The 57,292-nt window shown below is 30.7% G+C and carries 63 protein-coding genes, 1 tRNA gene and 1 other RNA gene (1 of these 65 running past the window's edge); 44 read left to right on the forward strand and 21 right to left on the reverse strand.

Going from position 1 to position 57,292, the window contains the following annotated elements:
• The 3 genes from dnaK to ACIQ2J_RS03880 all read left to right on the forward strand — a co-directional run.
• On the forward strand, positions 1–940 hold the 3' end of the coding sequence (dnaK, locus tag ACIQ2J_RS03870) for a molecular chaperone DnaK (protein WP_396166930.1). Its footprint begins 947 nt before the window's first position; the window shows 940 of its 1,887 coding nt (coding positions 948–1,887); its start codon lies beyond the left edge, outside the window; it ends in the stop codon at positions 938–940.
• 127 nt (positions 941–1,067) lie between these two features.
• Positions 1,068–1,304, forward strand: a complete 237-nt coding sequence (locus ACIQ2J_RS03875; RefSeq protein ID WP_396166933.1) for a DUF4258 domain-containing protein — start codon at positions 1,068–1,070, stop codon at positions 1,302–1,304.
• A 3-nt stretch (positions 1,305–1,307) separates the two neighbouring features.
• Positions 1,308–1,505, forward strand: coding sequence for a DUF2283 domain-containing protein (locus tag ACIQ2J_RS03880; protein WP_396166936.1), 198 nt, complete (start codon positions 1,308–1,310; stop codon positions 1,503–1,505).
• A 74-nt stretch (positions 1,506–1,579) separates the two neighbouring features.
• Here ACIQ2J_RS03880 and ACIQ2J_RS03885 read toward each other — a convergent pair whose 3' ends face one another.
• A complete protein-coding gene (locus ACIQ2J_RS03885; RefSeq protein WP_396166938.1) occupies positions 1,580–2,464 on the reverse strand; it encodes a Brp/Blh family beta-carotene 15,15'-dioxygenase in 885 nt (294 codons plus the stop codon).
• A gap of 112 nt (positions 2,465–2,576) precedes the next feature.
• Between ACIQ2J_RS03885 and ACIQ2J_RS03890 the strand changes: the two genes are divergently transcribed.
• Complete coding sequence (locus ACIQ2J_RS03890) at positions 2,577–3,302, forward strand: bacteriorhodopsin-like (RefSeq protein ID WP_396166940.1); 726 nt, start codon at positions 2,577–2,579, stop codon at positions 3,300–3,302.
• A 113-nt stretch (positions 3,303–3,415) separates the two neighbouring features.
• On the forward strand, positions 3,416–4,003 hold the full coding sequence (locus tag ACIQ2J_RS03895) for a hypothetical protein (protein ID WP_396166942.1): 588 nt from the start codon (positions 3,416–3,418) through the stop codon (positions 4,001–4,003).
• A gap of 17 nt (positions 4,004–4,020) precedes the next feature.
• On the opposite strand, the gene ACIQ2J_RS03900 is transcribed toward ACIQ2J_RS03895, so the two are convergent.
• Positions 4,021–4,269 (reverse strand): hypothetical protein, encoded by a 249-nt coding sequence (locus ACIQ2J_RS03900; RefSeq protein ID WP_396166944.1) that lies wholly within the window; start codon positions 4,267–4,269, stop codon positions 4,021–4,023.
• A gap of 5 nt (positions 4,270–4,274) precedes the next feature.
• Entirely contained in the window at positions 4,275–5,351 is a 1,077-nt protein-coding gene (locus ACIQ2J_RS03905; protein WP_396166946.1) for a glutaminyl-peptide cyclotransferase, read from the reverse strand.
• 87 nt (positions 5,352–5,438) lie between these two features.
• Between ACIQ2J_RS03905 and ffs the strand changes: the two genes are divergently transcribed.
• An RNA gene (gene ffs / locus ACIQ2J_RS03910) (signal recognition particle sRNA small type) lies at positions 5,439–5,536 on the forward strand.
• A 54-nt stretch (positions 5,537–5,590) separates the two neighbouring features.
• Here ffs and ACIQ2J_RS03915 read toward each other — a convergent pair.
• On the reverse strand, positions 5,591–6,427 hold the full coding sequence (locus ACIQ2J_RS03915; protein ID WP_396166950.1) for a GIN domain-containing protein: 837 nt from the start codon (positions 6,425–6,427) through the stop codon (positions 5,591–5,593).
• A gap of 55 nt (positions 6,428–6,482) precedes the next feature.
• Positions 6,483–6,938, reverse strand: a complete 456-nt coding sequence (locus ACIQ2J_RS03920; RefSeq protein ID WP_396166952.1) for a DUF4442 domain-containing protein — start codon at positions 6,936–6,938, stop codon at positions 6,483–6,485.
• Positions 6,939–7,190: 252 nt separating this feature from the next.
• Between ACIQ2J_RS03920 and ACIQ2J_RS03925 the strand changes: the two genes are divergently transcribed.
• From ACIQ2J_RS03925 to ACIQ2J_RS03935, 3 genes are read left to right on the forward strand one after another with little or no spacing between them, the layout of a single operon-like run.
• The gene (locus ACIQ2J_RS03925; RefSeq protein WP_396166956.1) at positions 7,191–7,520 is read left to right on the forward strand and encodes a PadR family transcriptional regulator; all 330 of its coding nucleotides are present in this window, start codon (positions 7,191–7,193) and stop codon (positions 7,518–7,520) included.
• 5 nt (positions 7,521–7,525) lie between these two features.
• Positions 7,526–9,256: a PspC domain-containing protein gene (locus ACIQ2J_RS03930; RefSeq protein ID WP_396166958.1), complete on the forward strand. Its 1,731-nt coding sequence runs from the start codon at positions 7,526–7,528 to the stop codon at positions 9,254–9,256.
• A 2-nt stretch (positions 9,257–9,258) separates the two neighbouring features.
• Complete coding sequence (locus ACIQ2J_RS03935) at positions 9,259–10,005, forward strand: head GIN domain-containing protein (RefSeq protein ID WP_396166960.1); 747 nt, start codon at positions 9,259–9,261, stop codon at positions 10,003–10,005.
• 114 nt (positions 10,006–10,119) lie between these two features.
• Here the strand turns inward: ACIQ2J_RS03935 and coaD are convergent, their stop codons facing one another.
• On the reverse strand, positions 10,120–10,575 hold the full coding sequence (coaD, locus tag ACIQ2J_RS03940) for a pantetheine-phosphate adenylyltransferase (RefSeq protein ID WP_396166963.1): 456 nt from the start codon (positions 10,573–10,575) through the stop codon (positions 10,120–10,122).
• 78 nt (positions 10,576–10,653) lie between these two features.
• Positions 10,654–11,640, reverse strand: coding sequence for a D-alanine--D-alanine ligase (locus ACIQ2J_RS03945; protein WP_396166965.1), 987 nt, complete (start codon positions 11,638–11,640; stop codon positions 10,654–10,656).
• 341 nt (positions 11,641–11,981) lie between these two features.
• Between ACIQ2J_RS03945 and ACIQ2J_RS03950 the strand changes: the two genes are divergently transcribed.
• Positions 11,982–12,605 carry a PASTA domain-containing protein gene (locus ACIQ2J_RS03950; protein ID WP_396166967.1) on the forward strand — a complete coding sequence of 208 codons (624 nt, stop codon included), beginning with the start codon at positions 11,982–11,984 and terminating at the stop codon, positions 12,603–12,605.
• Positions 12,595–13,635 carry an RluA family pseudouridine synthase gene (locus ACIQ2J_RS03955; RefSeq protein ID WP_396166969.1) on the forward strand — a complete coding sequence of 347 codons (1,041 nt, stop codon included), beginning with the start codon at positions 12,595–12,597 and terminating at the stop codon, positions 13,633–13,635. The genes ACIQ2J_RS03950 and ACIQ2J_RS03955 overlap by 11 nt, the downstream gene beginning before the upstream one ends.
• Positions 13,636–13,876: 241 nt before the next feature.
• Here the strand turns inward: ACIQ2J_RS03955 and ACIQ2J_RS03960 are convergent, their stop codons facing one another.
• Together ACIQ2J_RS03960 and ACIQ2J_RS03965 are read right to left on the reverse strand one after the other, a co-directional pair.
• Positions 13,877–15,148, reverse strand: coding sequence for a T9SS type A sorting domain-containing protein (locus ACIQ2J_RS03960; protein WP_396166972.1), 1,272 nt, complete (start codon positions 15,146–15,148; stop codon positions 13,877–13,879).
• A gap of 21 nt (positions 15,149–15,169) precedes the next feature.
• Complete coding sequence (locus tag ACIQ2J_RS03965; protein WP_396166974.1) at positions 15,170–16,003, reverse strand: hypothetical protein; 834 nt, start codon at positions 16,001–16,003, stop codon at positions 15,170–15,172.
• Positions 16,004–16,127: 124 nt separating this feature from the next.
• On the opposite strand from ACIQ2J_RS03965, the gene ACIQ2J_RS03970 reads away from it, so the two are divergent.
• On the forward strand, positions 16,128–17,342 hold the full coding sequence (locus tag ACIQ2J_RS03970) for a hypothetical protein (protein WP_396166976.1): 1,215 nt from the start codon (positions 16,128–16,130) through the stop codon (positions 17,340–17,342).
• 34 nt (positions 17,343–17,376) lie between these two features.
• On the opposite strand, the gene ACIQ2J_RS03975 is transcribed toward ACIQ2J_RS03970, so the two are convergent.
• Together ACIQ2J_RS03975 and cphA are read right to left on the reverse strand one after the other, a co-directional pair.
• On the reverse strand, positions 17,377–17,811 hold the full coding sequence (locus ACIQ2J_RS03975; protein ID WP_396166977.1) for a hypothetical protein: 435 nt from the start codon (positions 17,809–17,811) through the stop codon (positions 17,377–17,379).
• A 161-nt stretch (positions 17,812–17,972) separates the two neighbouring features.
• On the reverse strand, positions 17,973–20,597 hold the full coding sequence (cphA, locus tag ACIQ2J_RS03980; RefSeq protein ID WP_396166979.1) for a cyanophycin synthetase: 2,625 nt from the start codon (positions 20,595–20,597) through the stop codon (positions 17,973–17,975).
• A gap of 389 nt (positions 20,598–20,986) precedes the next feature.
• Between cphA and ACIQ2J_RS03985 the strand changes: the two genes are divergently transcribed.
• Complete coding sequence (locus ACIQ2J_RS03985) at positions 20,987–21,859, forward strand: cyanophycinase (RefSeq protein ID WP_396166981.1); 873 nt, start codon at positions 20,987–20,989, stop codon at positions 21,857–21,859.
• Between the two features lie 201 nt (positions 21,860–22,060).
• Positions 22,061–22,903, forward strand: coding sequence for an isoaspartyl peptidase/L-asparaginase (locus ACIQ2J_RS03990; protein WP_396166983.1), 843 nt, complete (start codon positions 22,061–22,063; stop codon positions 22,901–22,903).
• Positions 22,904–23,002: 99 nt separating this feature from the next.
• Here the strand turns inward: ACIQ2J_RS03990 and rplT are convergent, their stop codons facing one another.
• The 4 genes from rplT to thrS form a co-directional block, all read right to left on the reverse strand.
• Entirely contained in the window at positions 23,003–23,347 is a 345-nt protein-coding gene (rplT, locus tag ACIQ2J_RS03995; RefSeq protein WP_395065228.1) for a 50S ribosomal protein L20, read from the reverse strand.
• A gap of 168 nt (positions 23,348–23,515) precedes the next feature.
• Positions 23,516–23,713: a 50S ribosomal protein L35 gene (gene rpmI / locus ACIQ2J_RS04000; RefSeq protein WP_022827375.1), complete on the reverse strand. Its 198-nt coding sequence runs from the start codon at positions 23,711–23,713 to the stop codon at positions 23,516–23,518.
• A gap of 78 nt (positions 23,714–23,791) precedes the next feature.
• Positions 23,792–24,340: a translation initiation factor IF-3 gene (gene infC / locus ACIQ2J_RS04005; RefSeq protein ID WP_396167151.1), complete on the reverse strand. Its 549-nt coding sequence runs from the start codon at positions 24,338–24,340 to the stop codon at positions 23,792–23,794.
• A 22-nt stretch (positions 24,341–24,362) separates the two neighbouring features.
• The gene (gene thrS / locus ACIQ2J_RS04010) at positions 24,363–26,309 is read right to left on the reverse strand and encodes a threonine--tRNA ligase (RefSeq protein WP_396166988.1); all 1,947 of its coding nucleotides are present in this window, start codon (positions 26,307–26,309) and stop codon (positions 24,363–24,365) included.
• A 484-nt stretch (positions 26,310–26,793) separates the two neighbouring features.
• Between thrS and lpdA the strand changes: the two genes are divergently transcribed.
• The 4 genes from lpdA to ACIQ2J_RS04030 all read left to right on the forward strand — a co-directional run bounded on the left by lpdA (position 26,794) and on the right by ACIQ2J_RS04030 (position 31,053).
• A complete protein-coding gene (lpdA, locus tag ACIQ2J_RS04015) occupies positions 26,794–28,197 on the forward strand; it encodes a dihydrolipoyl dehydrogenase (RefSeq protein ID WP_396166990.1) in 1,404 nt (467 codons plus the stop codon).
• 356 nt (positions 28,198–28,553) lie between these two features.
• Positions 28,554–28,638 (forward strand) — tRNA-Ser (locus ACIQ2J_RS04020).
• Positions 28,639–28,923: 285 nt separating this feature from the next.
• Complete coding sequence (locus tag ACIQ2J_RS04025; RefSeq protein ID WP_396166993.1) at positions 28,924–30,162, forward strand: site-specific integrase; 1,239 nt, start codon at positions 28,924–28,926, stop codon at positions 30,160–30,162.
• Between the two features lie 300 nt (positions 30,163–30,462).
• Positions 30,463–31,053, forward strand: a complete 591-nt coding sequence (locus tag ACIQ2J_RS04030) for a tyrosine-type recombinase/integrase (RefSeq protein WP_396166996.1) — start codon at positions 30,463–30,465, stop codon at positions 31,051–31,053.
• A gap of 103 nt (positions 31,054–31,156) precedes the next feature.
• On the opposite strand, the gene ACIQ2J_RS04035 is transcribed toward ACIQ2J_RS04030, so the two are convergent.
• Positions 31,157–31,837 (reverse strand): hypothetical protein, encoded by a 681-nt coding sequence (locus tag ACIQ2J_RS04035; protein WP_396166999.1) that lies wholly within the window; start codon positions 31,835–31,837, stop codon positions 31,157–31,159.
• A 43-nt stretch (positions 31,838–31,880) separates the two neighbouring features.
• The gene (locus ACIQ2J_RS04040) at positions 31,881–32,393 is read right to left on the reverse strand and encodes a hypothetical protein (protein WP_396167003.1); all 513 of its coding nucleotides are present in this window, start codon (positions 32,391–32,393) and stop codon (positions 31,881–31,883) included.
• A gap of 843 nt (positions 32,394–33,236) precedes the next feature.
• On the opposite strand from ACIQ2J_RS04040, the gene ACIQ2J_RS04045 reads away from it, so the two are divergent.
• The 16 genes from ACIQ2J_RS04045 to ACIQ2J_RS04120 all read left to right on the forward strand — a co-directional run bounded on the left by ACIQ2J_RS04045 (position 33,237) and on the right by ACIQ2J_RS04120 (position 46,457).
• On the forward strand, positions 33,237–33,428 hold the full coding sequence (locus ACIQ2J_RS04045) for a hypothetical protein (RefSeq protein ID WP_396167005.1): 192 nt from the start codon (positions 33,237–33,239) through the stop codon (positions 33,426–33,428).
• A 182-nt stretch (positions 33,429–33,610) separates the two neighbouring features.
• Positions 33,611–35,470, forward strand: coding sequence for an ATP-binding protein (locus tag ACIQ2J_RS04050; protein ID WP_396167007.1), 1,860 nt, complete (start codon positions 33,611–33,613; stop codon positions 35,468–35,470).
• Positions 35,471–35,511: 41 nt separating this feature from the next.
• A complete protein-coding gene (locus tag ACIQ2J_RS04055) occupies positions 35,512–36,174 on the forward strand; it encodes a response regulator (protein WP_396167009.1) in 663 nt (220 codons plus the stop codon).
• Positions 36,175–36,353: 179 nt separating this feature from the next.
• Positions 36,354–37,052, forward strand: coding sequence for a hypothetical protein (locus tag ACIQ2J_RS04060; RefSeq protein WP_396167011.1), 699 nt, complete (start codon positions 36,354–36,356; stop codon positions 37,050–37,052).
• Between the two features lie 13 nt (positions 37,053–37,065).
• Entirely contained in the window at positions 37,066–37,701 is a 636-nt protein-coding gene (locus tag ACIQ2J_RS04065; RefSeq protein ID WP_396167013.1) for a YiiX/YebB-like N1pC/P60 family cysteine hydrolase, read from the forward strand.
• A gap of 5 nt (positions 37,702–37,706) precedes the next feature.
• Positions 37,707–38,186 carry a hypothetical protein gene (locus ACIQ2J_RS04070; protein WP_396167015.1) on the forward strand — a complete coding sequence of 160 codons (480 nt, stop codon included), beginning with the start codon at positions 37,707–37,709 and terminating at the stop codon, positions 38,184–38,186.
• Positions 38,187–38,478: 292 nt separating this feature from the next.
• On the forward strand, positions 38,479–39,327 hold the full coding sequence (locus tag ACIQ2J_RS04075) for a hypothetical protein (RefSeq protein ID WP_396167017.1): 849 nt from the start codon (positions 38,479–38,481) through the stop codon (positions 39,325–39,327).
• Positions 39,328–40,061: 734 nt separating this feature from the next.
• On the forward strand, positions 40,062–40,805 hold the full coding sequence (locus ACIQ2J_RS04080; RefSeq protein WP_396167019.1) for a hypothetical protein: 744 nt from the start codon (positions 40,062–40,064) through the stop codon (positions 40,803–40,805).
• Between the two features lie 625 nt (positions 40,806–41,430).
• Positions 41,431–41,832 (forward strand): hypothetical protein, encoded by a 402-nt coding sequence (locus tag ACIQ2J_RS04085; RefSeq protein ID WP_396167020.1) that lies wholly within the window; start codon positions 41,431–41,433, stop codon positions 41,830–41,832.
• A 22-nt stretch (positions 41,833–41,854) separates the two neighbouring features.
• Positions 41,855–42,148 carry a hypothetical protein gene (locus ACIQ2J_RS04090; protein WP_396167023.1) on the forward strand — a complete coding sequence of 98 codons (294 nt, stop codon included), beginning with the start codon at positions 41,855–41,857 and terminating at the stop codon, positions 42,146–42,148.
• A 28-nt stretch (positions 42,149–42,176) separates the two neighbouring features.
• Positions 42,177–42,875 (forward strand): hypothetical protein, encoded by a 699-nt coding sequence (locus ACIQ2J_RS04095; RefSeq protein WP_396167025.1) that lies wholly within the window; start codon positions 42,177–42,179, stop codon positions 42,873–42,875.
• Positions 42,876–43,209: 334 nt separating this feature from the next.
• The gene (locus ACIQ2J_RS04100) at positions 43,210–44,094 is read left to right on the forward strand and encodes a hypothetical protein (RefSeq protein ID WP_396167028.1); all 885 of its coding nucleotides are present in this window, start codon (positions 43,210–43,212) and stop codon (positions 44,092–44,094) included.
• 100 nt (positions 44,095–44,194) lie between these two features.
• A complete protein-coding gene (locus ACIQ2J_RS04105; protein ID WP_396167031.1) occupies positions 44,195–44,332 on the forward strand; it encodes a hypothetical protein in 138 nt (45 codons plus the stop codon).
• A gap of 82 nt (positions 44,333–44,414) precedes the next feature.
• The gene (locus ACIQ2J_RS04110; RefSeq protein WP_396167034.1) at positions 44,415–44,876 is read left to right on the forward strand and encodes a hypothetical protein; all 462 of its coding nucleotides are present in this window, start codon (positions 44,415–44,417) and stop codon (positions 44,874–44,876) included.
• A 201-nt stretch (positions 44,877–45,077) separates the two neighbouring features.
• Positions 45,078–45,782, forward strand: a complete 705-nt coding sequence (locus tag ACIQ2J_RS04115; protein ID WP_396167036.1) for a hypothetical protein — start codon at positions 45,078–45,080, stop codon at positions 45,780–45,782.
• Between the two features lie 6 nt (positions 45,783–45,788).
• On the forward strand, positions 45,789–46,457 hold the full coding sequence (locus tag ACIQ2J_RS04120) for a hypothetical protein (protein WP_396167038.1): 669 nt from the start codon (positions 45,789–45,791) through the stop codon (positions 46,455–46,457).
• 85 nt (positions 46,458–46,542) lie between these two features.
• Here the strand turns inward: ACIQ2J_RS04120 and ACIQ2J_RS04125 are convergent, their stop codons facing one another.
• Positions 46,543–46,737, reverse strand: a complete 195-nt coding sequence (locus tag ACIQ2J_RS04125) for a hypothetical protein (RefSeq protein WP_396167040.1) — start codon at positions 46,735–46,737, stop codon at positions 46,543–46,545.
• Between the two features lie 112 nt (positions 46,738–46,849).
• Between ACIQ2J_RS04125 and ACIQ2J_RS04130 the strand changes: the two genes are divergently transcribed.
• Together ACIQ2J_RS04130 and ACIQ2J_RS04135 are read left to right on the forward strand one after the other, a co-directional pair.
• Positions 46,850–47,728 carry a hypothetical protein gene (locus ACIQ2J_RS04130; RefSeq protein ID WP_396167042.1) on the forward strand — a complete coding sequence of 293 codons (879 nt, stop codon included), beginning with the start codon at positions 46,850–46,852 and terminating at the stop codon, positions 47,726–47,728.
• A 14-nt stretch (positions 47,729–47,742) separates the two neighbouring features.
• Entirely contained in the window at positions 47,743–48,060 is a 318-nt protein-coding gene (locus ACIQ2J_RS04135; RefSeq protein ID WP_396167046.1) for a hypothetical protein, read from the forward strand.
• 151 nt (positions 48,061–48,211) lie between these two features.
• Here ACIQ2J_RS04135 and ACIQ2J_RS04140 read toward each other — a convergent pair whose 3' ends face one another.
• From ACIQ2J_RS04140 to ACIQ2J_RS04150, 3 genes are all read right to left on the reverse strand, one after another.
• A complete protein-coding gene (locus ACIQ2J_RS04140) occupies positions 48,212–48,871 on the reverse strand; it encodes a response regulator (protein ID WP_396167048.1) in 660 nt (219 codons plus the stop codon).
• Positions 48,872–48,873: 2 nt separating this feature from the next.
• Positions 48,874–49,635, reverse strand: a complete 762-nt coding sequence (locus tag ACIQ2J_RS04145) for a sensor histidine kinase (protein WP_396167050.1) — start codon at positions 49,633–49,635, stop codon at positions 48,874–48,876.
• 678 nt (positions 49,636–50,313) lie between these two features.
• Positions 50,314–50,625 (reverse strand): hypothetical protein, encoded by a 312-nt coding sequence (locus ACIQ2J_RS04150; protein ID WP_396167052.1) that lies wholly within the window; start codon positions 50,623–50,625, stop codon positions 50,314–50,316.
• A gap of 212 nt (positions 50,626–50,837) precedes the next feature.
• On the opposite strand from ACIQ2J_RS04150, the gene ACIQ2J_RS04155 reads away from it, so the two are divergent.
• From ACIQ2J_RS04155 to ACIQ2J_RS04190, 8 genes are all read left to right on the forward strand, one after another.
• Positions 50,838–51,548, forward strand: a complete 711-nt coding sequence (locus tag ACIQ2J_RS04155; RefSeq protein WP_396167054.1) for a DUF4339 domain-containing protein — start codon at positions 50,838–50,840, stop codon at positions 51,546–51,548.
• Between the two features lie 26 nt (positions 51,549–51,574).
• Positions 51,575–51,844, forward strand: coding sequence for a hypothetical protein (locus tag ACIQ2J_RS04160; RefSeq protein WP_396167057.1), 270 nt, complete (start codon positions 51,575–51,577; stop codon positions 51,842–51,844).
• A 220-nt stretch (positions 51,845–52,064) separates the two neighbouring features.
• Positions 52,065–52,871 (forward strand): adenylate/guanylate cyclase domain-containing protein, encoded by an 807-nt coding sequence (locus tag ACIQ2J_RS04165; RefSeq protein WP_396167059.1) that lies wholly within the window; start codon positions 52,065–52,067, stop codon positions 52,869–52,871.
• On the forward strand, positions 52,872–53,618 hold the full coding sequence (locus ACIQ2J_RS04170) for an adenylate/guanylate cyclase domain-containing protein (protein ID WP_396167063.1): 747 nt from the start codon (positions 52,872–52,874) through the stop codon (positions 53,616–53,618).
• Positions 53,619–54,302: 684 nt separating this feature from the next.
• A complete protein-coding gene (locus ACIQ2J_RS04175) occupies positions 54,303–55,151 on the forward strand; it encodes an RteC domain-containing protein (RefSeq protein ID WP_396167065.1) in 849 nt (282 codons plus the stop codon).
• Positions 55,152–55,240: 89 nt separating this feature from the next.
• Positions 55,241–55,495, forward strand: coding sequence for a helix-turn-helix domain-containing protein (locus ACIQ2J_RS04180; RefSeq protein ID WP_396167068.1), 255 nt, complete (start codon positions 55,241–55,243; stop codon positions 55,493–55,495).
• 283 nt (positions 55,496–55,778) lie between these two features.
• A complete protein-coding gene (locus ACIQ2J_RS04185; protein WP_396167071.1) occupies positions 55,779–56,609 on the forward strand; it encodes a transcriptional regulator in 831 nt (276 codons plus the stop codon).
• Positions 56,593–57,246: an ATPase gene (locus tag ACIQ2J_RS04190; RefSeq protein WP_396167074.1), complete on the forward strand. Its 654-nt coding sequence runs from the start codon at positions 56,593–56,595 to the stop codon at positions 57,244–57,246. Before ACIQ2J_RS04185 ends, ACIQ2J_RS04190 begins: the two co-directional genes overlap by 17 nt.
• Positions 57,247–57,292: the final 46 nt, after the last annotated feature.

Raw genomic sequence — 57,292 nt, forward strand, 5'->3', positions numbered from 1 at the left:
AGCGTTGAAAAATGCAGGTTTATCTGTTTCTGATATTGACGAAGTTATTTTGGTAGGTGGTTCTACTCGTATCCCAAGAATTGTTGACGAAGTGGAGAAATTCTTTGGTAAAAAAGCATCTAAAGGAGTTAACCCTGATGAAGTTGTTGCAATTGGAGCAGCTATTCAAGGTGGAGTTCTTTCTGGAGATGTAAAAGATGTATTGTTGTTAGACGTTACTCCTTTATCTTTAGGTATCGAAACTATGGGTGGTGTTATGACAACTCTTATTGAGTCTAATACAACTATTCCAACTAAAAAATCACAAATTTTCTCTACAGCTGCAGATTCACAACCAACAGTTGAACTTCACGTTCTTCAAGGTGCAAGAGCAATGGCTGCTGATAACAAAACTATTGGTCGTTTCAACTTAGATGGTATTCCACCAGCACCAAGAGGAGTTCCACAAATTGAAGTAACTTTTGATATTGATGCTAATGGTATCATCAAAGTTTCTGCTACAGATAAAGGAACTGGAAAATCGCACGATATTCGTATCGAAGCTTCTTCTGGTTTAACTGCTGAAGAAATCGAAAGAATGAAAAAAGATGCTGAAGCAAATGCTGGAGCTGACAAAATCGCTAGAGAAAGAGCTGAAAAATTGAACGAAGCAGATGGAATGATCTTCCAAACAGAATCTCAATTGAAAGAACTTGGTGATAAATTAACTGACGAGCACAAAACAGCAATTGAATATGCTTTAACTGAATTGAGAATGGCGCACCAATCGCAAGATTTAGAGGCTATCCAAAAAGGTTTAGATAATATCAATGCTGCTTGGAAAACTGCAACTGAAGCAATGTATGCTCAAGGTGGTGACCAAGGTCAAGCACAACAAGCTGCTCCATCAGAACCACAAGGAGATAACACTCAAGATGTGGAATTTGAAGAAGTTAAATAAGTATTAAGTTATTAGTACAAAGTATTAAGACTAAACCGAGCAAGAAAATTGCTCGGTTTTTTTAATGTTTGTATTTATTGTTTTTTTAAACCTAATTTAATATATTTGTGTATAAAAAAAACGATTTATGCTATTTGAATTTTCGTCACATAGATTGGAACAAATTAAATTACGTTCCATCACTAAAGATGTTGTAGAGTTAGTTATAAATGAGCCTGATGAAATAATTATTGAAGAGGATAATCAACATGTTTTTCAAAAAATTATAGAAAATTATTTATATAGGGTTTTTATAAATACCAATAAAAATCCTTATGTTATTAAAACAGTTTATAGAACTTCCAAAATAACTAAATATTTGTAAAAAATGAAAGTCAAGTACGACAAAGAAACAGATATATTGTATATCACTTTGAGTGATGATGCAATTGAAGAATCAGACGAAGACAAGAAAGGATTTATATTAGATTATTCTAAAAGTGGAAACTTGGTAGGAATAGAAATATTAAATGCTTCAAAATCATCTATTAATCCGGATAAAGTAGAATATGAAGTAGTTGTATAGATTATAACATTCAATAAATACAATTACCGAGCAAGAAATTGCTCGGTTTTTTTGTTTTATAATAACAATAAAAGTTACTTTTTATTAAACATTTTTGTTATCACAAAAGCATGTGGAAAAGTTATTGCTGCTAAAAAAGAAAAAAAGATGGCATTAAATATTTGTATGTCCTTAAACATATAATATAGTAGGGTAATTCCGATAATGGAAACTAGCCAATATACCAAAGCAGACTTACAATAGGATTTAAAGTTCTGGAATGAAAATTCACCATATAAAAATTTCATTTGTTCCAAAATAGAAGGAATACTGTGCCATAAAATAAAATAAATAGAAAATCCCCAGATTAAACTAGATGTTTTAAAAATAATGGTAAACACTATTAAATAGAATAATTCGGTACGAATTTTTTCTCTTAATATTTTATATTTATAATAGGTGTAGGCAATTGTTATAAAAAAGATACTTCCAAAAATTTTGAATAGTAGCGGTAGGTAAAAAGTTGGAATTTGAATCTTAGTGATTTCGAAAATTATATTTTCAACTTCTGAAGTATGAAAAATAAATAGTAACAAAAGAATAAAAAGCCCATAAGTGAAACCAATTAAATTACAAATCCAATTCGGATATAATCCAATTAATTCTTTCCATTGCTGTTCCCCAAAATGAAAAGCACTAACTATTATAAATAAGAAAAGTGCCAACCATGGTATAAAGTAAAATAGTATCGCACTTAAAATTACAATTAAGATGTAGATTATAAGCGTTTTAATAAAAAAATAAGTGATTTTTTTAGTGTTTTTATTTTCAATTAATAGCAAATCATTAGCTCCATGTAAGATTCCGAACGAAAAAATCAACGAAAATCCTAAAATTATTTGAATTTGATTAGAAAAAAAGGAATCCAGCCATAACCCAAAAAAGCTTGCTACTATTGCTATATTCGAATATTTACTCATGATATTTTATATATTGTTTAAAGATAAGAAAAAAAAATTAAACAAAAATATTTTTTTATTATTAAAATATTTTTATATTTGTAAGAACAAACCCCTAAAAAAAAATATTATTATGACAAATCTTATGATTATCCCAGGATTGATTGCAAAATTGTTACCTACTGATTATGTTGGTTTTACATTTTTTGTTGGCTGTATGGCTATGATGGCTGCATCAGCTTTTTTCTTTTTATCATTGAATCAATTTGATAAAAAGTGGCGTACCTCTGTATTGGTTTCAGGTTTAATAACCTTCATTGCAGCAGTACATTATTTTTACATGAAGGAATATTGGGCTGAAATTGGTGAATCACCAACTTTTTTCCGTTATGTAGATTGGATTTTAACAGTTCCATTAATGTGTGTTGAATTTTATTTAATACTAAAAGTAGCTGGAGCAAAAACAGATTTATTATGGAAAATGATAGCTTTATCATTAGTAATGCTTGTTACAGGATATGTAGGAGAAACTATTGATCGTCCAAATGCATGGATTTGGGGATTAGTTTCTGGAATAGCTTATTTTGTAATTGTTTATGAAATATGGTTAGGTAAAGCATCCAAATTGGCTCAAGCAGCTGGAGGAAATGTATTAGCTTCACACAAAATTTTATGTTGGTTCGTACTAGTTGGTTGGGCAATTTATCCATTAGGATATATGTTAGGAACTGATGGATGGTATACCGGATTAATCGGAAAAGGTAGTGTAGATGTAGCTTACAACATTGCAGATGCAATTAACAAAATTGGTTTTGGATTGGTTATTTACAATTTAGCTTCAAAATCTCAAACAAATTAATATTTTTGTTTTCCAAATTAAACCGAGCAAGAAATTGCTCGGTTTTTTTATTTAACATTTTTCAATAAGTTTATTTTGTATATTAGATACCACAAACATCTAATTTTAAATAAATGAAAAAATTATTCTTTCTGGTAGTCCTTTTTTTAATAGGTTTCAATTCCTTTGCTCAAAAAAAGAAATCTTCAGTAAAGGTTAAACCTTTAACGGTTTTTGCAAAAGTGGATAATCTGATAGTCGAAATTAAAAACGGTACATTTCAAATTACAATAAACGAAAATGACATTGCAAAAGACGCGATTGAAGTTAAAAAGGCAGATCCTAAATTTGCACCAACTGATTGTAAATTAACTCCATTTAAAGCCAATGGAACGCAGCTTTATTTACTAACTTGGACCGAAAGCACACAGACAAAAACCGATTTAAAAACAGAAGATGCTGCGATTATTTATTCTAATATTTATGAATTAACTTCCAAAAAATTAGTTTTATCTAATAAGCATGTTTCTAATCATATTGTAGAAAAAGTATTTTTAGATAAATTAAAAAATGCTAGTGAAACCCAAGAAAGAAAGAGAAGTGAAGGATTGGAATTCAAATTAAATCCCGATGGATCTATAATTCAGAAAACCAAAACCCAAGAAAATAAGTTGGTTTATGATGTTGCCAAAATGCAATATGTAATTTCTAAGAAAAAATAAACACAAAAAAAACCGAGCTATTTAGCTCGGTTTTTTAATATGAATTCAGTTGCTTTACTAATGATTTTTCTAGTCTTAGAAACTGTAACTTCTTTTAAATTAGATTGGTATCGTTCGCAGAAATGGGAAGCCACATTTGTATTTACTTCCACAGATTCAAAAACATTCTTCTGGCATAAAATACAAAACCGCACCTTTTCTGCTGAGTTTAGTTCCAACCAATTCTCCTGACAGTGTTTAGGTATTACATTACTTCTAGTTGCCATTAGGTTTATTGGTTAATTTTAATCTCAAACATTTTATCCCAATTTTTTCCAGTAACAAAGAATGTTTTAGTTTTTGGGTTGTAGGCAATCCCGTTTAAAACATCTACATCGGGTAATTTTGTTCTTTTCTTTTCTAAATCCGATAAATCCAACATTGCCTCAACAGCTCCATTTTTTGGATTAATAACAATTACAAAGTTTTTTTGATAAATATTACTGTAAATTTTACCATCAACCCATTCTAATTCGTTTATTGAAGGGATTTTGAATCCACCTGAATAAACATTTAAATAGTCAATTTGTTGAAATGTTTCTGGGTTAACAATATGAATTTTCTCGGAACCATCGTTATAATACAAATTCTTACCATCATTAGTCATTCCCCAACCTTCCATTTCTTTGTAATAGGGCAGCGTCTTTAATTTCTTGAAAGTAGTAACATCATAAACATAACATTCGTTTTGTTTGTAGGTCAATTGATAAATTTTTCCATTCAAAATAGAAATCCCTTCTCCAAAGACAACTTCTGGATATTCTACTTTTTTTATAACTTTTCCAGTTTTATAATCTACTTTTCTCATGCTTGAAATACCTTTTATTCCAGTCTCATTTCCAGAACCATTTCCAGTTCCTTCATACAAAGTATCTCTATAAAACTCTAAACCTTCAGTATACGCCTTGATATCATGAGGGTAAGTATTAACAATAGTATAAGTAAGCACTTTTGGAGTAATATCCGAAATCAATTCTACTCGAGTAGAATCTACTTCGGTTGTTCCTTCAAAATAAATTTTGGCCTTTAAATTTTGGTACCCTAATTTTTGGTCTTTAAGCGCAAAACTGAATTTACTATTTCCTTTAACCGAACCAACTTTTAGGTCGTTTATAGAATATACAATACTATCAATTTTTTTATTACTGCTGTCTACAACTTCTAATTTTATCGATTCTTTTGGCGTGTATTGCGCCTTTAAAATATCTTCGTTTATGCTGAAAAAACTCTCGGTATTTGTTTTTTTATCACAACTAACCACTAATAAAGTTGCTAATAAAATGAATGCTAATGTGTTATAATTTCTCATTATAATAAGGTTGAATTTTATTGTTACAAATGTATTATTTAAGATGTTAATTTCTTGCAAAAATATAAAAAGATTGTATATTTGCAGCGGCAAGTCCTACACGACCAGCTCCTGCAGACTCCTCCAGGATGGGAACATAGCAAAGGTATGTGGTTGAGCGGTGCGATGTAGGTCGCTTGCCATTTTTAAACAAAAAAAATCTTCCAATTTTGGAAGATTTTTTTTGTTTAAAAGAGTAATTACTTAGTAGGCTTTTTAGTAAGCACTGCGCTATCTACAAATCGTTTCAAATCAATTTTTTGATCACCATACAATTGTATTTCCGTTTTTCCAGAAGCATCAATAGAAATAGTGTTTTTAACAAATAAATTAACTGTAGAATAGGCCTCGCAAGTAAGTTCTGCATCTTTTACAATTAGTGCTTTAGCTTCTAGAGAGGAGTTGTTATCCAATCGAACTTTCATTTTTTCTGCATCCCCAGTAATTACCGTTTCACTTTTTTGATATAAATCTAAAGTCAAATTAGTAGTACTAACTTTTGCTTTTAGCGATGAGTTTTTACTCAAATTAATAATTAAATTTTCTCCTTTGGTATTCAATTCTGCAGTTGATTTATCCTCCATAAACAAAGAGAAATTCTTTGATTTAGAACTTAATATTAATTTAGAATAATCATAACTTTTAAAAGTCACGGAGTCTAATTCGATGTCGGCTATAGCACTAACAGTAGATTCACTTCTAGAAACTACTTGTTTAAAATCACTTGTATAGGTTACTCGGATACTAAGTTTTTTATACCCAGAAATGCTTTTAAGGGTTGATAAACGCAAGGTTGACCCACTAATAGTAGCATTAATAGCTTCGTGCAAGTTGTCGTCGGCTTCAATTTCTAATCCACATTCGTTTCCTTTAACTAGAAAGATTTCCAAATTATCAGCAACTTCCAAAGATGAGAAATTTTCTATTTTTTTAATCTCAGTAGTTACAATTTTAGAACCTTTTACTTTTTCTTTCTTTTGAGAATAAGTAATTGAAGTAAAAAGTACAAGAGTTATTATAAGTGTTATTTTTTTCATTTTACGATTAGGTTTATAAGGCAAATTTATAAAAATTATTGGTTTAGTATTTATATTATTGTTTTAATCGAACGCTCCATTCAAAATCCATTTCCGAAACAACATCATCCTGTGCATCTATTCCAATCGATTTTAACCAAAGGTTTTGTCCTTCGCCAGTTGCAATAGTTTTCTGTATTGCATCTTCTATGATTGCACCATCCGAACAGGTAAAAGTAATTCTGCCTTTTGCCTTTTTGGTGAAACTTCCTTTGTTGTTGGCAACCAACATCGAAATATTTTTTTTACTTTTTTTTATTTGATACATAACTAAAGCACCTGTAGTTAGTTCAGCAGCCATAGCTTGAACTGCAAAATAAATGGAGTTAAATGGATTCTGATTGAACCAACGATGTTTAATCGTTGCAACACAAATAGTAGGGGAAATCGATTTTACTCTTACGCCACCCCAAAATGCAGAGGGGAGTTTGAAAAATAAAAAAGTATTCAATTTAGCAGGTGAAAATTCCATTAAGTATCGATTTTTTGTAAATATACAAAAAATAGTAGGCGTAACTATAAAGTCAAATTTGTTAATTTAATGTTAAATTATAGTACTTTGTTTTACATAATACCTTTTTTAGGTTGTATCTTTGCATAAGAAATTAATGGTCTATCTATAGTATCAATAATTTTGGAGATTTAATCATCAAATAGCACTTGTGCAAACAAGTTAATCAATCAAAAAAGGAATAGTTTAATCCAAAAAAAATCAAATGGAATTATGAACATTGAAAACACGAAGGCTCAAATGCGAAAAGGTGTTTTAGAATTTTGTATCTTATCGGTGTTAAAAGAGAAAGAAGCCTACACCTCAGAAATATTAGATACACTAAAAAACGCCAAGCTACTTGTGGTAGAAGGAACCATTTACCCGCTACTTACAAGATTAAAAAACGACGGATTACTTAATTATCGTTGGGAAGAATCTACCTCCGGACCACCAAGAAAGTACTACGAATTAACCGAATTAGGAAAAACATTTTTAAACGAATTAAACGGCACTTGGACTGAATTGTCTGACGCCGTAAACATAATAACCAATCAAAAATAACAATCATGAACAAAACAGTAAATATTAATATAGGAGGTTTATTTTTTCACATTGATGAAGATGCCTACCAAAAGTTATCCAAATATTTTGATGCGATAAAACGTTCCCTTTCTAATTCTTCAGGAAAAGAGGAAATCATGAAAGATATTGAAATGCGTGTTGCCGAACTTTTTACCGACAGACAAAAAAGTGACAAACATGTAATTAACAATAAAGATGTTGATGAAGTGGTAACCGTAATGGGACAACCAGAAGATTATAGAATTGACGACGATGCCGAAGAAGCAAAACCGTATAATTATGTTTCAACAGGTAGAAAAAAATTGTATCGTGACAAAGAACGTGGCTCTATTGCAGGTGTTTGTACAGGTTTAGGACATTATTTTGGAATTGATTCCTCTTGGATTAAAATTGCATTTTTAGCGACTGCTTTTGCAGGATTTGGATTTGGAATTGTGGTTTATTTTATATTATGGATTGCTCTTCCAGAGGCTTTGACCACTTCTGAAAAATTAGAAATGAGGGGCGAACCAGTTACTATCTCTAGTATCGAAAAAAAAGTAAGAGCCGAATTTGATAGCGTTTCCGATAAAATAAAAAATGCAAATTACGATGAGTTAGGAAATCGTGTAAAATATGGAGCAGAAACAGTTGGGAATAAATTAGGAGGGGTTATAACTTCCGTTTTTGAAGCATTTGCAAAAGCAATTGGAGTATTAATTATAATTTTTTCTTCGCTAACACTTTTTGGGGTTTTCATTATGTCTATTGTTGCAATATTTTCTAGTTCCTTGCCTCAAAACACTTTAATAAATCATTTTAGAACTCCATTAGGATTAGAAACTCCACTTTGGGCACAAGGAGTATTATTTCTGCTGACTTTAGGGATTCCATTTTTCTTCTTACTTATTTTAGGATTAAAATTAGTGGTAACCAATTATAAGTCTATTGGAACTATTGCCAAATACACCTTGCTTGCCGTTTGGATTATTGCTGTTGGGATATTGATTTCTTTAGGAATTAATGAGTTTACACAAATATCTTCAGAAGCTAAAGATGTAAAAAAGGAAGTAATAAATATAACACCTACAGATACACTTCAAATTAGTTTTAAAAATAACGACTTTTATGATAAAGGTATAAATAACCATACCGATTTTAGATTAACCCAAAACGAAACCAATCAAGATGTGATTTATTCTAATAACGTTTCAATTAAGATTATGAAAACGGATGAAGCGCTGCCGTATCTTCAAATTGAAAAATTGGCTTATGGAAAAACAGCAGAGGAAGCAAAAAAACGTGCAGAGAAAATTAAATACAGTTATAAAATTGTAGGAAATCAATTATTCTTAGATAATTATTTATTGAGCGAAGTTGCTTCTAAATTCCGAAATCAAAATGTAGAATTGTTTTTATTCCTTCCAAAAGGGACTTTATTTAAAGTAGACGAAAGCGTGCAAGATTTTGATGAATCGAATAACAACTTTTTTAACCTGCATTTTAGCTCCAAAGATTATGTTTATAAAGTTTCAGATTCTCAAATAAAATGCTTAAATTGTCCTATTAATGAAAATGATTTCAACGATTTAGACCCAAATGATGAAAACTCTATTAAAACAGTTAAAATAAATGGTAAAGAGATTTATAGAGTCGAGACAACTTCCAAAACCTACACAAGTGAACCAGGAAGTTTGGAATTAAATAAAGACGGAGTACTAATCAAAACTAAATAGTCATGATAAAATTAATTATTTTTTGTACCAAATTGTTAATTGCAACCACAGTCGCAATACTATTTACCTCTTGCAACGGGAATGTCTTTGACGGAATTAAAGGCACGGGAAATGTTCAAACCGAAAAAAGAACCCTCACGGAGAGATTCACTAAAATCTCGGTAAGCAGAGGCATAGAAGTTATTGTTGAACAAGCCAATTCCGTGGAAGTGGAAGTGGAATCCGATCAAAACTTACTAAGCCACATCACTACCAAAGTAGAAAATGGAACTTTAGTAATAACTTCCGATGTAAATATTTACAGTGCCGACGTTGAAATCGTTCGTGTAAAAATGCCAGTAATTGATGGACTTGAAGCAACTAGCGGATCCAATATAAAATCCAGTGGAACTTTAAAAAGCACTAGTGCTGCAGCTACAATTAGAGTAAAAACGACTAGCGGTAGCGAAATTGACGCTACCCTTGAAATGGATGCCATAGATGCCGAATCTACTAGCGGGAGCACCATTACGCTGTCGGGTAAAACTTTAAAGTTTAGTGCGTCTTCTACAAGCGGCTCCGAACTAAATGCCGAAAATCTTTTAGCCAACCAAGTAATTGCCGAAGCAACTAGTGGAAGTTCATTGGACGTGCATCCTTTGGTAAGTTTAAATGCTAAAGCTTCCAGTGGTGCATCCATAGATTACGACGGAGCGCCCAAAAATATTACTAAAGAAGAAACCTCTGGAGGGAATGTTTCTAGTAATTAGAATTTTTATTTTTTTAGTCGTGAAATCCTAAAGTTGCAACTAATTATGGATAATAATCACCAACTGTTTTAATTATTTATAGAGTTTTATAAAGTTGTCCCATGGGACAACTTTTTATTTTAACTTAACCGAATCTGGTACCAAAACGGTATAATCTCCTCCATTTCTTATAACATCCCGAACGATACTCGAACTGATGAAGGAAGTTTTGGAAGCCGTTAATAAGAAAACGGTTTCTATTTTGGATAATAAACGATTGGTGTGGGCAATGGCTTTTTCAAACTCAAAATCGGCAGGATTTCGCAAGCCACGAAGAATGAATTGTGCATTTGCTTTGTGACACAAATCAATCGTTAAACCTTCATAGGTAATAACTTTTACTTTGGGTTCGTCTTTAAAGGCGTCTTCAATAAAGCGTTTTCTATCTTCAAGAGAAAACATGTATTTTTTTTCGGCATTGATTCCGATGGCAACAATCACTTCATCAAATAGAGAAATTCCTCTATTTATGATGTCAAAATGCCCATTGGTAATTGGATCAAACGATCCTGGAAATATAGCTTTTTTCATTTTTTATAGGTTTATGGTTTGTGGTTTTTAGTTTATAGATATCGCAACATCTATAAACCAAAAACAATAAACTTGGAACTATTTTTTCCAAATAGGTTTCCTCTGTAATGCTAAACCAATTTCGTTATCCAACAAATTTCCCATTTCCAATTTAGCATAAGCGGCTTGTTGTGGAAAAATACTTTGAGGCGATAATCCTGGATTGGTGTTAATTTCAATAAAATGCGGAATGTCATTCATAATAATAAAATCGGTTCTTGAAAAACCACTCATTCCTAGAGATTCATATACTTTTTTGGCAGTTTCTACCACTCGATTTTCTATTTCTTGGGATATTCTGGCAGGAGTAATTTCCTCTGATTTCCCTAAGTATTTGGCTTCATAATCAAAGAAAGAATTTTGCGAAAGAATTTCGGTTATTCCTAAAACTTTCGTTTCTCCTTGGTATTTTAATACGCCAACCGAAACTTCGCGACCATTTAAATACGATTCAATTAAAATATCATTGTCTTCTGCGAAAGCAAAATCTAATGCTTTTTGGAAATCTTCTAATGTTGTAACCATTGAAACCCCTAAAGAGCTTCCGGATTGGTTTGGCTTCACAAAAAACGGAAGACCTAATTCGGCTGCAACTATAGCTCCATCAACAGCATCGCCTTTGGTTACATAAATCGAATTGGCTTTTGGTATATTAAATTTGGATAAAACCGAAAGGGTATCTCGTTTATTAAAAGTTAATGCCGATTGGTAAAAAGTACAGCCAGTGTAAGGTAAATCTACTAATTCCCAATAGGCTTGCATGTGGCCATCTTCGCCAGGAGTTCCGTGAATGGTATTGACAGCAACCTCAAATTTTATGGTTTGTTTGTCTTTTACAAAAGTAAAATCGGCTTTATTAATAGGATATTTTACACCCTCAACTAAGCAATACCATTCGTTAAAAAGAATATGTACTTCAAAAGGTTGGTATTTAGCTTTATCTAAATTATTTAAGATTAATTGACCACTTCTTAAGGATATTACCGATTCTTCAGAATATCCGCCCATAACAACTGCTACGTTCATTGAGGATTTATTTTAATTACTATACAAAAATAGCACAATTGTTGCAACTTGTACTATATAGATTGTCATTTAATTGATTTTGTAATGCACAATTGATATAAAAAAACATTTTTGTCGGATTAAAATATTTAGGGATATAAAATGATTAGTATTTTGTCTCGCAAAGGTTCGAAGGCGCAGCTTAAAACTAAATCCTTTGCGACTCTCTGTATTGCGAGAATAATTCAATAAATAAGTTGCATCTCCATTTTCTCAAGATCTATATGGCTTAACAAAGTAAATTGATAGTTTTATCGGACAACAATTATAAAAATTATATCTTTGCGATAAATACTAATTTTATGAGTTTTAGAAAATATCTTACCAGTAAAGTTTTTGTTGCCCAAGTATTGGCAGCTATGGCTATAATGGCAGTAATTGCATTTTTGTTTTTTCATTGGATAACCTTTGTAACCAATCATGGCAATGAAATTACGGTTCCCAATTTAGCAAAATTAAACGAAGACCAGGTAGAAGAAAAATTAAACGAACTCGATTTAGATTACGAGATCATTGATACAATCGATTACAATCCAAATTTCCCAAAGCTAACTGTAGCGCAACAAGAGCCAACTGCAGGTTCAAAAGTTAAAGGTGGAAGAACTATTTATATAAAATTAAATGCGGCTACTTTTAAGATGGTTGCAGTGCCCGATTTAATTGAAAAAACCTATCGTCAAGCCGTTCCAACATTAAAAGCCATTGGTTTACAAGAAGGGACTATAAAATATATTCCATACATTGGAAAAGATATGGTTTTGGAAATGTGGATGAACGGAAAGAAAATAAAAGCTGGAACTAGAGTGTTGAAAGCATCCAAAATAGATTTAGTGCTTGGAGACGGGAAAGTTGTCTTTGACGATACCGAATTAGATACTATTCCGAATAATGAAATGCCTTTAGATACCATCCCAAATGAACAATAATAGTGATTTGCAAGAACCAGAAGAAGAACTTTTTGAACATTATAGATTTGATGTGCCAAAAGGGCAAGCATTTTTAAGAATTGATAAATATTTGATGTTGATGGTTCCTAATGCCACACGAAATAAAATTCAAAATGCAGCTACCAATGGCGATATTTATGTAAATGATATTCCTGTAAAATCGAATTACAAGGTAAAACCTTTGGATGTAATTCGTATTTTATTATCCCATCCACCTTTTGAAAATAGAGTAGATCCTGAGGATATTCCTTTAGATATAGTGTATGAAGACGATGCCTTATTGTTAATCAATAAACCTGCAAATTTTGTGGTTCATCCCGGACACGGAAATTATACTGGAACCTTGGTGAATGCTTTGGCTTTCCATTTTGAAAATTTGCCTTTAAACAGTTCCGAACGACCTGGTTTGGTGCATCGAATTGATAAAGATACTACAGGACTTTTGGTTGTTGCCAAAACAGAAGCGGCCATGACACATTTGGCAAAGCAATTTGAAGATAAAACTTCCGAAAGAGAATATGTTGCCCTTGTTTGGGGTAACGTGAAAGAGGAGGAAGGCACCATAATAGGAAACATTGCACGTCACGTAAAAGACAGAATGCAAATGTCAGTTTTTGCCGATCCCGAAATAGGAAAACACGCCGTAACCCATTATAAAGTTTTGGAGCGTTTTGGCTATGTAACTTTAATTTCTTGCAAATTAGAAACGGGCAGAACTCATCAAATTCGTGTGCATCTAAAACACATTGGGCATACTTTATTTAACGACGAACGGTATGGCGGAAATTTAATTTTAAAAGGAACCACTTTTACCAAATACAAACAATTTATTGATAATTGCTTCAAAACCTTACCAAGACAAGCACTGCACGCCAAAACTTTAGGTTTTGTGCATCCCGTATCAGGTGAAATGATGCGATTTGATACCGAAATACCCAAAGACATGGCCGATTGCATTGAGAAATGGAGAAACTATTCCAAATCGAATGCTTCTGAGGAAGAGGAATAAAAAAAAGAGCTTTAGAAATTTCTAAAGCTCTTTTTACTATTTTTAATTAATTAATCTTAATCTGCTTCGCAAGCACATTTTCTACTACAATATTTACTAGATCCGCTCCAATTCACTTTATTAGATAGATCAGATTAACTCCAATTAGGATCACAATGATTTCCTCCGCCAGACCAAGTTTCATAACCAGTTCACATTACGATTTGATTACTAAATTATTTTTTTTATACCTTCCCTGACTCTATTGTAAAATTATTTTTTTAATAAATATAACATTACCTTGAGCATCAATAATGTTTGCGAAATACATCCCTTGACCTGTCAATCCATTTAAAGCAACCGTATATTGTTGTGCATTCATTAGTTGATTGAAGACTACTTGGCCAAGTGTATTTGTTATTTTAACGCTATTACCGTCTACGTTAGTAAGATTGCTACAATCAATTGTGATAAAGTTTTTTGTTGGATTCGGATAAATTTTAACATTATTAGAACTGTTATTTTCTTCAATATTCAAAATTGCACCTGTTATTTTTTTAATATTACTAGCATATTCATAAGAAACAAAAAGATTACCATTATTATCATTAACTATTCCAGTACAGTAGAGCCCTCCAACATTTAAATTACTGACATTTAAACCTGAAGTTATCTTTCTTATGTAGCCACTAAATTGATCTGTAACAAATAAATTGCCCAACTCATCTAAAGTTATGCCTGTAGGCCTATTAAAAGTAGCTGGTCCAGGAAAAGAAGTTGCATTTCCAGCAGAACCATTTCCGACGATAGTGTATACGTTTCCGTTTGGTTCTATTCTACGAATTCGATTATTTCCTGAATCTGCAACAATGAAATTACCATTTGTATCAATAATCATTCCATGAGGTGCGTTAAATTTTGCGTTTGAAGTAGAACCGTCAGAAAAACCACATGTAGAGCCTGCAAAAGTATAGACATATCCAACCCCTACAGATAAATTTATTGCCCGAATTGAACAAGATTCAGAAACATATATAATTCCATCTTTGATAATAATCCCCACAGGACTATCAAATTGAGATAATAGAGGAATACTGTTTGCAGAGCCAGCAACACCAGAACCAGCTATAGTAGTTACCATACCAGCAGGTGTTATTTTTCGAATACGCATATTATTTGTATCTGCAACAAATATGTTTCCTAGATTGTCTATTGTTAAACCTTGAGGCCTATTAAATTTTGCCACACTTACATCCCCATCTTGATAGCCTTGAGCATTGACATTACCCGCAATGGTTGTTACTAAACCAGACGGTGTTATTTTACGTATACTATTGTTATCCTTATCTGCTACATATAAGTTTCCATTAACATCAATTGTCATTCCCATAGGATGATTAAATCCAGCAGATGTGCCAATTCCATCAATTTGACCTTGTAGACCACCAGGGTGTCCTGCGAATACAGTTTGAACTTGAGATTGAGCAAAAGCTGTTACAAAAAAGAGTCCTAATAAAGATATTATTTTTTTCATCATAGAATTATTTAGTGAATATTATATTGGTAAATTAAATGCAACTCTAACGAGTTCAGCGTTTGGATTTCCAGAAGTGTCAGAAGCTACTTTTTTGTGGTCACATCCTCTTTTTTGGGTAGGAAGTAAAACTTTGAAAGTAGTATTATTGTGAACGCCATTAGTACATGGAGTAATATAAATAGCATTGTAAGCACCAACAATATGGCAACTTAAGGTCGGCGGTGCTATTAAACACAAATCCCATTCAGAATCTAAATGTGGACACAATGCCGAAATTTGAGTTTTAATAGAGTAAACACTACCATCCCAAAAGTCTTTTGTAATTCCACTTTCCATTAATTTTTTTCTTAAACTAGTACTAAATGGTATTGCAAAAGGAAATAAATCTAATAGAATAATTCCTTGATTTGCTAGTTCTAACAAAGTGTTAGATTTTAATGTATTGGTTAATGGATTAGTGAGAATAATATTAAATGCCCTGCAAAATGAATTAAAATAGGGTGTGTTTCCAAGATGATTACTATTGTAAAAATAGGTTTCAATGAGTTTACCTTTTTTATTCAGTTTAGATGCCGGAGGTGCTTCTGCAACTAAAATATATTTGATTTTTCTTTTTCCAAAATTTATAATTTCTTTTTCAAAAGGATGTTGCCCAATATTAATTTCGCAACCATTAAGTAGAATTATTCCATCAGTTGTTCTGTTATACGTTATTTTCCCTAAGAATAAATCTAGATAGTCTTGAAATTGTATTTTCCTTGTTATATATTCACAATAGGAAGGCATTTCTATCTTTATAGATTTTGGAAAAGTAGCTTCCCAAAGTTTTATATAATCTGTTTTTGTAAGCATAGCCTATTTTTTATTTCTACAAATCTAAATCTTAAAACCCTCCAAAATTTGTCTTAATAAGTTCAAATGCGTTCAAACGAGTTCAAATGAAATGTGTTTTATATATTTGAAAAAAAAAAACACGATGCCAGCCCCAATCTCCATCAGCCCTAACGAACACGAATGGATTAAACAATACTTGCAAGAAACCTACAATATCACTGTTGTAGATACTTTTGATTGTCAGGCATTGAGTAACGCTATCCTTAAATACAATGGCACCAAAATTAGTTGTTCTACCTTCAGACGACTTTTTGATTTAGTGCCTAATCCCAAATCGCAATCCCGTTTTATTTTAAATGCTTTTGCTTTTGCGGTGGGGTTTAAAAATTGGGAACTATTTAGGCAACACGTTACTAATTTTGATACTAATGTAATCAATCAAAACATTCAAATTTATTCGCAACAATTGCCCAATTGCAGTTTCTTAATTTTAGATACCATTAAAAAACTACCTGTTACTACTTGGTTAGGTGGCTATCAACTACAAAGTGTCATTGCAATAGCTATTGAAAATAAAGATTTTGATTTGCTAAAAGAGGTTGTTCAAATTCCTTTTGAGATAGAGAATCAAAAGGTGTACGAACATTTGGTTATAGCATTTCAAACGTTCTATTTTCAAGCTGTTAAAAATAATGAAGCGGTTATTGATTTTATAACCAATTCCTTAAACCGTTCGGTTTTACTTCAAAAATGTTTGCTACAAGCCTATGTAGATGAAAAACAATTGGAGGATTTTTTAGGAAAATGGTTGGACGCAATTCAAGAAAACACTTTGTATGATTTACTCTTATTTAAAAACCTTCTCTTGTGTCAGAAGGCATTTTATAATCAAGACAGTGCTAAGGCCAAAGACTATTTAGCAATTGCATTACAAAAACTAGAAGAAAGTGCTTTTGAGATTCATCCGATATTGAAAGCTAGAATAGGAGTGTGGGAACAGATATTAAATATAGATTTGGAAAAACTAAATACTTTTTTCAATTCTTTAAACAATCCGTTTGATAAAGCTGATTTTGCCGTTATTGCCTGTCGATTGCTTTGGACTTTTCAGGAGGATATAGTGCCAATTTCATTTTTGGAGCAAATTGTTATAAAAGAGTTTCCTCCCGTAAAAGATTTTTTCCAAAAGGGAAGATATAACATGCTGGTTTTAACCCTTGCCATTCATTTTTATTTAAAAAACGAATTCCCACAAGCAAAAGAATATTTTGCTCTTTACAGTTCCACCACTTTAGGATATGATATTGTGAATGTCAATTTTTATTATCCTTGGATAGAGAAATTAGAACGATTGTAATTTTTCTATAATTGAAGTTTTCAGGTAAATAACCTCAAAATTCACCTTCAGAGCCTGAAATTTCACCTTTAGAACCTGAAAATTCACCTTCGGAAGGTGAAAATTCACCATCTTTAATAGTAGCAATTACATCGCTAGTATAGGTCGAAGTTTTATTGTATATTTTTCCGTCCTTAATTGTCATCACGATATCACTAGTATAAGACGAATTTCCTTTATAAACTTTTCCGTCCGATATAGTATAAAGTTGGTCACTTGAATAGGTGCTTGAACCTTTAAATATCTTATTTCTTTCTATATTGCAAATAACTTCAGAAGTATAAATAGATGTTTTCTTGAAAACTTTATTATTATTAAGATTGCAAATAGCATCACTGATGTAAGAGGAGGAGCCTTGATAAACTTTTGTTTGAGCTTTTCCTGTTCCAATTGTAAGCATGATTATTGCAGATAGTATTATTTTTTTCATTTTTAATAGAATGTTTAATTGTATTGTAAATTAGTTGTCAATTGACATGATATTTTAGTTAGTTTACTATTGTACCATAATTTAATAAAAAACAACAACACCTAACTTGGATATAAATTAGGTGTTGGTTATTTTTTAAAGTGAAATTACTTATGGAATAATTACAAATTACCTCCTTCATTTTCTTTGTCCAAATATTCTTGAACAATGTTAATGGCATTGGTAACTACATCGCTTAAAGCAGTTATAAAACTGCCATCTTCGGCATTGTCTATAGCATGTTTTATGGCTTCCACTTCTTTAGAAATAATCTCATGAGTTACGGTTCTTCCAGAAGCAGCAATACCCTCTAATATTAATCCGATGATTTCTTCTTCACTTCTACCACGTAAGTATTTTTCTTGACGGATGATAATATGGTCAAACATTCTTGCCGCAATGGTAGCACATTCTTTAATGTCTTCGTCACGACGATCGCCAACTCCAGCAATAATTCCTATTTTTTTGATGGCATCAACACTGCTTAAATATTCTTCTACCCCCTTGTATCCAGATGGGTTGTGTGCAAAATCAATTAAAACTTTGAATTTTTTAAATTCAAATAAGTTCATTCTTCCCGGTGTTTGTGCAGCACTTGGTATAAATGTTTGTAAAGAAAGGCTAATATCTTCAGTTTTAAATCCTTGTAAATAGGCCGCAAGAGTTGCTGCTAAAACATTTGCAATCATGAATTTTGCTTTTCCACCCATGGTTAATGGAACGTGTGTAGCGCGTTCTACCCTAATTTTCCATTCGCCTTTTTTGATGGTGATGTATCCATTTTCATGTACTGCTACAATTTTCCCTTCTTTGGCAAATTGCACCATTCTAGGATGGTTTTCATCCATGGCAAAATAAGCAATGTTGCAGTTTAATTCGTTGGCAATTTTTATACATTGGTCGTCTTCGGCATTTAAAATTGCCCAGCCGTCTTTTTTAACACTACGAACAACGGTTGCTTTTACTCGTGCTAAATCGTCAAGAGTATGAATATCGGACAAACCTAAATGGTCTTCTTGAATGTTGGTGATAATACCAATATCGCAACGGCTGAAACCTAAACCTGCGCGAAGTATTCCACCACGGGCAGTTTCTAAAACCGCAAATTCTACTGTTGGATCTTTCAAAATATACTCGGCAGAAACAGGTCCAGTGGTATCTCCTTTTTCCATCATGTGGTTTTGCACATAAATTCCATCGGAGGTGGTGAAACCAACTTTTAGTCCGTTATTTTTTACAATATGAGCAATCAATCTAGTGGTGGTAGTTTTTCCGTTAGTACCTGTAACGGCAATAATCGGAATACGACTTGGTTTACCCGGAGGATATAACATGTCAATAACTGGTGCCGCAACGTTTCTTGGTAACCCTTCAGAGGGTGCTAAGTGCATACGGAAACCCGGAGCAGCATTAACTTCTAGAATACAACCGCCATTTTCTTTTAATGGTTGGGTTAAGTTTTCAGCCATGATATCGACTCCACAAATGTCTAGACCAATTACACGAGAAATACGTTCGCAAAGGAAAATATTTTCTGGGTGCATCCTATCGGTAACATCTACCGAAGTTCCGCCAGTGCTTAAATTAGCAGTAGATTTTAAATAAACTACCTCGTCTTTTCTAGGAACGGTTTCTAGTGTATAGCCTAATTTTTCTAATAAATCGGTGGTATCTCGATCTACATCAATTTGTGTTAAAACATTTTCATGTCCGTATCCACGTTTTGGATCCTTATTAGTTTCATCTATTAATTGTTGGATGGTGTGGTTTCCATCTCCTTTTACATGTGCTGGTTCTCTTTTGGCAGCAGCCACTAATTTATTATCGATAATTAAAACTCTAAAGTCATAACCCGTAATGAATTTTTCTACAATTACACGGTTGCTGTATTTTTTGGCATACGCCAAACCTTCTATAGCATCTTCCCATTTTTTTACATTGATGGAAGCACCTTTTCCGTGGTTACCATCCAAAGGTTTTAGAACTATTGGATAGCCAATTTTAGTTACAACTGCCTCTAAATCGGTTTCATCTACACAAATGCCACCGTTTGCCACCGGAATGGAAGCAGCGTCTAGCATTTTTTTAGTTTGTTCTTTATTACAAGCAATATCTACAGCAATGCTGCTGGTTTTGCAAGTTATGGTTGCTTGAAAACGCATTTGGTTGATGCCGTATCCTAATTGTACTAGGGAATTGGTTCCAAGACGAATCCATGGAATATCTCTTGCAACAGCTTCTTCTACAATGCTTCCTGTGGATGGCCCAAGACGAACTCGTTCGCGAATTTCACGCATTTGTTGGATATCGCCTTCTACATCATAATCGGTTCCGGCTATTAATGCTTCGGCAATTCTTACGGCCGATTCGGCAGCAAACATACCTACGTTTTCTTCGGTATAACTGAAAACTACATTATATACACCAGGGGTTTTGGTTTCGCGTGTTCTACCAAAACCAGTTTCCATTCCGGCAAGGGATTGGATTTCTAGTGCTATATGTTCAATAACATGTCCCATCCAAGTGCCTTTATCTACTCTAGAAAAGAATCCACCGCGGCAACCTTCGGAGCAACGGTGTTCTATCATAGTAGGAAACGTGGCTTCTATTCGTTCCCGAAAACCTTCGATTTTGTTGGTTGGACGTTGTTCCATATCTTCTAAATCCAAACGCATTTGGATTAGTTTTTTTCTTTGAACACTCCAAATATTTGGTCCGCGTAGGGCTTGAATTTTATCGATTTTCATAGGAATTTCTTAAGGTTTTTGAATGGATTGCAATGTATTTGTTAAAAATAAAAAAATAATTTTTATTCTGTGCTATCTTTTAGTATAAATATTTTGATTATTTCCGAATTAGGGTAAAATTAATTTTTGCTATGTAGGAAAAATAAGATGTATTCAAGAGATAGTTTCTGTAGAACTTCTAAATGAGTAGCAATACCATTACCACCTAGCCCCGATTGCAGTGAAAATCCTGTCATTGCGTTATGCTATGGTTGAAAGAAGATTGCTTCGTTCCTCGCAATGACAGATTGTAACGAAAAGCGGGAAAATGGTTAACAAGTAGTCGATAAGTTTCGCTTCTTAAAAGAAAAAACATTTGGTCAATATTTTGAATTGGTTATTTTTGTGTTATGAAAATACATGGAAAATTAATTATAATAGGTGGGGCTGTGGATAAAGGTAGTTTTACCGAAACCAATTTGGATAAAGATGCTCCGAAGAATTTGAATTTCTTTGAGGAAGGTATTTTGAAGCGAGTGATTAATGAGTCGAAGCATAAAGAATTATCGCGAATTGAAATCATTACTACGGCATCTAAAATTCCTTTGGAAATTGGGCCTGAATATGTAAAAGCGTTGGGTTATTTAAATGCCCACAATACGGATGTGATAAATATTGAGCGACGGGAGCAAGCTTCGGATCCTGAGATTTTGGAACGTTTGCGTGCTGCCGATGTAGTGATGTTTACGGGTGGCGATCAATTGCGGTTGACTTCTATTCTTGGCGGAACGCAATTTCACGATATTTTATTGGAGAAGTATAAAAATGAGAATTTTATTTATGCCGGAACTTCGGCAGGTGCTGCTGCTGCATCGAATAATATGATTTACCAAGGGAGTAGTAGTGAGGCTTTGCTGAAGGGTGAAGTGAAGATTACTTCGGGTCTTGGATTGATTGACGATGTTATTATTGATACGCATTTTGTACAACGTGGTCGAATTGGTCGTTTATTTCAAGCCGTTGTAGGGAATCCGAAAGTTTTAGGAATTGGTCTTGGAGAAGATACCGGTTTGTTGATTACCAATGGAAGACAAATGGAAGCCATTGGATCGGGACTTGTGATTTTGGTGGATGGCCGTGAGATTAAAGATACTAATTTAACTCAAATTGAAATGGGGCAACCTATTTCTATCAGCCATTTAGTGACGCATGTGTTGAGTAAATACGACACCTTTGATTTGGATACTTTTAAAATGACGATTAAATCTTCGCAATACGTTTAGTTGGGTCTTGGGTTTTAGGTCTTGGGTGTTGGGTACTGGGTATTGGGTCTTAGGTTCTAGTCAATAAAATTTATAATCTAGGACCCAGTATCCAAAAGCCCACACCCAGTACCCCAAACCCCACACCTAATACCCAGAACCTTATACCTAGAACCTTATACCTAGAACCTTATACCTAGAACCTCATACCCATTAAAAAAGATGAAAATAATAATCCACGGTGGTTTTTTCTCGGAATCTTCCACTAATCACGAAACGAAAGTTGCTAAACAAGAAGCCTTGTTGCGGATTGTTAAGGATTCGTATTTGTATTTAAAAACGCATTCGGCAGTAGAAACGGTGGTTTATGCAGTTTCTTTATTGGAAGATGATGCGTTGTTTAATGCAGGCATTGGTTCGCAAATTCAAAGTGACGGAAAAATAAGAATGAGTGCTTCCTTAATGGACGGCACTACCGAGAAGTTTAGTGGTGTGATTAATATTGAAGAAGTAAAAAACCCAATACAAGTTGCTTTAGAATTAATGAAAGTCGATGATAGAGTTTTGGGAGGAAGCGGCGCAACTAACTTTGCTAGGCAACACGGCTTTGAAAAATTCTCTACGGAGATTCCGCAACGACGAGCAGAATACGAAGCAAAATTAGCAGCAACTAGAATGGGGACTGTGGGTTGTGTGGCTTTGGATGCCGATGGCAAACTTGCAGCAGCTACTTCAACAGGAGGTAAAGGCTTTGAAATTCCGGGTAGAATATCCGATAGTGCTACCGTTGCTGGAAATTATGTAAATGCTTTCTGCGGGGTTAGTTTGACAGGAGTAGGAGAGGACATTGTAAGCAATGCCACAGCAGCCAAAATTGTAACACGTGTTACAGATGGATTTACCTTGGAAAGAGCATTTGAAAAAACCTTTGCCGAATTGAAACCGTATGACGGTTTTGCAGGTGCTATTTCTATAGATAAAGACGGAAACCTATTTCACCAAGATTCGCACCCAAGTATGGTTTTTGCGAGTTTTGATGGGGAGAACGCAGCAGTTTTTAATTAGAGTAATTTCAGAGTAAAAATTTATAGACACAAAAAAATCCCAATCGAAGATTGGGATTTTTTATAAGTAAGTAAGTCAAACTGGTTGTACAAACGTTTTTTATTTCACTTTATTCACAACAGCTTTAAAAGCTTCTGGGTGATTCATTGCTAAATCTGCAAGAACTTTACGGTTCAATTCGATACCGTTAGCTTTTACTTTACCCATGAATTGAGAGTAACTTAATCCTTCTAATCTAGCACCAGCGTTGATACGCATGATCCACAGAGCACGGAAGTTTCTCTTGTTTTGTTTTCTATCGCGATAAGCGTAAACCATCGCTTTTTCAACTGCGTTTTTCGCAACAGTCCAAACGTTTTTACGACGACCAAAGAAACCTTTGGCTTGCTTCATTATCTTTTTTCTTCTTGCTCTTTTAGCAACTGAATTTACTGATCTTGGCATAATTTTCTTGTTTTTTTGTAGCAGGCGTCCCGAATTTAATCAAGGGAACTTGAGGCCATACTCCAAGGTTATTTAAAATGTTTTAACCTAAAGAATAAATAGTTTAGAGTTTAAAAGTTTAGAGTTTAGGGTTGAAAACCATAAACAACAAACCATAAACAACAAACATTATATAATTCTTAATTGTTGTTTGATGCTTTTCATATCTGTTTTGTGAACCAAAGCAGAATGGGTTAAAGCTAATTTACGCTTTTTAGATTTCTTGGTCAAAATGTGACTTTTGAAAGCGTGTTTTCTTTTAATCTTTCCAGAACCAGTAACTTTAAATCGTTTCTTAGCACTAGATTTTGTTTTCATTTTAGGCATAATTTCCCTAATTTATTTAAATTTAACTTACTTACTTATTTTAATAGCGTCTTGCTGCATACTGCAACTGAACACTGCTTACTTCTTTTTCTTCGGAGCAATATACATAATCATTCTCTTTCCTTCTAGAACAGGTAATGCTTCTACTTTTCCGTAGTCTTCTAAATCTTGCGCCAAACGCAATAATAAAATTTGTCCTTGCTCTTTATAGATGATAGATCGTCCTTTAAAGAATACAAATGCTTTTAATTTAGAACCTTCTTTAAGAAACTTCTCTGCATTTTTTCTTTTAAAATCATAATCATGTTCATCGGTTTGTGGACCAAAACGAATTTCTTTTACAACGATTTGTGTTGACTTAGCTTTCAATTCCTTATCCCGTTTCTTCTGCATGTAAACGAACTTTTTATAGTCCATAATTTTACATACTGGCGGTTCAGCATTAGGAGAAATTTCTACCAAATCCAATTCAAATTGATCCGCAAGACGCATAGCATCCGCAGTTTTAAAAATACCTGGTTCTACATTGTCTCCAACAAGACGTACTTCAGGCACACGAATAAAGTTGTTTATTCGGTGTTCATCTTTTTTTTCTACTCGAGGTTGATAACCTCTGTTGTTTCTAATTGCTATGGCTTTATTATTTTAGTTAAACTTCAAATGTTTTTAAGGTTTTGGCAACTTCTTCATTAACAATTGCTACAAAATCTTCTATTGTGACTGTGATATTTCCTTTTCCTTCTTGTCCGTGACGTCTTACTGAAACAGTTCCGTTTTTCTCCTCATCCTCACCTACAATTAGCATGAACGGCATTTTTTGCACTTCGGCATCTCTAATTTTCTTCCCAATCGTCTCGTTGCGGTTGTCAATTAGGGCGCGAATTTCGTGATTTTCTAGCAGATTTAAAACTTTTTCGGCATATTTTTCATATTTCTCGCTCAAAGACAAGATTATAGCTTGTTCTGGCATTAGCCAAAGAGGGAAATTTCCTGCTGTGTGTTCTAATAAAATTGCTATAAAACGTTCCATTGATCCAAACGGTGCTCGGTGAATCATAACTGGTCGGTGTAATTTGTCATCGGCTCCTTTATAAGTCAATTCAAAACGCTCTGGTAAATTATAATCTACCTGGATAGTTCCTAGTTGCCATTGTCTACCAAGAGCATCTTTCACCATAAAGTCAAGTTTAGGTCCGTAAAATGCAGCTTCGCCATATTCTACAACCGTATTCAATCCTTTATCGCGAGCTGCATGGATGATTGCATTTTCTGCTTTCTCCCAATTTTCATCGCTACCAATATATTTATCTCTATTTTCTTTATCTCTCAACGAAATCTGAGCAGTAAAATTTTCAAATCCTAACGAACTAAATACATAAAGTACTAAGTCAATTACTTTTTTAAACTCACTATCCAATTGATCTGGCGTACAAAAAATATGCGCATCATCTTGCGTAAATCCTCGCACACGAGTTAAACCATGTAGTTCCCCACTTTGTTCGTATCTATAAACTGTTCCAAATTCAGCGTAACGCTTTGGTAAGTCTTTATACGACCATGGTTTGGTATTGTAAATCTCACAGTGGTGAGGGCAATTCATCGGTTTCAATAAAAACTCTTCCCCATCGGCTGGAGTAGTTATTGGCTGAAAACTATCTGCACCATATTTAGCATAGTGACCAGAAGTTACATACAATTCTTTTTGTCCAATATGCGGCGTAATAACTTGTTCGTAACCTGCTTTTTTCTGTGCCTTTTTCAAAAATTGCTCTAATCTATCGCGTAAAGCAGCACCTTTAGGTAGCCACAAAGGTAAACCTTGACCAACTTTGGCCGAAAAAGCGAATAAATCCAACTCTTTGCCAAGTTTACGGTGGTCTCTACGTTTTGCTTCTTCTAGCAATTCTAAATATTCGGTCAAATCTTTTTGCTTCGGAAAAGAAATTCCGTATACTCGAGTCAACTGTTTGTTTTTCTCATCACCACGCCAATAAGCACCGGCAACACTCATTACTTTCATCGCTTTGATAATTCCAGTATTCGGAATATGACCACCACGACACAAATCAAAAAAGTTAGCATGATCACAAAAAGTAATCGTACCATCTTCCAAATTCGATATTAATTCTGTTTTGTAAACATTATCTTTATACGCCTCCAATGCCTCTGCTTTAGTAACAGGACGCATAGTAAACTCATGTTTCTCTCTAGAAATTTCTAAAACGCGGTCTTCAATAGCCTTAAAATCGGCATCTGTAATTTTGTTATCTCCAAAATCCACGTCATAATAAAACCCGTTTTCAATTGCAGGTCCAAGCGTCAATTTAATTCCATTAAATTTTTCTTCCAGCACTTGCGCCATAACGTGAGAAGTAGAATGCCAGAAAGCCTTTTTGCCCTCTTTATCATTCCACGTGAACAAAACCAAAGAACCATCCACAAATAATTCCGTCGAAGTTTCTACAGTAGTACCATTAAAAGCAGCCGAAATTACATTCCGAGCCAATCCTTCACTTATGCTTTTCGCAATATCCATCGGAGTTGCACCATTCTCAAACTCCTTAACCGAACCATCCGGTAGCGTAATCTTTATCATTCCTAAAATTTTATGGACTGCAAATATAGTCGATTCACAAAACACATACAATATATATAGCTAAATATCACAAAGTATTTTCAGGAGCGAATCTTTCGGGCATTTTAGTAAAGGCAATTCCTGCTTTCGCCTTTAGTCTCGTTCCGTTCCTCCACGAGAGCTACCGGCTCAATCAGGGCTATGTTCCCAGCATATGGTATGAAATTCAGTTTCCAAAATCATTTATAATATTGCATTCCTATCCCAATTTTAAACTTTCGATAAGCTCTAATTAAGAAAGTAATTCGATAAAAACTTTATACTTTCCTACTCAATTAGCTAAAATACAATACAAATTAGATTAAAACTTCCTAAACAAATACTAATTGTGGGATATATAAAACTTTATTTTCCCTAAAAAAGGGCCCAAATTTTTACGATTATCATTGCAATTTAATTCGTATTTTTGCACCACTATTTAATAAAACACAAAAAAAGTTAAGTTATGAGTTCATTTGACGTAGTCATCATAGGTTCAGGTCCTGGCGGATATGTTTCGGCAATTCGTTGTGCCCAATTAGGTTTCAAAACCGCAATTATCGAAAAATATTCTACCCTTGGCGGAACTTGCCTTAACGTTGGGTGCATTCCATCCAAAGCATTGTTGGCCTCTTCCCACCATTATGAAGAATTGCAACATTTTGCCGATCACGGAATTGAAGTTTCGGGAGAAGTAAAAGTGAACTTAGAGAAAATGATTGCCCGCAAGCAAGCAGTGGTGGATCAAACTTCAGGAGGCGTTAAATTTTTAATGGACAAAAATAAAGTTACCGTTATAGAAGGAATGGGATCGTTTGTAGATGCTACTCATGTAGCAATCGCTAAAGCAGATGGCACTTCCGAAACTATTGAAGGTAAAAACATCATTATAGCAACAGGTTCTAAACCTTCTACCTTGCCATTCATCACTTTAGATAAAGAAAGAATCATCACTTCAACCGAAGCATTAAAATTACCAGAAGTTCCTAAACATCTAGTAATTATTGGTGGTGGCGTAATCGGAATCGAACTTGGGCAAGTGTATTTACGTTTAGGAGCACAAGTTTCGGTAGTAGAATATTTAGATAGAATTATCCCAGGAATGGATGCTGGTTTGTCTAAAGAATTGACCAAAGTCTTGAAAAAACAAGGCATGAAATTCTATACTTCTCATAAAGTAAAATCGGTTGCTAGAACAGGAGATGCTGTTACCATACAAGCCGACAATGCCAAAGGCGAAACCATTTCTTTAGAAGGCGATTATTGCTTAGTAGCAGTAGGGCGTCGTCCATATACCGACGGATTGAATGCGGATAAAGCAGGAGTGAAGTTGACTGAAAGAGGCATGGTGGAAGTAAACGATCATTTGCAAACCAACGTTTCCAATATATACGCTATTGGTGATGTCGTTCGTGGCGCCATGTTGGCTCACAAAGCCGAAGAAGAAGGAACCATGGTTGCCGAAATCATAGCCGGACAAAAACCACATATCGATTACAATTTAATTCCGGGTGTAGTTTATACTTGGCCCGAAGTTGCTGCCGTAGGTAAAACCGAAGAGCAACTAAAAGCCGATGGAATTGCCTACAAAGCAGGAAGTTTTCCTTTTAAAGCATTGGGTAGAGCTCGTGCAGGAGGAGATTTGGACGGATTTGTAAAAATCCTTGCCGATGCTACAACAGACGAGGTTCTTGGTGTACACATGATTGGTGCCCGTTGCGCCGATTTAATTGCCGAAGCCGTAACCGCAATGGAATTTAGAGCCTCTGCCGAAGATATTTCTAGAATGTCTCACGCACATCCAACCTTTGCTGAAGCAATTAAAGAAGCAGCCTTGGCTGCGACAGACAACAGAGCGCTTCACGTTTAAGCCCTTTATTATATCAAACCTAACCCCAAAAGATTTCAAATCCTTTGGGGTTTTTTAGGTCTAATTTTTTTTGGGAGCGGCACCGTTGGTATATTAGTAATACAATTTTTGGTCTACGTTTTTTCCATTGGGAAATCAGGATAAATTAGATTTTCAAAAATTTATACCAAGCGAATAAACAAGAGGGTTGCTTTTTATTAAATTATTCAAATTTAAATTTCATAGGTAATGAATAGAATATGAAACGATTAGTTTAGTGCAAACAAAATAATTATTATTTTGTTTAAAATCTATTTGGAAAACAGAAAAAGGTTACTATATTTGCATCCGCATTACGGAAGTAGTTGCGTCTTATTGGAGAAATGGCAGAGCGGTCGAATGCGGCAGTCTTGAAAACTGTTGACTGTAACAGGTCCGGGGGTTCGAATCCCTCTTTCTCCGCGAAATAACTTTCAAAAGTTATCAAAAACCTCGAAATCCTATGATTTTCGGGGTTTTTTCTTTTTACTACCTTTCAAATTATTCATTCTTTTTCAAAATTCAAGGTGCAAAATCGAGACCCTAAAAATTTACAAATAGTTGGGTCTCGCTAAATCGATTAAACAGTTTGATTTATGGAGCTAATCTCAATGCTAGCAACCTATTCAACGACTTAATCAATAAACAAACATCTTGTATTGTGGCAAACCTTATCCTAAATTAATGTATAATTTAAAGGTTACCAAAATGAAAGCAAAAACCACCTTGCATTTCTATGCAAAATCAACTAAAGCCAATGCAAAAGGGCTATTTCCTATTTATGTGCGATTAACAGTCGAAGGGAAACGATTCGAATACAGTTCTAAAAAGTTCATAGAACCAACAAAATGGTCGAATGAATTAAGCCGAATGAAAGGAAATTCAGAAGAAGCTCGTTCAATAAACAGCTTACTTGATTTCACTAAAAATCAAATAAATGAAATCCAATTTGAACTTCTAAAAGACAATATTACATTGAATATTGAGGAGTTCAAGAACAGACTACTAGGAACAAAAATTAGAGAACGAATGTTAATCCCAATATTCAAAGAACACAACAGCAAAATAAAAGATTTGCTTGGTATAGAATATGCACCAGGTACATTAGAGCGATATGAAACATCACTCAAACACACATCAAACTTTTTATTTTGGAAATACAATATAACTGACATCAATATTGATAAAATAGATCATGCTTTTATTACTGATTATGAATTCTACTTGCGAACAGTGAGGAAATGTGCCAATAATACAGCTGTTAAATACATCAAGAACTTCAATAAAATAATCAAGCTTTGCTTGGCCAATGACTGGTTAGATAAAAATCCATTCGCCAACTACAAATCAAAAGTCAAAGAAGTAGAACGCGTTTATTTATCTGAAGAGGAAATTCAAAGTATCATAAATAAAGATTTTAAAACCGAAAGACTCTCTCTAGTAAGCGATATTTTCCTTTTCAGCTGCTTTACAGGCTTGGCTTATATTGATGTCAAAAACCTAACAAAGTCACATATAAGCATCGGGATTGATGGCGATAAATGGATATTTACCCACCGCCAGAAAACCGAAACCGCTTCTAAGATTCCAATTCTTCCAGTAGCGCAAATGATTATTGACAAATACGCAGACCATCCACAAAGTGTAAATGAAGATAAACTATTGCCGATACTTAGCAATCAGAAAATGAATGCCTATTTAAAAGAAATAGCTGCCGTTTGCGAGATTGAAAAAGAACTAACTTTTCACATTGCCCGACATACTTTTGCTACTACGGTAACACTTACAAACGGCGTACCTATTGAAAGCGTTAGCAAAATGCTTGGTCATAAAAATTTGCGTACAACCCAACATTATGCTAAAGTATTGGATAAAAAAGTGAGTGAAGACATGAAAATTCTTCGAGACAAGTTTTCACACCTCTCCACACTTTCCAAAACTTCATAAAGAGGTTGCTTCTTGGATTGTAAATACGTGAAAACACTTATTTTTTTCATGTGTTATGCTGATTAAATTGCAAACTATTATTACAGAGAACTCTTTAAATCTCCACAAATAAAAACATAATCAATCATTTATGCCCAAAATTTTATCACCTTATACTTTTGATAAATGTATAAGGTAATTAGCATTGATAATCAGTTAGTTATGTATTTTTTATTATTTTAACTTATACTTTTATCATTTTTAGTAGTTGAGTATAAGTATGCCCTTAAATTTGTATCTTAATAATAACAAATAGTAATTATGAGTACTAAAGGACAAAATACAAATACTACATATATGGAATGGAATGACTTCTTTTCAATAATCACAAGATTAGAAAAAGATGAGAATTATAAATTCTGTCTATTAATTTCAATTGGCGTATTTACTGGATTAAGAATTTCAGATTTATTAACTCTTACTTATTCAGATTTATTGAGAAATGAAACTTTCACATTGAGAGAAATGAAAACAAAAAAACAAAGAAGTATTAAAGTAAATAAAGACTTGAAAGAGATTATTAGTAGGATTGTTTCAAAATCCAACATCACTAACTTAAATCAACTTATTTTCATTAACAAGTATGGAACTAAATCAATTGATAAATCTTATTTGATTGTTAAACTTAAAGAGTTAGTGAAAAAGTATAGAATAAAATTAGATGGTAATTTTTCTACACATACTTTTAGAAAAACACTTGAAAGAAGGGTAATGGAAGTAAATAATTATTCAAATGAAAGTTTAGTTTTGTTGATGGAACTTTTTGGGCATTCAAGTATGAGTATAACAAAACGATACCTTGGAATTAGAGAACAAGAAATTCACAATGTTTATGACAGTTTAACTTTTTAAATAATTTACTTTACACAAATAAAAAATAATAATATTTGATATTATATGTAAGTAATTTAATTTAGTTTTTCAAATTTCCCCAATTTGTTAGTAGTTGTACATTTTAAATTTTCCCAATGGTTGAGTGAACAATAGAAATATTTTGTTTTAAGATATACATCCTACCTTTTATCAAATCATTCAAATCATTCTCAGTAACATCCCAAATAGTCAAGACCTCAATACATGGTTCTTGAAAAAAATCTGTATAAACTTTTTTTATTTCTTTTTTTAGAAAATCTGAATATTTATTATTTGTATCTAGATTATCCATAAGATAAAACAGTCTATGAAAACCATTAAAAAGATTATCATATTCAACTATAATGTTATATAGTTTATCTCTATTAATTTGTTTAACTAAAAGATTTTCTAATACTTGGGAGGGAAATATTTTAATTGCATGCACTCCTGTTTGTTGAAAAAACTTATACTCTTTCAATGATTTTTTAAATTCAACAATTTCATTGTAAGTAGTCCTAAAATTAGATTCATGAATTATTATATTATTATTATCGATTTGTTTTGTGAGAGCAAGATAAAGTAAAATTGCAGATAAAAGTCCTATAGCAGGCGCAGTAATACCACCAATTGTATCACCAATTTGTCCTGTGCTACCATCATTACTAAAGCTGATAATTGAAAATTGAGTAAACAATATTGGACTGATAATCACCCAAATAATAAATATTAATATAATTATTGATAAATGTTTTTCAATAAATGAAGTCAATTTGTTTTTCATGTCTATAAATTTTAATTAAGAATAATAAATTACATTCGAACAATTAAATGAAGGTTAATTCAGGAAGTGTGATGTTTTTTACTTTTCTACGCAATAAAACAAGGTTTTTTTTAGAAACATTAATGCCTAAATAATTATTTTTACTATCATACAAATCTCCATTTGTTAAGTCTAATTTTTGACCGGTTCCTTCGTTATGAGCATGTGGATTTGAAGGAAAAGGGTCTTTGTCATACTTATGTATAACCCAAATTTCGCCTTTACTTTTAATTGTTTCTTCATCAATTCTAGTTATAGAACCTTTTGGTAGAATAGAATCTTCTAATTCAATAGTTTCAATTTCAATTGGAAAATTGAAATTTTTTAGCATCTCAAAAATTTGAGATGCATTAAGATTATGTGAAGCAGTTCTTGTACTATCGTCAGCTTCGTAACCTAGTTGTTTTGCCAATGCTAATTGAATATTAAGAAATGTTAGTTCAATAGATAGCTCATTTTCGAGTAATATTTTTGCTTCGTCAACATCCTTTATAAATTGGTTTATTTGTTCAGACATTTTGTTAAATATTTCAGTTAATTTTATTACTTTTTTAAAATAAATTCTTAAACTTCAAAGCTATAACTGACCTATCAAATTTCTGAACATATTTTTTACCACATTACGGTTTTTTCGAATTTTTTTTACGGTGTTTAAAGTTAAAAGTAGTAAAGATAATTTAACTTACACCTTTAATATTCACATTTTAACAAATAAGGTTTTTGAATACTACTGTTTTTTAAATAACTTCAAAACCTGATCAATCTAATTACTGACATATTCAAGTCAACCAATAAATCCCTAATTTAAATTGTCTTTATAAATTCGTTTTGGTGATTTTTAAACTTTTCATAAAGTAGGATTAAGTCATTTTCAATCTTAATCTTAATCTTAATCTTAATCATAAGTAGATTATATTTTGTTGAGGTACTCATATTTATTCGGATATAAGTTTTTTAAATTTTTGAATTGTCCCAATAGTATTATCCGTCAGTTTCATTGTCTTTCTTAGAGAATATACTTATTTTCTACCAACTTCACCTTCATCCTTCTTTTAACTATCATATCCGATATTAATTCTTTTTACTAATTGTCACTTTTTGATATGACTATTAGGTCAAAATTATTTTATGTACCAAATAATAATGCCAATATATAATTACTAAAAAAACCTTTATTTAAATAACTCAAATTTTAACATTTTTTACACTTTTAAAGTAAAACAACCCCTTACAAACTAAGTAGTTTTACATCGTATTAATACAAGTACAAGGAATTCCTGAATTTTTTAACAAAAATCGCAAAATGTTGTTTTTCAATGTTTTGCACAGAAAACTATTGTCTTATTTAATACTTAAAAACATGAAAAACCTTAATTTTAAAACACAAAAAAAATTACACAAAACTTTATTATTTTCTTTGGTATTTGCAGCTTCAATTACTGTATTTACCTCCTGTACTGCAGATGAATTACCAACATCAAAACCAAACAAACAACAAATTTCAACTGCTAAAGATGGAGTTATTGTTCCGCCAATAATTATTAAACCTTAATTATTATAAATTAAATAAAATATAGCAACAAATCTAACTATTTAGTTGCTATATTTTTTATTTATGTAAATTTGAAATTTTTAAACCTAATTCTTTTGAACAAAATAACTTACATCTTCCTTTTTTTAATAATTTTCATTTGTTGTGATAAACAAAAGGGAGTTCATCATTCTAAAAACTCAATGCAAAATATAAAAGAATCAAGGAAACAATTTGAAATAAATACAAGGAATGATTTATTAAAACTTGGAAATAAATATGCTTACGAAAAGAAGTTTTATGAAATAAATAAAATTATTGAAAATAAAGCAGAATCTAACAAAGACACAATAGGCAATATTTATGCAAAAACAAATATTGGACTTTATTATTTTAATTTATTTAGCAATGATAGTGCTTATTATTATTTTTCGAAAGCTGAAAAGTTATCATTGCAATTAAAAGGGAATCCTCACATTTGTGAAATATTTCAATATAAAGCGGATTTACTTTGGTGCCAAAAAGATTTTTCTGCAGCAGAAACAACCGCCATAAAATCTTTAAAAAATTCTAAAGGAAATAATATAGTTACATATAGTTCCTATTTAACAATTGCAAACGCTTTATTTGGGATGAACAATTATGATAAATCCTTAATTTATTATAATAAAGCACTAATCAAACTGGAAGAATTAAAAAAATTAAAACAATATAACGAATTAAAAACACAAACTTATAATTACATAGCTAAAGTTTATCAAAAAAAGAAATTATACCAAAAAGTTATTGAATATTTAAAAATAAATGTCAATCTAATAAAAATTAAAAAGACAGATTTAATAACATATTCCCATGTGGTTAATACCATAGCATACTCAAAATTAAAACTAAATGATAAATCTTCATTACTTTTATTTAAAGAAGTTGAGAAAATTGCTGACAGTATTAAGTTTGTTCCAACTCAAGTAGAAGTTAAAACCTATATGGGCGAATATTATTTAATTCAACAGGATAAAGTTAAAGCTAGTACTTATCTTAAAGATGCACAAAAATTAGCCCATAAAAATAACATTTTTGAAGATGAATTAAAGATTTTAAAACTATTAGAACAAGCTAATCCTAATTTGTCAAACTTTTATTCAGACCGATATATTATATTGAACGATAGTCTTCAAGATGTGGAGCGTGCTACTCGAGATAAATTTGCTAGAATAGAATTTGAAACTGATGAAATAACCAATCAAAAAGAGATAGTTTCAAAAGAAAACAATTTACTTAATAAACGAATTTGGATTATTTCAGTTTTCGGATTATTGAGCTTGTTAGTGATTGTTTTATGGTTTATGAATAAATCTCAAAAAGCAAAAACTCGTGAACTACTTTTAAAACAAGAACAACAAAAGGCTAATGAAGCTATCTATCAATTGATGATTGATCAACAACAACAGATGGAAGAAGGTAAAAATATAGAAAAACAGCGTATTTCGTTAGAATTACATGATGGTGTAATGGGTAAATTATCAGCAGTTAGATTGAATTTATATGCTGCACTTCATAAAGAAAATTTGATAGAAAACGAAGTGTTTTCGAAACAAATTGATGAAATTCAAGAAGTTGAAAAAGAAATTAGAACTATTGCCCATGACTTAAGTTCTAAATTATTTTCAGACAACGCCAATTTTATTGGAATTGTAAAAGAACTTTTTACTAAAATAGAAAATCACTCTCAAATACATTTTACACTTGAGGTTAGCGAAGCAGTTAATTGGGATTTAATTAATAATAGTATCAAAATAAATTTATATCGGATTTTACAAGAAGCATTGCAGAATATTGAAAAATATGCTAATGCCAAAAATGTATGTTTGACAATGTCATTAATAGAAAGTAATGAAATAAATATTGTTATTTCAGATGATGGAATTGGATTTGATACCAACAAAAAAAGTAATGGAATTGGCATTAAAAACATGAAGGCCAGAATAGTAGAATTGAATGGCAAATTTAATATTAAATCTGAATTACATCAAGGAACTGAAATAAATTTGACAATTCCATTTTAGATTACTACTTTCACAAAATAAAACTTTAAACGTTTAAAGCAATGATTGTAAGAATTTTAATGATTGACGATCATCCAGGAATGATTGAAGGTTATAAAGCTATGTTGTCACTAAATAAAGAACAACATAATATTGAAACTATATCGGCTTTTAATTGTGAAGAAGCTTATAACATTATTATTAATCCAGCCAATTCTTCGGCTTTTGATCTTGTTTTTTTAGATTATTCTATTCCGGAATTCCTCGAACAAAAAATTTACAATGGTGAAGATTTAGGTGTTTTAATTCGAAAACATCTGCCCAACGCCAAAATCATTATGTTAACTGCGCATTTTGATGCTATTAGATTATATAATGTAGTAAAAAAAATCCAACCCAACGGATTGTTAGTTAAAAGTGATTACAAACCACCGCATTTACTTGATGCATTTGAAAAAGTACTGGCTGGCGAAACCTATTATACGCCAATAGTACTAGAAAAAGTAAAAGAGCCATTATTTACAAAAGGATTTTTGGATACTTTAGATAGAGAAATAATAGTATTACTAGCAGAAGGATTTCAAATAAAGACTATTGCTACAAAAATGAATGTTTCTGAGGATACCATCAAAAAAAGAAAAAGTAAAATAAAAGACTTATTAGGTATAGAAAAAGGCAGTGACGAAGACATTCTAAAAGAATGTAGAGCACTAGGTTTATTATAATTTTCAACTAAAATAAAATTTTAACTTTTTTTACACTTTTAGTGTAAAGCCAAGTTTTAAGGTTGTGCTAGTTTTGACATAACAAATTAATGCAGAATTATTTGTTAAAAAACAATTAGTATTAACTAAAATCTGAGAAAAACCTTAAAACTGGTTCAGATTTTTAAAATTTTATTATCATGAAAAAATTAGTATTTGGCTTAATTGCCACAGTTATGTTTGGGTTTGCGGGAAATGCACAAGAAAGTTCAAAAAATCCATATGATTACGCAGGAAAAATTCACAATGATGTTTTAGATGTTTTTTTTAAAAAATATTATAAACCAAAAATGAGTTTTGATGAAATTAGTCAAATCACAAAAAAGTTATTTTTAAATAACGATGATTTTATAAAATATTTTGGAGAAAATGATTATTCTAAAATCAATTTTACAAAAGATTACATGAATGAAACTATTAAAGATTTACCTAATCAATTTAAAAATATAATAAGTAAATATTCTCAAGATGAAAATTTGAATTTATATCTCAATGAATACGTAAGAGGTGTTTTAAAATTTATGAATGACGATTATCCGGAAATAATGGTTTATAACTACGTTATTGAATTCGAAGACACAATACTAAAAAGTAGTTTAAATGAAGAACAAAAAAAACAAATTTTGATTTCAACGTCTATAACTAGATTTTCAAATTATTATTGGAATAATTCTGGCGTAACTTCTTTTAAACGTGGCTGGTTGGCAGATGCTATTGGTGGAATTATTGGAGGAGTTGTGGGCTCTTTTATAGAGCCAGGTTATGGAACTTATGCTGGAGCTGTAATTGGCGCTGGAGCCGCTAGTGGCGGAGTTGAGGCAATAAAAGAGAGTAAGTAGTTAAAATTAATTTGTGTTTGGAATAATACTTTTTAATGATTTTGCCAAATTAAACGAGTTTTTTTCAAACACATTTTTCAAAAAAAATATGAGATATTTTTTACTATTATTTTTTATTCAAGTACATTCTCAGGTAATAATTCAGGATAGTATCTATATAGTAACAAGAGGAACAAATGAGAAAAGAGAACTTATTGCTGATAATTTCAATTTATACAATAAAAACATTACTCATGTAGGAATAGGAATTTGTAAAAATAATAATTTATTAATTTACAATTTAATGCCTACCGAAGATAAAAATAATTTAATAATAGATAACTTATTAACTTTCTTTAATAGAGATAATATTTATTATAAGGCAATATATTCTTGCGCGATCAATAGCTCAAATATGAATCTTTTAATTAACAAATTAACAAATCTGAAATCAATTAATTTAAAGTATGATTATGAATTTAGCATACACAATGATAATTTTTATTGTTCTGAATTTGTAGCTTATTTATTAAATAATCTGGAAGATTTTGACTTTAAAACTACCATTTCAGACAGTTGTTTTGAATATTACCCAGCGGATTTCTTTTTGTCTGATCCAAGGTTTAAATTGGTGTATTTAAACCAAATTAACAATCTAATTAAACAATAATAAACATGAAAAAAATTTTATTAACATTAATGGTTTTACCCATCTGCTCTTTTTCTCAATCAAAATTAAATATAACTGGAAATACAGGTGTTTTATCTGCAGACAAAGAAATCCATTTACTATTAAATGCTACAATTAATTATGATATCACTTCAAATTTTAGGGTAGGTATAGATACTTACGTTTCTCCTTTTGAAGTTAATAATGTGAAAAATCATAACAATCAATTTTATGCGGTTGTTGAGTATAGAATTCCTAAATTAAATTTACTAAATAATAAACTATACATTTCTTTAATTGGCGGTCCAGGAATAATCAACATTGGAAATAAGGATAATGGTAAAACTGAATATTCTACAATTTTGGCTTCAAAAATAAATTATAACATTTCCAAAAAAACAACTATTGGACTTAAACAAGGTTTTTTATTAAACGATATTAATAACGCAGCATTTGTAGGTTTTTTTATTAATTATTCTTTCTAATTACTTAGCGTAAATTTTATACTAAGGTGCAGCTTTGCAAACCGTGTTGATAAAGTTTACAAAATTAAACCCACTATTTTCTTAAAACCAAAAACGACAAGCTCAAGGAGCTTGTCGTTTTGTTATACAATAGTCCAATCTAAAACATTAACATTTTTTACACTTTTAGTGTACTACCTCACTTTAAGGTTATAGTAGTTTTGACTTAACAAATTATTCGAGATTTATTTGTCAATTCACTATTAAAAACCCTAGAATGGTTCTGGGTTTAAAACTTTAAAAATTATTTATTATGAAAAAATTAGTATTCGGCTTAGTTGCCACAGTTATGTTTGGTTGTATTGGGAATGCACAGGAAGGAAAAGAAAATGATAAAAGAGTAAATGTTGAAAAATTAACAAATGATCTTTTAGATATTAATAAAGGTTATGTTCAAGATTATCAAAAGCGTTCGTTTAAATCATGGTGTCAAATAGGAGTTGCAGATGTTGGAGGAGCTTGGGCTGGATGTTGGGCAGGTGGAAAAATCGGTAGTCTTTTTGGCCCACAAGGTGCGGCTATAGGTTCTGGCGTAGGAGCGGTAGTTGTTGGAGCAGCTGCATCATATGGAGCTTCTAGGATGGCGTCAACAGGTTTAAATCCAAAATTATTAGATGAACGTATTCTATCATATGACTCTTCAATTACATTTTCTAACCCAAACCAAAATCCTTTTGATATCTCATGTGGTAAACGACACAATGAATTATTAGTTTCATTATTAAAAAACAATAATGCTGAGGAGTCTACAGATTTGAATAATATTTATATAAATATAAAGTTAAACGATAATGAAATATTATTTTATAAAGAAAAAATAGACGCAACAATAGGGTTTTATTCAATGTTTAAAAATTCAGATGATATAGTTGAAACTTTTAAAAATCTAATCGATATTAATGTAACTGACAGTATACTTCATAAAATTATGAATAATTATATTGACGGTGTTCATGCAACTGGAAATCTAGACGATGCTATTAAACTTACTAATGAATATGAAGCTTACATCATTTTAAATGAAGAAATTTCAGAAGAACAACGTGCTACTTTATTGATGGGCTTCTCTGTTGCTAGGTATAGTTTTAATTTTTGGAATTAATTAATTGATTAAAATGAAAAAATATATATATTTCATTGTAGAAATTATTTTCTTGTTATACTTTTTAATAACAACCTGTTCTTTTATTATTAATAATATTGAAAAAGTTGAAGTTGTAAAAATTATTTGCAATAGTTTGATAATTATTATTATGTTATTGCTTTTACATAATAGAATACGAATTTTTATAAAAAAAATAAAACACGCCCGTTAAAGCTCTTTACTTTGCGTTATAATAAAGTCTATAGTTCAGTATAATTCATAACTTAATAACTAACCACTACCTTAAACTAGTGGTTTATTTTCTAAAAATTAAAGTCAGAAATTAAAAATCTATTTAATTTGAGCTATTATATTACTGTTCTAAGGTTTTCACAAACGATTTGACCAATACCCTAAAAAGTAGTTAGATAATTTTGAGTGGTATCTCGATATTAAATCAAAACAAGGTCATGACATAGACAGTGATGAAATAGAATACATTTTTATAAAAGTAAAATGGCTACTAAATAAGAAAACAACGCTTGAATAAAAAACGACAGCCAACAACTGTCGTTTTTTTATGTATCAAAATTAAACTTTAACAATTTTTACACTTTTAGTGTAATACCACATTTTAAGGTTATAGTAGTTTTGACATAACAAAGTACTGCAGAATTATTTGTTATCAAAAAAAATTAATAAAAATCTGAAAAAGTTTCAGGTTTTAAAAAACTTTAAAAACTTTATTTATTATGAAAAAATTAGTATTCGGCTTAATTGCCACGGTATTTATGAGTATTGCATCTTTTGGACAAACAAACGACCCTTCAAACCCCAAAAACGAATATGATTATGTGGGCAAAACCCATAATGTAGCTTTAATAAAGCTTTTAGAATCTGATAAAGAAAAAGAATTATTTAGCAAAAATCCAACAGAATATTCTATTAAAATTTTGGAAAGTAGTAATATTCCAAGTAATGGTTTTATATCTATTATCGGAGATGAAAATGTTATAAATAAACTTGGTGCATTTGAAATTAATAAGACTTCGTTTTCTTTAAATGAAATTGCAACTTGGTATGATGAAAAATACATAAGCAAAGATGTTAAAATGTATTTAGAAAATTTACTTGAAATTGTAGAAGGCTTTGAAAAAAACAATGACTATTCAATCTTAAAAAACAGAATTATTGAATTAGAAGATAATTCTAATGAACTTAATGAAAACGATAGGGTATTTGTTCTATCAGTATCTTCTTTAACAAGATATTCGTTTAGTTTTTGGATAGCTAATAGTAATTCTTTATCTGCAAGAGGAAGTATAAGAAATGCAGCAGTTGCTGACTTAGCTGGAGCTGTAGGTGGAGGAGTAAGGACAGCTGTGGTTTGTGCTTTTACGGGACCTGTTGGATGGGGAGCATGGTGCGGTGCGGTCATTGGGTCTGGCTTGGGAGCATCAGCAGCTTATGGAATTGTATGTTGGTTAGGTAACTAAAAATTAAAGAGTATGAAATCATTTTATTATATTATAATAGTTTTCATTATTTCCATATTAAGCATTGTAGTTTATAATTTTATTTTGAATGAAAAAATAGACTCCAATTCAACTGTTCTAGCAATAATTGTTTCTGTTTTAAGTTTTTCTGGAATTACAAAAATGAATAATTCAAAAATGCATTTATTAATACAATTTTTGTTATCAATTATGATTTCAATTATTTCTTATATTATCTGTAAAACGTATCTTTTTTAAAGTATAAAAGAGGTGATATGGAGTTTTAGAGTGTCTAAATTATCAAATAAATTTAATAATTAAAATAACAATTTTAATGCTGTTATTGCTCTTTGGAATGTATTATTTACTATACTTGCCTGTTGAACATCATATACTTTACATCATACTTTTTATTCCTTATGTAGGATTTGTAATAAATAAATTTAGAAAAATAAAAAAAAATAAAACCGTTATTTTATCCAAAAATCAAAAAATAACGACAGCCAACCTCTGTCGTTATTTTTAATACGATGCGCAGATTTGCAATCCAAGCCTGCCTAAAGCAAAATAAATAACCCCAAAACTAAACCACTAAGTAGTGGTTTAGTTTCTAAAAACAATAATCATGAAATTCAAAACATTTCTAGCAATAGCATTTCTATTGCCTATGATTTCTATTGCCCAATCCGATCTTCAAACTATTCTAAAAGGTGGAGAACTTTTACTAAGTGGATTATCTATTTTTAAAGTAGCCAAGTCGGATGCCAAGTCAGATAGCAAAATAATAGAAAGTGTTTGCGTAAAAAACAAACTTGTCGACAAAATCACTTTCAGGATATTGGGCAAAAACGAGGAAGGCGAAGAGATAAAAAAAGAACTCGTTGTCCAAAAAGACGGTAAAGAATGTCTCTTTATATTACCCAAAGGCATTTATACCTACGAAATTGTTCTCCCCAACAAAGAAATTTACAAAAAAGGCGAGTATAAATTTGATGATGATGTAGTAATCACTATAAAAGACAACTAATCGTATCAACATTATAAACAATATGAATTTTTATAATCTAAAAAAATTAAACTCCAACACGCTTATTATTGAAATAGAGGTTTCAAAACTCAGCAAGATTAAACAAAAAGAATTATTTGGAAAAGCATTTAATTCTATTAAAAACAACGAAGTATTAGAATTTGTTCAAAAAAAAGATTACATTTTTTCTGTTGATACTTTAATTTATTTAGGGTTAGATCTAGAATTTCGGTTGTTAGCAAAAGGTAAATATCCGTTGAAAATTAGTGATGGCATAATTCAAATAACAATTAAATTGTCGCAAGAAAAAAAATAAAAAAATTAAGATAAATTAAAAAAACATTATGAAATTAATAGATAAAATAGATTCATTAAATAGTGATGATATAAAGGTAGTATTTAAAGAATTGATAAAAGATTATTTTAGCCCAGCTTTTGGTTCAATATCAAAAAGAGATTTAGACATATTATTATTTATAAAACTTCAAAAGTTAAAGTTAATTTCTGAAAATCCGGAAATCTATGAATTGATTTCTGAGTTAAGGGTTACAAGAGCTAAAGCAAGAAGTTTACTTTATGAATCTAAGCTAAGACAATCAACAACTAAACAACTAGATGAAGAATTAATAGAAATTATAACTAATCCTATCTTCTTGAAAGATAATGATAAAATTGGATTAGAAATTGGAAATCCTTATTTGATAGATTATATAAAGGACAAACTAAAAAAATTAAATCATATTACAGACGGTTCATTTTCACCTGAATTAATTAAGCTTACTCCTGAAGCTTTTGTGGCTCTTTTTGAAAGTTATGTTCCCAATGAATCTAAATCCGAAATATTAAAAATATTAATATCTATTGGTGCAAATGAAGACACCAGTTTAAAAGGTGCTTTAAAAGGAATATTTAAAAAACTAGGATCTAAAATTGCTGATAAAGTTGGAGAAGAAATTGGCGAAAATATTGTTGACTATCTAAGTTTATTTTTTAAGACGGATAGGATGAATTTAATAAAAGAGAAATTTATAGGTATATTTTAAATTTTTATAATCTGAAATGAATAAGTATTTAAATTTAATTTAAAATATTTTAAGAAGGTCACAAAATTTATATCAAGGAAAAGTTTAAAAACAATTTAATTAAAAACAATTATGTAAAGTTTTTGATATTTATTATTTATGTAAATTTTAAATATTAATAATTATGGGTAATTTTAAAAAACCGACAGAATATTCACATTAATTGAACATTCTCCCTCGCATCAATTTTTATTCTTGGCTGACAATTTAATTCTCCGAAATCTAACACTAAATCAACCGATAAACTGTTATGTTGTATATTTTACTAACCCTTATTTGTAAAAACAAACAAACTATGATACAAGAAATATTTGATTTTTTTACTGGAATTACTAAAAATTCATGGAGGGATGTTGTTATAAGTTCAATGCTTATTCCTCTTGTATTTTACCTTTTTACAAAATTGTGTACATGGTTAAAATCAATACTGCCACTTAATTTGGTTTTAGCAGGGTTCCGAAAATCAAAGAAAGATATACTAATTTTCCTCTCACAATTATCAGCAGCTAGCAATCAATCACAGTTAACACCGAACCAATTATATGTGTGTCAATTTCCTCAACCTCAACCTCAAAATCAAACTTATTTAGAAAGCCGTCCATATCATAATATTGATCCATTATGGTCGCAAGCAGATGGACAATGTGCCGCTGAAGTATATAATTTATTAGGACAAATAAATAAGCATAAAGGATTTAGGATTGCTAACTTACAAAGAGATTGGACTGAACATTTTAGCCCGATTTTTTCTATAGGATTTAATCCTAAAACAAATGATTTAATGAATTATTGCTCACCAATTAATTTTCAATTAGGAACAAATTGTGACGAACTTTCAATTACAGGCCATAATTTAGTTTTAGGAGACACTTATCCTTCAGATGCTGGTATTTTGCAAAAAACATATATGAGTAACTCTAAATTACCTGTTTTTATTCTTGCAGGAATAGGAACTACAGGTACTGAGACTTCAGGAAAAGTATTGAACGAGAATTGCATTTCATTCGGCAAACTCTATGGTAGTCGATCGTTTTGTGTCTTATTCAAAACTGACATAACTAGAGGAAGTAATTATTATGAAATTATGGGAGTTTATCCAAAGCCAAAATTATATCGGGCTCTTTGGTATCCAATAACTTTTATAAAGTGGCATAATAAAAAAATATATCCTACAAATTAAACTCTATTATAATCGAATATTAAACATTTCACTTAATCCTATCTAATTAAAATACATTTCCCAACAATTATTCAAAATACTAACTAAACTACTCTCATCAATGTCAAAAAAAACAACAAGTGCTAAAGTAGCCTCAACAGCTTCAAAAGTACTCAAAGACTTAAGAACAAGTCCAGCAAGTAAATCTGTTGCTGGTAGTGCTTTATCGCAACGCGAAAAAAGCAATAAAAAAAAGTAGCAATATTTAGAGTGTTATTGATTTAGCACTCAAAATACTAATACAATAAAATACAAGAAATAATCATTTAAAATAATAAACTATGACAAACATTGAAAGAGCAAATAAAATTGAGGATATTAAAAATAAGTTAAACCCAATTGGACAAAAAAAAATCCTCTTAGAAACTAAATTAAAATTATTAAAAGAACAATATTTTAAAAATCAAAAAAGAGATTCAATAGAGGTTGTAAATAAAATTGAAAATGAATATATTTTACTTTTACCTCAGTTCGACGAACTTTATATTGAATTAAGGTCTTATCAAAAAAAATATTTAGTTCAATACACTGGTGAATTATCAGAACCAACAAGCAAAACTAATAATAGTCAATATTTAGAAGAATTATTTTTAAATACCGAATGTGATATCGATACATTTACAAATAATTGGGAAGGTTATATGGCAAATGAAGATGCCACTAAAGTAATTGAAGAAATACATTCATTTATTTATAAATGTCGCTTTACTAAATTTTCAATCGACAACATAAAATCATTATAGGAATATTATTTATTAAATAGCATACTGCTTTAAAAAGTACAATATTATATACAACTCTGAATTACTAAATTCTGTTTAAAAAAAACCCTTAAAAAGACCTTCTCCGGGTCTTTTTCATTTGAGAAAAATACGTATAAACACATATTTATTTTAAAATTTTAATGCAGTTAATTTGTAAATTAATTATAAAAATTTAGAAAAATGAAACATTCACAAAATTTAGTAAATCCTTGCGAGTACATTGGAGATTTACACAATCAAGGATTAGATTTCCTTGGAAAAAATTTATTATCATTTGAAAAAGTTCCTTTTAAAAATGAAATTTTAGTTAATATGGCTGTAGACTTTATTAGTAATTCAAATTACTTTGGAAATATATCTACTAGTAATATACAAATTGCTGGTTCATATGGCTTAAATTACTATTTTCTTGAAACATACCCAAATGATTTTACTCAAGAACAAAAAATCTACGCTGAAAAAGTTTTATCAATTTTTGACAATATTAAATTTCCATTTGATCAAATAGAAAGTTTAAATAAACAGATTGAAATTCAAGTTACAGAAGTTTTAAAATCTTCTTTAAATGAAGAAGAACAAATTCCAATTTTATCTAGTCTCGCTGTAGCAAAAAATAGCTTATACTATTGGAATGAACAGTATATAAACAAAAATAGTTATTGGTCAAAAATAAAAGATTTGCAATCTAATCAAAATAACAATCTTAGACTAGATTGGCCAGATATTGACTGGGGTAAAGTAATTAAAGCAGATATTAAAGGAGCTTTAGGTGGTTTTATAAAAAGCTTATTTTCTGGTGGTGGAGCTTTGGCAGGCGGAGTTACTGGCGGAATTTCAAGTTCAGCTGCGGAATTAATTGTACAAATATATGATTATTACAACTAAATTGATATGAAAAAGATTATAACCTTATTTTTAATTTCACTTTTTGGTTTTGCCCAAAATAAAGAAAATAATGATTTTAAATTTCAAATTTCAGTAATTCCAGCATTTTCAAATTTTAACTATAGCGGTATTAATAATTATTTAGAAGATAACAACCTGCCTATTGCTAATAATGGTTTAATATTTACTCCTAGTTTTTCTATACTGTATAAGCCATTTTCAGATGAAAGCTTATTTATGAACTTAGTAATCGGTATTAACAATTCAAAATCAAATAAAAATAATTTAGATTTAGAGCAAAATGTCATGCTAAGTGAATTAGGTATGGGTAAATATTTCATTAAAAAAAACCAAAAATATTTGTTCGCTGGAATAACAATTGGAAATGTTAATCAAAATATTGTCATTGTTAATCAAAATACATCTACCACGGCTGGAGTACAAAATATTGAAGGTGCATTAAAAATTAGTTCGAAAAAAAATCAATACATTTCTCTCAATACTGGATTCGATTGGGCTATTGATTCAAAAGAAGATGTATTAATTGGAATTAGATTAGCTTACAGAATTGGTATTAATGAAGATGATTGGTTAATTAATAACAAAAACTTAACTGAAATTTCTAAAACTAATGCAAATGGTTTTTCATTGGGTATTGCTATTAGTATGAGATAATTTATATTTAGAACAATTAAAAAAATAAAATTCTTTTCAACAATTAGTCCAAGTCTCAAATCACATATTCAAAATACTTACTAATTTAATCAATGGCAAAAAAAACAACAAGTGCTAAAGTAGCCTCAACAGCTTCAAAAGTTCTCAAAGACGTAAGAACAAGTGCATCAAGTAAATCTGTTGCGGGTAGTGCTTTATCGCAACGCGAAAAAAGCAATAAAAAGAAATAATTACTAAAAAAATCTACCACCAAAAAGACCTCTTCAAGGTCTTTTTTCATTTGAGTAAATTACGTAAAAACACGTATTTAGTTAACTAAAAATTTGATTTAATATTGAATATATTTTTAAAAAATAATAAAACCTATTTAAATTAACTTTAATCAATTAACTATGGCTTTAAAAAAAATTATTACCAAAACATTATTATTATTAGTTATTATTAATTCTAACTTTTGCTTTTCGCAGTGGATTTATAATGACACTAAAAATGGAATTAAAATAACCTATGATTACAAATTATTTGTAAAAGATAAAGATTCGTCAATTTCTGTTAGTTTGAAAATTGATGATAATATATCTGGTAAAACATTTAATTATAAAACTTTTGATCTAAATTCAAATAATGTTATTGACAGTTTAAAACTATCAAATTTATTAAAATCAAAATATTCAATAATTTTTAAAGAATATGGCAAACAATCTATATCAGAACATTCAAAATATTTATCTGATATGGTATTAAGTGTAAAAGATACAATTTCGCCTAAAAATCAACGTTCTTTTGTATATCAAGGAATATTTATGTTTCAATCTTTATTAAATGGTGCTAATAGAGATTTACAAAATAAAGGTGATGTAATTTTTTCAATAATGGGGAGCTATCCGGTTGCTTTGTCATCTTTTGTTTGTGCTGAAGAAGTAAAAATTAATATTGATAATTTTAAATCTTATCTAATTGAAAGAAAGACTTGGGATAAGGAAAATGAAGGAATAAATTACTATCTTGGAGCATTAGAAAATTACTCAGGAAATAAAAATATGTATGAAATAACAAATATTTTAATTTCATATTTTTCATCAAAAGCTGGGTGGCCCCAGGGTGGCCAGTGTGGATGTTGTGGTAATTATTCTGGTGGTTGTTTTTATTGGAACGCCGCATGTTTAGCACATGATATGGCGTGCCAAAGATGTCAACATTCTTGGTGCTTCAGTGGTTGTGTGGCAAGCAGCTGTAAAGGTAATACAATTGCATGGTATTGGTGGATTTAACAAAAGAAAAAACAATGAAAACAAAATTATTTTTTGCAGGAGCTTTTTATTTAATGAGTCTATTAAACATTATAGATTGGTATGTATTCTGGTATCAAAATGAAAATTTAGCCCTTAAAAGTTTTAAATTATTAAAAATAAAATATTTAGATAGATTCCCTAGAATAATAAGACCTTTATTTGAGTATAACCCTCAGCCCATTGCAATTATTCTTATTTTCTTGTTAAGTTTTTCGGCTTATGTATTTTTTAATGAAAAAAGAACTATTTATAAATTACTAGGTATTACATCATGTATTTTTGTATTACAATTTATATTTTCAATAATGTAAATTAATCAGTAAATATTTCGATATTAAAAAAGGAAGCATTTTTTGCTTCCTTTTTTAATAAATTTTAGTGAATTAATTAAAATCTAAATTATTTATGAAATTGTTTATTCAGTATATAAAGTATTGAATAAAATGCCATCATTATCTACTATTATGCGTCATCCAAAAAAATAAAATTCTTTTTCAAAGCATACAAAACAACGCCAATAAAATTCTTTGATTGGGTTTTTTCCATGATATGTTTACGATGTTTTTCAACCGTTCGGGTGCTAATGTTAAGAGCATCAGCAATTTCTTTACTGCATTTTTCTTGAGTAGCAAGTTGTATAATTTCTATTTCTCTTGGGGTCAAACGTACCGTTGCTGAATCTGAAAAAACAGGTCGCTTTTTCTTCCATAGCAAGGCTTCCCTAATAACCGAACTCAAAGCCATGTCAAAACAATAATCTTTATCCATTACATTTTGTATAGCGTTTTCAAGCATTTCAGGTGAGGTGTTTTTAGTAAAGTAACCATTCGCTCCCATCTCCATTACTTGATGTACCGCCTCTTTCGAAGTGAGTTGTGATAGTATTATAATCTTAAGAGAAGGATCAATTAATTTTGCCTGTTTGCACACATCATAACCATGCACTATAGGCATTTCTAAATCCAACAATAATACATCAATGTCATATTCCTCCAAGTATTTTAAAAAAGCCAAACCATCATGCGTATCATATACTACCGAAACACCTTCAAAGGAATCCAATAAAAGTGATAAACTTTTTCTAAACAGCTGATGATCATCAACTAAAGCTAATTTTGTCATAATTAATCAGATAAAGAAATAATGTAATGATTACCCTTTTCAATATTTTTTTGCTCAAATTGAGCAGCTATACTTTGCAAGCGTGATTGTATATTTTTAAGCCCTGTTCCTTTAGCGTATCTGTAAGCCGTCATAAAATCAAAAGGAATACCATCATCTATAAGCTCAAAACAATCACCCTTTTGGGTGTTACTCAACCGAGCAACGCAATAAGTAATAGAACCATGTTTTAGCATATTCGAAGTCAATTCCTGAACCACACGAAACAATTCATAAGAAATCTTATCAGAAACCAAATTATCCTCCAGATTTAAATCAATCTTAAAATCTTTCCCTGTTGAAGTACTCAATTGCTCAAAATAATCACGTAAAGCCAAATTAAATCCTAATGTTTCTAGCAAAGGAGGCATCAATTGATAAGAAATCAAACGCGTATTTTCAATAGCTTGTTCCAAAGAGGTCTTTATGGCTTCCAATAACTCCGGAGTATCTGTAGTTCGATTTTTTTTAGAAAACAGAAGGACATAATTTCTAATAGCATTCAAATCACTCTGTATAGCGTCATGCAAATCTTTAGCTATTCGTTTTCGTTCATTCTTCTCACTTTTCAAGGCAGTTTTCAATAACAACTCTGCTTCTTTCTTCTTAATTTTAGCCAAATGGCGTTGGTAAAACAAAACCATAAATAGTAAACATAATGCCAAAAAAAGCATCAAAAATGTTCCAATGAAAAATATTAATTTTATTTCGTTCTCGCTTTCCACAATCCAACAATTAAAAGTATTCGCAAAATAAGATTCAATATGATATTAACCACCCAGTATGATTGTAATGATAAAGCATCAAATTTGTATAAATAGTTACTAATTAAAAATAAAAAAAGAGTTCCAAAATAATATAATATGAAACCGGAAATAAAATAAAAAGTACTGTTTTCCAAAAGGTTTTCAATACTCGCATCAAGAATAAGCCTTCTAAACCAAATTATAGTAAAAAATAATATAAATAAAGTGGTAAATGTATTCAAATAAGAAGAGACAATAAAAAAATCTTTTATTATGAAATTTAAACTTAAATAAAAACAAAATCCTAAAAAAAGAAATAAGGTAAGTAAAAACAGTTTCAAAAATTGTTTTTGTAGAATTTCAAAGTAAAAATAATAGATACATAAAAAAGCTAAGATCTCGAAAAAAACAAACCAATAAGAAACATTCCATCCAAAAATAAGCGAACCAAAAAGTTCATATAAGCTTGATACAAATGTTAAGGTAATAAATGGAATAATAGGTTTTAGTTCTCTAACATTTTTGCTCCTAGCAATAAAATAGTAGAGTAAAGGAGTGATCCCAAAAATAATTACAAAATACAATAAAAACATAACAGCTATATAATAGAAAACCTATCTGTAAAAAGATAGGTTTTACTCAAAATTAATATTTTTTTTAAACTAATCCAACTTTAGGACACGCTGGAGGACAAATAACCATTCTATCATAAATAATACCATTTTTCAAGATATCCTCCTCCTCTTTGTTAACACCCACCAAAACCAAACTAATTTTTTGTACTTCTTCATCATAGCCATTATAAATACGAATACCTATACTTTCTTCTTGCTCCAATATTTTTTTTACATTATCACTTCCTATAAAAGACGATACTGTTTGTTTAGGAAATTTTTCTGCAAATAGGGCAATCATTTTCTTTGCCTCTTCTTCAGAAATAATACTACCTGTGGTTGGTTCTAAATTCATAATTGTTATGTTTTTTAAATTAATAAGTCAAAAATAACTAGTGTTTATATATATTAAAATACGTATTTATACGTATGTAAATATAACATTAATATAAATCATAAAACAAATCAATAGGAGTAATAACAAGTATAATAATACGTGTAAATACGGATTGTAAATGCAAACCATTCAAGGAAACTTTGTTTATTTAAAAAATAATGAATTAAGAAGTGAAAAAATACTACCTACACAACGGTCAAGAAAGCATCGGTCCATTTACCAAAGAACAACTTAAAGAACAAAAAATAACCAAAGAGACACCTGTCTGGTCAGATGAAATGACCGACTGGAAAAAAGCAGGAGAAATAGATGAGTTGAAAATAATTCTTCTATCCATGACTCCTCCCATATATAATTCCCCAAAAAACGAAATCGCAAAACCTCAAAAAAGAAGTTTCTTAAAATACTTCCTTATAGGGATCTTTTTAATTGCATTCGTAGCAATTGGAAGCACAATTATTTCAGAATACAGCACTGGTAATCAAGAAACAAGCATTCCATCAGACGATTCAATTCAAAGACAAACAAGAAACAACATTACAAGTTTAGTTCAAGTCACAACAAATCAATATTCAGTGAGCACTTTCGGAGGTATTTCCAATCTAGATGTAATCGTAACCAACAATACAAACAACACCATAGATCAAATCACAGTAGCAATAGACTACATAAAAGAAAATGGAGATATCTACACAACCGAATACCTAACCTTCAACAACATTCCTGCTAATCAAAACAAATCATTATCAGCACCCGACAGCAATAGAGGATTATCAGTAAACCTAACCAAACAAACCATTACAGCATCAGAATTAAATCTATGCTACAATAACAGTTTTACACCAGCAGTTGGTGACCCTGACCCATATAAATGTAATTAAAAAAAACGATTATTAAAACAGACCGTATGAATCCAATTTTACCAGATTTTTTATTCCCTGCAGTTGGCTATTTTGAAAATGATTTAATTAATATGCCTACAATATTTACAATTCTAGAATATAGAAATCAAGCAGAAACTTTATACACTGCATGGTTTCATGAGAACAATAGAAGGTCAATTACTGTGTTCAAGAACAATAATATGTGGTTTGAAAAAGAAATAAATATGGAAACTTTTAATTCTAAAGTAATTGGGCAAGCAATAGAAATATATAACCCCTATCCATGCAAATAAACAATACACCATGAATAAAACAATCCTCATCTCAGCAATTCTATTCCTAACAACTATAGGAGCCACAACATACTACACTGTAGGCAGAAAATGCACCGGTTCAAAAGACTGCACAGCTTGTAAAAATTGTAAGTACTGCAAACACTGTGCAAAAAATGGTCGGACTTGTGGGGTTTGTAAATAAAATAATCTATGGAACTTTTACCAAAATAAATTAATAATGAATATTAAAGAAAATCAATTACCCAAATATTTAAGAGATTGTATTAGTCAACAAATTGAAATTTATAATGTTGGTCAGTCAATTACAGTTTATAATGAAATTCCAGATACTTCAGAAATACCTTTAGAAAATCCAAACTATTGGCTTAGAATTCCTGATGTAATTTGTGTTTTTGTGGATATGATGGGTTCTACAAAATTAAGCGCCGTAAAACATGATAAAGGCACTGCAAGTGCTTATCAGTTATTCACCGGAACAGCAGTTAGAATTTTCCATGAACTAGAAGCTCCTTATATTGACGTTAGAGGGGATGGTGTATTTGCATTATTTAATTCCAATCAAGCATATCGTGCATTAGTTGCTGCTGTAACATTTAAAACATTTGCAAATCTTGAATTCACACCAAGAATAAAAAATATAACTACTGTTGATGTTGGTTGTCATATTGGTATAGACCAAAAGACAGTTTTAGTCAGAAAAATTGGTTTAAAGAAAAAAAATGGTAGGACAGACAGACAAAATGAAGTTTGGGCAGGGAAACCAGTTAATATGGCATCAAAACTTTCTTCAATGTCAAATGATAATCAACTGATAGTTTCAGATAGATATTTTAATAATATTTCTAATGAAAAGGCAAGAAAAAGTTGTGGTTGTCCAAATGGAAATAAAGAATTATTATGGAAAAAAATTGATTTGACAAATAATAAATTATTCGATTTTAATGAAGCTTATTCATTAGAAACTAATTGGTGTGAAACACATGGCGCTGAATATTTTGAAGAATTATTAAAACTTGACAAATAAATGAAAGTTACAACAAATTACGAATACAATTTTAATGATAGTTTAAACAGAATAGATGAAATATTAAACACAACTTCTACTTTTGAGGAATTAGAAGAAATTCCAAGTAGCGATAGATTAACATATGATAATGGTTTTTATTTGAATTGTTACGCCATTTTTATTGATATTAGGCAATCATCAAAATTACCAACAAAATATAATCGACCAACATTAGCGAAAATTTACAAAGCTTTTATTTCCGAGATTACCGCAATTTTTCAAAGTTATGAAGATTGTAAAGAAATTAATATAGTCGGTGATTCGGTTTGGGCAGTTTTTAATTCAAAAAAGAAAAATGACGTTTTAAATGTTTTTTCAGCAGCTTATACTTCTAATTCTTTAGTAAGAACATTAAATTATAAGATGTCTAAAAAAGGAATAGAACCAATAGAAATTGGAATAGGAATAGCAAAAGGCAGAGCATTAATGATTCAAGCTGGTTATAAAGGAAGTGGTATAAAAGATATAGTATGGATGGGTGATGTTGTAAATAAAGCTAGTAAAATGTGTTCTAAAGCAAATAAAATTGTATCTGAAAATCTTGTGATTACTGATTCAGTATTTATAGATTTAAACGGGTATGGAAATGGAAAAGATAATTATCAAAGTTTTTTTAAAAAAATTAATGATTTTTATGTCTCAGATATAATTAGAATTGATTTAGAAGATTGGTTAAATAAACAAATTAAATATTTTTTTGTATAGTATGAAAATTAAAAATCAAATAGCAAATAGTTTAAAAAGATATGATATAGTGAGTCATTGGATAAATAACTGTGATTCTAAAAGCTCCTTTTTATTAGGCTTTTACGGAGTAATACTAACACTTATATCTTCATCAAAATTGATAAATATTATGAAATCAGTTTTATTATTAAGGCCAAATTTAAATTGTATTGATATTTATTCTATTAAAAGTTTCTTTTCTTTATTAGTATTATTAGGCTTTGCTTTTTATACTATTAAGACTTTTTATTTTATTTACTACACTTTAAAGGCTCGTATAAATGCTGAAATATATTCACAAAATTCACTAAATACAAATTCGAATATATATTTTCTTACTATAGCAAAAAACAATTATGAAGATTTTTCAAAAAATATTAATACTGAAAATAAAAGTCAATTTTTAAATGATTTGAATTCTCAAATTTATATTAATTCATGCATTGCTACTTCCAAATTTATAAATTATAATAAAAGTTTAAATTCAACTTTTATTGGAATTATCTGTTTAATATTTTTTGTCCTTTTATCGTAATTATATTATAACCAAACTCTAATGTCTTCGGAGCATTGAACAAAACAATTTTAATAACCAGTTTGTACTTTTCACTTTGCAATTAGTACTTCAAACACCCAAAAACCAATACCTAAAACCCAATTTCTTTGAACCCAAAATACAGCATACTATTAAACAACCTCAACGAACAACTCAACTTCATTGATTTAGAAATAGACGATCAAATCAAGAAGTGTGAGCAAGCAATTACTATAATTCTAAAGTCCATAAACGAACTCAAAAAAGTCACAACCAAATCCAACTTCAAAACCGAAACTGAGGAAATTCAATTCTTTAAAGAAATCAAGCCACAATTCACCTCCAAACTAATCTACTTTAATAGAGTCTATAAAATAGAAATGAAAAAGCCAAATGGAGGCAATCGGGTACTCAAAAAGTACTACAACAACGAACTTCTTAAACTAAAAGCTTTTTTCGATAACGAATTAGAATTCTACCAATACTTCCGTTCTGGTAGCACCTACCTAGATTTCAAATACTTCTTCAGAGGAAAATTCGACATCAAATTAGTACTGGACTCTTATTATTTCGAAACAGACACCTCTTTTGCTACTTCACATGATTTTAAAGTAGCAACAATCCTAGCAAACGACCTTATTGAGTTATATATTGAAAACCAATTGATTATGTTGGAAAACAAAGAAAATACAGAAAAATCACAACGTAAACACAACGTAAAAATGACATGGACAGGCTCTAAAGTAGCCTTAGTAGAATTAATGTATGCGCTACATACTGAAGGAGTTTTTAATAATGGCGCAGCTGATTTAAAAGAAATAGCCGAATATTTCGAACACATTTTCGATATAGATTTAGGTCAATACCGCCGTGTATTCCTTGAAATCAGGGCTAGGAAGAGTGATAAAACAAAATTTATCACCACAATAAACGAGCAACTTTTAAAACGTATGGAAGACTCAGATGAGGTAATTTAAATAAAAATCGTTCACAACGCGACCTCCGTTGTGAAAGAAAATAAATCAAGCACTCTAATTTTGGACCATAACAAACTAAAACATAAGTTATGGCTGTACAAATTATTACCATCGAAGACTTAAACGAATTCAGAAGTCAGCTTTTGAACGATTTAAAAGAAATCATTAAATCCAAACCGCAACAAACAAAACAGTGGCTCAAATCCAATGAAGTCCGCAAACTCCTTAATATCTCCCCAGGAACACTCCAAAATCTCCGAGTAAACGGCACCCTCACCTACACCAAAATTGGAGGCATAATGTATTACAACCATGCCGACATTGAAAAGTTATTAAAGGGTTAAAGCCGTCCTAGGTATTTGGTAGCGAGTGTCAATCAATTGAAAAATCCGACCCGAGCGAAGCGAACTGGCGCAGCAAAAAAGAAAAGCTGTTTGAGACCAAAGGTCGAGTTCTTTTTTTTTAGGATTTGAGATTGTAATTGACCACTGAAAATACCAAGACTTGAAATCGAAGATTCACGAAATCCAAAATTTAAATAACAATTTGAGTACTTTTTTGTTTCTTTTTTTATCAAGATAAAAAATAAAAGAAGAAAACTAATCACTTTCACTAATCACTAAAAAAATGAACTACATAAAACACCTAACTGGATTTTTTGAAAAAGTTTCAATAGATTTTGAATTAAATCCAACACATATTAGTCTATACATGGCGGTTTTCCAATTATGGAATCAAAATCGATTTCAAAACCCAATTGGTATTTCACGAGATGAATTAATGCGTATCAGTAAGATTTCTTCAACAGCAACTTTCCATAAGTGCATCAAAGAACTTTCCATAAAAGGATATGTCATTTACAGTCCCTCTTACAATCCATTCAAAGGCTCAACACTCGAAGTGATCAACTTGGATTACTATACTAAACCAGTCCAAAAAAAGGAAATCCGAAAGTTAAAAAGCTTATCAAAAAACGAACAAGTTATTGAACAAGTTATTAAACAGGATAATGAACAAGCTTTAAACAAGTATCAAACAAGCTCTAAACATGTACCTTATATAAACAATACAAACAATTTAAACATTGTAAACGAGCACAATCAAAAAAATGAAGTTGATAATCAAAAAAATCTTGAAATTGAAACGTTTTTAGATGCTGAAAAAAATGCCAAAAAAAAGTTGCGCGAAAAAAAAGGTACAGAACAAATTCCTCCAGATTGGGAACTGGTTATGGCTTTTTTTAAAGACAAACAAATTCCGTTGGTCGAAGCCGAAAAATTCTACAATCATTTTCAAAGCAATGGTTGGCTAGTTGGCGGAAAATCAAAAATGAAAGACTGGAAAGCTGCAGCAAGAAATTGGATTCTAAACTCTAACAAATTTCAGGGAACGACGGCAACACCTCAACCAAACCATTTGCACACACCTAATTTTAAAAACTATGCAGAACCATTGTAAAATAATTACGGACACTTATGAAATTAAAGACAAACAAAAAATATACGATTTCAACAAATGCCTTAACTTCATTGAGTACCATGGAAAACTGCTTTACGGACAAGCTTTCAAAATCTGTGAGGAAGATAAACACACCATCTACAAATTAATTATTTATATGATAAAAGATAAAGAAACAGCTCTTAAACAGCAAATAAACTTATCTAAAGGTATTTTGTTGTCGGGTCCAATTGGTTGTGGTAAAACCTCTTTAATGCATCTTATCAAGCCTTTTTCTGCATCCGATTACAAAATCAAAACGTGCAGAGAGATTTCCTTTGAGTTTGCCAAAAATGGTTATGAAGCAATAAACAACTTCACACTAAAGCAAAACTTCCAATCTAAACTTACTGGCTATTGTTTTGATGATTTAGGAACCGAACAACAAATCAAACATTTTGGTAACGATTGCAACGTAATGGCTGAAATACTCATTAGTCGCTATGAGCAGTTTGTCGAGAATAAATCAGTAACCCACATTACTACAAATCTTTCAGCTACTGAAATTGAAAAAGTGTATGGAAATAGACTCCGTTCTCGAATGAGAAGCATGTTTAACCTCATCACTTTTAGTCCAAGCAGCTCGGATAAGAGGTGAAATAATAACTAATTTTTTGTTTTTACGTGTATGTTTTAAAATAGTA

Origin of the sequence: Flavobacterium sp., assembly GCF_044357305.1 — a bacterium.
Lineage (GTDB): Bacteria > Bacteroidota > Bacteroidia > Flavobacteriales > Flavobacteriaceae > Flavobacterium.

Excerpts from the sequence above, each read along its gene's own strand:
- ACIQ2J_RS03875 (WP_396166933.1), top strand. The coding sequence starts at position 1,068 with ATGCTATTTGAATTTTCGTCACATAGATTGGAACAAATTAAATTACGT.
- ACIQ2J_RS03880 (WP_396166936.1), top strand. The coding sequence starts at position 1,308 with ATGAAAGTCAAGTACGACAAAGAAACAGATATATTGTATATCACTTTG.
- ACIQ2J_RS03885 (WP_396166938.1), bottom strand. The coding sequence starts at position 2,464 with ATGAGTAAATATTCGAATATAGCAATAGTAGCAAGCTTTTTTGGGTTA.
- ACIQ2J_RS03890 (WP_396166940.1), top strand. The coding sequence starts at position 2,577 with ATGACAAATCTTATGATTATCCCAGGATTGATTGCAAAATTGTTACCT.
- ACIQ2J_RS03895 (WP_396166942.1), top strand. The coding sequence starts at position 3,416 with ATGAAAAAATTATTCTTTCTGGTAGTCCTTTTTTTAATAGGTTTCAAT.
- ACIQ2J_RS03900 (WP_396166944.1), bottom strand. The coding sequence starts at position 4,269 with ATGGCAACTAGAAGTAATGTAATACCTAAACACTGTCAGGAGAATTGG.
- ACIQ2J_RS03905 (WP_396166946.1), bottom strand. The coding sequence starts at position 5,351 with ATGAGAAATTATAACACATTAGCATTCATTTTATTAGCAACTTTATTA.
- ACIQ2J_RS03915 (WP_396166950.1), bottom strand. The coding sequence starts at position 6,427 with ATGAAAAAAATAACACTTATAATAACTCTTGTACTTTTTACTTCAATT.
- ACIQ2J_RS03920 (WP_396166952.1), bottom strand. The coding sequence starts at position 6,938 with ATGGAATTTTCACCTGCTAAATTGAATACTTTTTTATTTTTCAAACTC.
- ACIQ2J_RS03925 (WP_396166956.1), top strand. The coding sequence starts at position 7,191 with ATGAACATTGAAAACACGAAGGCTCAAATGCGAAAAGGTGTTTTAGAA.
- ACIQ2J_RS03930 (WP_396166958.1), top strand. The coding sequence starts at position 7,526 with ATGAACAAAACAGTAAATATTAATATAGGAGGTTTATTTTTTCACATT.
- ACIQ2J_RS03935 (WP_396166960.1), top strand. The coding sequence starts at position 9,259 with ATGATAAAATTAATTATTTTTTGTACCAAATTGTTAATTGCAACCACA.
- coaD (WP_396166963.1), bottom strand. The coding sequence starts at position 10,575 with ATGAAAAAAGCTATATTTCCAGGATCGTTTGATCCAATTACCAATGGG.
- ACIQ2J_RS03945 (WP_396166965.1), bottom strand. The coding sequence starts at position 11,640 with ATGAACGTAGCAGTTGTTATGGGCGGATATTCTGAAGAATCGGTAATA.
- ACIQ2J_RS03950 (WP_396166967.1), top strand. The coding sequence starts at position 11,982 with ATGAGTTTTAGAAAATATCTTACCAGTAAAGTTTTTGTTGCCCAAGTA.
- ACIQ2J_RS03955 (WP_396166969.1), top strand. The coding sequence starts at position 12,595 with ATGAACAATAATAGTGATTTGCAAGAACCAGAAGAAGAACTTTTTGAA.
- ACIQ2J_RS03960 (WP_396166972.1), bottom strand. The coding sequence starts at position 15,148 with ATGAAAAAAATAATATCTTTATTAGGACTCTTTTTTGTAACAGCTTTT.
- ACIQ2J_RS03965 (WP_396166974.1), bottom strand. The coding sequence starts at position 16,003 with ATGCTTACAAAAACAGATTATATAAAACTTTGGGAAGCTACTTTTCCA.
- ACIQ2J_RS03970 (WP_396166976.1), top strand. The coding sequence starts at position 16,128 with ATGCCAGCCCCAATCTCCATCAGCCCTAACGAACACGAATGGATTAAA.
- ACIQ2J_RS03975 (WP_396166977.1), bottom strand. The coding sequence starts at position 17,811 with ATGAAAAAAATAATACTATCTGCAATAATCATGCTTACAATTGGAACA.
- cphA (WP_396166979.1), bottom strand. The coding sequence starts at position 20,597 with ATGAAAATCGATAAAATTCAAGCCCTACGCGGACCAAATATTTGGAGT.
- ACIQ2J_RS03985 (WP_396166981.1), top strand. The coding sequence starts at position 20,987 with ATGAAAATACATGGAAAATTAATTATAATAGGTGGGGCTGTGGATAAA.
- ACIQ2J_RS03990 (WP_396166983.1), top strand. The coding sequence starts at position 22,061 with ATGAAAATAATAATCCACGGTGGTTTTTTCTCGGAATCTTCCACTAAT.
- rplT (WP_395065228.1), bottom strand. The coding sequence starts at position 23,347 with ATGCCAAGATCAGTAAATTCAGTTGCTAAAAGAGCAAGAAGAAAAAAG.
- rpmI (WP_022827375.1), bottom strand. The coding sequence starts at position 23,713 with ATGCCTAAAATGAAAACAAAATCTAGTGCTAAGAAACGATTTAAAGTT.
- thrS (WP_396166988.1), bottom strand. The coding sequence starts at position 26,309 with ATGATAAAGATTACGCTACCGGATGGTTCGGTTAAGGAGTTTGAGAAT.
- lpdA (WP_396166990.1), top strand. The coding sequence starts at position 26,794 with ATGAGTTCATTTGACGTAGTCATCATAGGTTCAGGTCCTGGCGGATAT.
- ACIQ2J_RS04025 (WP_396166993.1), top strand. The coding sequence starts at position 28,924 with ATGAAAGCAAAAACCACCTTGCATTTCTATGCAAAATCAACTAAAGCC.
- ACIQ2J_RS04030 (WP_396166996.1), top strand. The coding sequence starts at position 30,463 with ATGAGTACTAAAGGACAAAATACAAATACTACATATATGGAATGGAAT.
- ACIQ2J_RS04035 (WP_396166999.1), bottom strand. The coding sequence starts at position 31,837 with ATGAAAAACAAATTGACTTCATTTATTGAAAAACATTTATCAATAATT.
- ACIQ2J_RS04040 (WP_396167003.1), bottom strand. The coding sequence starts at position 32,393 with ATGTCTGAACAAATAAACCAATTTATAAAGGATGTTGACGAAGCAAAA.
- ACIQ2J_RS04045 (WP_396167005.1), top strand. The coding sequence starts at position 33,237 with ATGAAAAACCTTAATTTTAAAACACAAAAAAAATTACACAAAACTTTA.
- ACIQ2J_RS04050 (WP_396167007.1), top strand. The coding sequence starts at position 33,611 with ATGCAAAATATAAAAGAATCAAGGAAACAATTTGAAATAAATACAAGG.
- ACIQ2J_RS04055 (WP_396167009.1), top strand. The coding sequence starts at position 35,512 with ATGATTGTAAGAATTTTAATGATTGACGATCATCCAGGAATGATTGAA.
- ACIQ2J_RS04060 (WP_396167011.1), top strand. The coding sequence starts at position 36,354 with ATGAAAAAATTAGTATTTGGCTTAATTGCCACAGTTATGTTTGGGTTT.
- ACIQ2J_RS04070 (WP_396167015.1), top strand. The coding sequence starts at position 37,707 with ATGAAAAAAATTTTATTAACATTAATGGTTTTACCCATCTGCTCTTTT.
- ACIQ2J_RS04075 (WP_396167017.1), top strand. The coding sequence starts at position 38,479 with ATGAAAAAATTAGTATTCGGCTTAGTTGCCACAGTTATGTTTGGTTGT.
- ACIQ2J_RS04080 (WP_396167019.1), top strand. The coding sequence starts at position 40,062 with ATGAAAAAATTAGTATTCGGCTTAATTGCCACGGTATTTATGAGTATT.
- ACIQ2J_RS04085 (WP_396167020.1), top strand. The coding sequence starts at position 41,431 with ATGAAATTCAAAACATTTCTAGCAATAGCATTTCTATTGCCTATGATT.
- ACIQ2J_RS04090 (WP_396167023.1), top strand. The coding sequence starts at position 41,855 with ATGAATTTTTATAATCTAAAAAAATTAAACTCCAACACGCTTATTATT.
- ACIQ2J_RS04095 (WP_396167025.1), top strand. The coding sequence starts at position 42,177 with ATGAAATTAATAGATAAAATAGATTCATTAAATAGTGATGATATAAAG.
- ACIQ2J_RS04100 (WP_396167028.1), top strand. The coding sequence starts at position 43,210 with ATGATACAAGAAATATTTGATTTTTTTACTGGAATTACTAAAAATTCA.
- ACIQ2J_RS04105 (WP_396167031.1), top strand. The coding sequence starts at position 44,195 with ATGTCAAAAAAAACAACAAGTGCTAAAGTAGCCTCAACAGCTTCAAAA.
- ACIQ2J_RS04110 (WP_396167034.1), top strand. The coding sequence starts at position 44,415 with ATGACAAACATTGAAAGAGCAAATAAAATTGAGGATATTAAAAATAAG.
- ACIQ2J_RS04115 (WP_396167036.1), top strand. The coding sequence starts at position 45,078 with ATGAAACATTCACAAAATTTAGTAAATCCTTGCGAGTACATTGGAGAT.
- ACIQ2J_RS04120 (WP_396167038.1), top strand. The coding sequence starts at position 45,789 with ATGAAAAAGATTATAACCTTATTTTTAATTTCACTTTTTGGTTTTGCC.
- ACIQ2J_RS04125 (WP_396167040.1), bottom strand. The coding sequence starts at position 46,737 with ATGAAAAAAGACCTTGAAGAGGTCTTTTTGGTGGTAGATTTTTTTAGT.
- ACIQ2J_RS04130 (WP_396167042.1), top strand. The coding sequence starts at position 46,850 with ATGGCTTTAAAAAAAATTATTACCAAAACATTATTATTATTAGTTATT.
- ACIQ2J_RS04135 (WP_396167046.1), top strand. The coding sequence starts at position 47,743 with ATGAAAACAAAATTATTTTTTGCAGGAGCTTTTTATTTAATGAGTCTA.
- ACIQ2J_RS04140 (WP_396167048.1), bottom strand. The coding sequence starts at position 48,871 with ATGACAAAATTAGCTTTAGTTGATGATCATCAGCTGTTTAGAAAAAGT.
- ACIQ2J_RS04150 (WP_396167052.1), bottom strand. The coding sequence starts at position 50,625 with ATGAATTTAGAACCAACCACAGGTAGTATTATTTCTGAAGAAGAGGCA.
- ACIQ2J_RS04160 (WP_396167057.1), top strand. The coding sequence starts at position 51,575 with ATGAATCCAATTTTACCAGATTTTTTATTCCCTGCAGTTGGCTATTTT.
- ACIQ2J_RS04165 (WP_396167059.1), top strand. The coding sequence starts at position 52,065 with ATGAATATTAAAGAAAATCAATTACCCAAATATTTAAGAGATTGTATT.
- ACIQ2J_RS04170 (WP_396167063.1), top strand. The coding sequence starts at position 52,872 with ATGAAAGTTACAACAAATTACGAATACAATTTTAATGATAGTTTAAAC.
- ACIQ2J_RS04180 (WP_396167068.1), top strand. The coding sequence starts at position 55,241 with ATGGCTGTACAAATTATTACCATCGAAGACTTAAACGAATTCAGAAGT.
- ACIQ2J_RS04185 (WP_396167071.1), top strand. The coding sequence starts at position 55,779 with ATGAACTACATAAAACACCTAACTGGATTTTTTGAAAAAGTTTCAATA.
- ACIQ2J_RS04190 (WP_396167074.1), top strand. The coding sequence starts at position 56,593 with ATGCAGAACCATTGTAAAATAATTACGGACACTTATGAAATTAAAGAC.